The following is a 54805-nucleotide window of genomic DNA, read 5'->3' on the forward strand; positions in this document are numbered from 1 at the left end:
GTCGTCAGCACCGCCTGACGTGCGAGGGGTGAACCGGCGGCGGATAGCATCGACACGTCAGCACACGTGTTCATGCGTCAAGGGAGTCCACCGTGTCCCAGTCGTCGTCCGCCCCCGCCGTACCCGCTGCACGCGTGGTGGTACCGGCAGGCACCACGGCGGGTACCGCGGTGCGTGAGGCCGGGCTCCCGGGCAAGGGTCCCGATGCCGTGGTGGTCGTGCGCGACCCCGAGGGTCAGCTGCGCGACCTCGCCTGGGCACCGGCCACCGACGTCGAGGTCGAGCCGGTCGCCGCGAACACCGAGGACGGGCGCAGCGTGATCCGGCACTCGGCCGCCCACGTGCTCGCGCAGGCCGTGCAGCAGCAGTTCCCGGAGGCCAAGCTCGGCATCGGCCCGCCGATCAAGGACGGCTTCTACTACGACTTCGCCGTCGACACGCCGTTCACCCCGGAGGATCTGCGCGCGCTCGAGAAGCGGATGAAGCAGATCATCAAGGGCTCGCAGCAGTTCTCCCGCCGTGTCGTCGAGTCGGTGGAGGCCGCGAAGCAGGAGCTGGCCGCCGAGCCGTTCAAGCTCGAGCTGGTCGACCTCAAGTCCGAACCGGACACTGTGGACACCTCCGAGGTGATGGAGGTCGGCGCCGGCGAGCTCACGGTCTACGACAACCTCGACCCGCGCACCAAGGAGCGGGTCTGGAGCGACCTGTGCCGTGGCCCGCACGTGCCGACCACCAAGCACATCCCGGCGTTCAAGCTCATGCGGGTCGCCGCCGCGTACTGGCGCGGGGACGAGAAGAATCCCCAGCTGCAGCGGATCTACGGCACCGCGTGGGAGTCCGCCGAGGCGCAGGAGGAGTACCTGCACCGGCTCGAGGAGGCCGAGCGGCGCGACCACCGGCGGCTCGGCGCGGAGCTCGACCTGTTCTCGTTCCCCGAGGAGATCGGCTCCGGGCTCCCGGTGTTCCACCCCAAGGGTGGCATCGTCCGCAAGGAGCTCGAGGACTACTCGCGCCGCAGGCACGAGGAGGCGGGCTACGAGTTCGTCAACACGCCCCACATCACCAAGGGCCAGCTGTTCGAGACCTCGGGACATCTCGGCTGGTACCGCGAGGGGATGTACCCGGGCATGCATCTCGACGCGGAGTACAACGACGACGGCAGCGTGCGCAAGCCCGGCCAGGATTACTACCTGAAGCCGATGAACTGCCCGATGCACAACCTCATCTACCGCTCGCGCGGGCGCAGCTACCGCGAGCTGCCGTTGCGGTTGTTCGAGTTCGGCACCGTGTACCGCTACGAGAAGTCCGGCGTGGTCCACGGGCTCACCCGCGCGCGGGGCTTCACGCAGGACGACGCGCACATCTACTGCACCGTCGACCAGATGCAGGACGAGATCAAGTCGCTGTTGCAGTTCGTGCTCGACCTGCTGCGGGACTACGGGCTCGACGACTTCTACCTGGAGTTGTCCACACGCGACCCGGAGAAGTCGATCGGCAGCGACGAGGACTGGGAGCGCGCCACCGACGCGCTACGGCAGGCCGCCGCGGCGAGCGGCCTCGACCTCGTGCTCGACCCGGGTGGCGCGGCGTTCTACGCCCCGAAGATCAGCGTGCAGGTCAAGGACGCCATCGGGCGCAGCTGGCAGATGTCGACCATCCAGGTCGACATGATGCTGCCCGAGAGGTTCGGGCTGGAGTACCAGGCCGCCGACGGGTCGCGGCAGCAGCCGGTGATGATCCACCGGGCGCTGTTCGGGTCGATGGAGCGATTCTTCGGTGTGCTCACCGAGCACTACGCGGGTGCGTTCCCGGCGTGGCTCTCGCCCGTGCAGGTCGTGGGCATCCCGATCGCCGACGAGCACGTCGAGCACCTGCGTGAGGTGGAGAAGGCCCTGCGGGCCAAGGGCATCCGCGCCGAGGTCGACACCGGCGACGACCGGATGCAGAAGAAGATCCGCACGCACACCACCCAGAAGGTGCCGTTCATGCTGCTCGCCGGCGGCAAGGACGTCGAGGCCGGTGCTGTGTCGTTCCGGTTCCGCGACGGCAGCCAGATCAACAGCGTGCCGGTGGCGAACGCGGTGGAGGCGATCGCGGGCTGGGTCGGCCGCCGGGAGAACGCCTCCCCGACGGCGGAGGCGCTGGGGGCTTTCGTTGGCCAGTGACGGCGGCGGGCCCGACCTCGTCGAGCAGGACGGTGTCGGGGTGCAGGACCAGTTGCAACGGTTGTGGACCCCGCACCGGCTCGCCTACATCAAGGGCGAGAACAAGCCGGAGGGCGACGAGCCGCAGGGCTGCCCGTTCTGCCGGCTCGTGGACATGCCGGACGAGGACGCCCTGATCCTCGCGCGGGGGCGCACGGTGTACGCGGTGCTGAACCTCTACCCGTACAACCCGGGACACCTCATGGTGGTGCCCTACCGGCACGTGGCCGACTACACGGAGCTGACGGGGGAGGAGACCGCCGAGGTCGCCTCGTTCACGCAGCGCGCGATGACGGTGATCCGGTCGGTCTCCGGGGCCCACGGGTTCAACATCGGCATGAACCAGGGTGTGATCGCCGGCGCCGGCATCGCCGCTCACCTGCACCAGCACGTGGTGCCGAGGTGGGGCGGCGATGCCAACTTCATGCCGGTGATCGGCCACACCAAGGTGCTGCCGCAGCTGCTCGGTGAGACCCGGGAGCTGCTCGCCGGCGCCTGGTGAGGACGCGGCTGCCCGGCTCAGGACTGCAGGAGCGCCTCGATCTCGAGCTGAATCGTGACCTTGTCCGAGACGACGGCGGTGGGGAACTGGGTGCCCACCTCGAAGTCGCTGCGGCTGATCTCGGTGGTCGCCTCGACGCCGAGGACCTTGCTTCCCTCGGTCATGCCGTCGCCGAAGCCGCCGAGCTCGGCCTGCAGGCTCACCGGCTTGGTGACGCCGTGCAGGGTCAGCTCGCCGTCGATGACGTAGCGCTCGCCCTCGGCGCGGATGCCGGTCGAGCGGAACGACAGGGTCGGGAACCGCTCGACGTCGAGGAACTCCTCGCCCTTGACGTGGGCGTCGCGCTGCTCGTTCTTGGTGTGGAGGCTCGAGGCCTGGATCGTCGCGGTCACGGAGGATCCGGTGATGTCCTCGCCGGTGACGATCTGGCCCTCGAACTCGGTGAACCGGCCGCGGACCTTGGACACACCGAGGTGGCGGGTCACGAAGCTGACCTCGGAGTGCACCGGGTCGATGGCCCAGGTGCCCGCGATGTAGCCGGGGATCTCGGTCGTGGGCGCGCTCATGAAAGTCCTCCAAGACTGTTGGTGGTAACTGCGAGCCCGTTGGTTGAGCTCTCAAGTAAGACTGTAGCTCAAATTAGTTGAGGGCTCAACCAGGGGTACGATGGGGGCATGGACGACACGCGATGGCTGACCGACGAGGAGCAGCGCGTCTGGCGCGACTTCTCCGCGGCCGTCGGCATGCTCAGGGCCCACCTGGAAACCCAGCTTCAGCGCGACGCCGGCATGCCGCACGCCTATTACGAGGTGCTGGTGACGCTCTCCGAGACTCCCGGCCAGGTCATGCGCATGAGCGACCTCGCCATCGCGACCCGCTCGTCCCGCAGCAGGCTCTCCCACGCGATCGCACGGATGGAGGCGCAGGGCTGGGTTCGGCGCGAGGCGTGCCCGACCGACAAGCGTGGCGCGTTCGCGCACCTCACGCAGTCCGGTCTCGCCGCGCTCGAGGCCGCCGCACCCGGTCATGTGGAAGCCGTGCGCAGCAGTCTGTTCGATCCGCTGACCCCGGACCAGGTCCGCAGCCTCGGCGAGATAAGCGCGGCCATCCGCGACCGGCTGACGCCCCGGTGTGCCGAGGCCGAGGCCGCGCGGCTGGCTGCCGAGGCGGACGAGGCCGACGAGGCCGACGACGCCGCGGCGAGCGCCTGACCTCACACCGCCGTTACCGGCAGCCGTGCCGTCGCCCCGCGTGAGGGCTCGATAGGGTTCCTTCGGCAACCCGACCACGCCGTACCCGCACCGTAGGACCGATGCTCAACATCTTCGCGCGCGCTTCCGTGTCCCGCGTCACCGACCCGATCGGTGCCGCGCTGGTCCGGGCGGGTCTGACGCCCAACGCCATGACGCTCATCGGCACCGCCGGGGCGTTCGTCTGCGCGCTCGTGTTCTTCCCGGCGGGCATGCTGCTGGCCGGAACGTTCACGGTGTGGGGCTTCGTGATGCTCGACCTCCTCGACGGCGCGATGGCGCGGGCGCGCGGCAGCACACCGTTCGGCGCGGTGCTCGACGCCACGTGCGACCGGCTCGTCGACGGCGCTCTGTTCGCCTCGATCGCCTGGTGGGCCTTCGTGGTCGAGGGCAACGAGCGGGCGGCCACGGCCGCACTGATCTGCCTCGTGCTGGCGCAGGTGATCTCCTACGTCAAGGCGCGGGCCGAGGCGTCCGGGTTCACCACCGCCGATGGCGGGCTCATCGAACGGGCCGAGCGGCTCATCATCGCGCTCGTTGGCACCGGGCTGCAGGGCCTGAGCGTGCCCCACGCGGTCGAGGTGTCCCAGTGGCTGCTCGCGGTGCTGTCGGCCGTCACGCTGCTGCAGCGGATCCTGGGCGTCGCCAGGTCGGCCAGGGAGGCCCGCCCATGAGCCGGTTCACCGCCCGGCTCGCCGACGCCGGCTACGCCGCGGGCTGGCGGTTCGTCCCCAAGGTGCCGAAGGCCGTGGCCGGGGCTGTGTTCGCTGGGGCGGCCGACCTCCTCGCGCGACGCGACCGCGGGGGCGTCGGGCAGCTGCGCGCCAACCTGCGACGCGTCGTGCCCCAGGCGGACAAGGCCGAGCTCGACGACCTCACCCGGCGGGCCCTGCGTTCCTACGCCCGCTACTGGCACGAGGCGTTCCGGCTGCCGTCCGCGGATCCGGACGAGCTCTGCGAGCACATCGACCTGAGCGGCGCGGAGTACCTCGAGGCGGCGCTGGCCGAGGGCAACGGCGCCGTGGTCGCCCTGCCGCACACGGGCAACTGGGACGTCGCCGGCGTGTGGGCGGTCAAGAACTTCGGCAGCTTCACCACCGTCGCCGAACGGCTGCAACCCGAGTCGCTCTACCAGCGCTTCGTCGCCTACCGCGAGTCCCTCGGCTTCGAGGTGGTGCCCGCCGACGGCAGCGTCTCGTTCCGGCTGCTCCTGCGCAGGCTCCGGGAGAACGGGATCGTCTGCCTGGTCGGCGACCGCGATATCACGCGTTCCGGGCTGCCGGTGACGTTCTTCGGCGAGGACGCCCGCTTCCCGCCCGGCCCCGCCCGCCTCGCCGCCGCCACCGGCGCCGCGCTGTTGCCGGTCGGCGCCTGGTTCACCGACGGCGGGTGGGGGTTGCGCATCCATCCGCGCATCCGGGTCACCAGCCGCCACGAGGTTCCCGCGGCGACACAGGCCCTCGCCGACGTGTTCCAGGGCGACATCGCCGCGCATCCGACCGACTGGCACATGCTCCAGAGGTTCTTCTCGGCCGACCGCGACGACACCGACACGGACGAGCCCGCCGCGGTCGCGGGGTGAGGCCATGAGGATCGGCATCGTCTGCCCGTACTCCTTCGACGTCCCCGGCGGCGTGCAGGGTCACGTCGTCGATCTGGCCAAGGCGCTGCTGGAGCTGGGCCACACCGTCTCCGTGCTCGCCCCGGCCGACGAGGACGCAGCGCTGCCGGACTTCGTGCACCCGGCCGGCCGCGCGCTCGGCATCCCCTACAACGGCTCGGTGGCGCGACTGCAGTTCGGGCCGGTGTCGTATGCGCGGGTGCGCCGATGGCTGCGGGACAACGACTTCGACGTGCTGCACCTGCACGAGCCCGTGGCGCCGAGCCTGTCACTGCTGGCGCTCAAGGTCGCCGACGGCCCGATCGTGGCGACGTTCCACACCTCGACGCCGCGGTCGCGCACCCTGTCGGCGTTCCAGCCGGTGCTGCGCCCGCTGCTGGAGAAGGTGACGGCGCGCATCGCGGTGTCGGCACTGGCCCGGCGCGTGCAGGTGGAGCACCTCGGCGGGGACGCCGTGGAGATCCCCAACGGGGTCGACGTGGCCTTCTTCGCCGATGCCGAGCCCCTCGACGGCTACCCGAGAGCGGGAGGGACCGTCGGCTTCGTCGGCCGCTACACCGAGCCGCGCAAGGGCATGGGCGTGCTCCTCGACGCCCTGCGCATCCTGCTGCCCGAGCTGCCGGAGCTGCGGCTGCTCGTCGTCGGCAGGGGAGACGCCGACACCCTGCGCAGGCAGGCGGGTCCGGAACTCGCCCGGCGCATCGACCTGCTCGGCCAGGTCGATGACGCCACCAAGGCCAGGGCACTGCGCAGTGTCGACGTCTACTGCGCGCCCAACATCGGCGGCGAGAGCTTCGGCATGATCCTCACCGAGGCGATGGCGGCCGGCACACCGGTGCTGGCCAGCGATCTCGACTCGTTCCGCCGGGTGCTCGACGACGGCCGTGCCGGGGTGCTCGCCCCCACGGGTAACGCGCCCGCCCTCGCCGGCGCGCTGCGGGAGTTGCTCGGCGACCCGCAGCGCCGCGCGCGGCTGTCCGCGGCAGCGACCGCACGCGTGGCGTTGTACGACTGGCGGACCGTCGTCACGCAGGTCCTGCGCGTGTACGAGACCGCGATCGTGGCCGATCCGCGCAAGGTCAGCGCCGACCGGGACGTGGCCGGATGAGCACGCTCGTCGCGGTTCTGGCGCTGCTGGCCCTGCTCGTCGTGGCCTGCGGTCTCTACCTGGTCGCCACGGCGAACCGGCTCGACCGCCTGCACGTGCGCATGGACGCCGGGTGGGCCGCCCTCGATGCGGCGCTGGCCCGGCGCGCCGTGGTGGCGCGGACCGTCGCCGCGAGCGCGCTCACCGGCGCCGAGGCCGAGCGGCTCCGCGAGGCCGCCCAGGACGCGGAGGCGGTGCCCCGGCCGGAACGGGAGCTCGCCGAGAACGAGCTCACCCGGCTGCTCGGCGCCATCGACCGCACCCGGCTGCCCCGGCCACTGGCCGACGAGCTCGCCGACGCCGAACACCGGGTGGTGATCGCCCGCCGCGTGTACAACGACGCGGTGCGCGACACCCTCGCTCTGCGCCGCAGGCGCGATGTCCGGTACTTCAAGCTCGCCGGTACGGCCCGCCTGCCGGAGTACTTCGAGATCGCCGAGCCCGAGCTCGATCCGGCCTCCGCCCTGCCGAGGCCTCGGACGGCCGCGCGCGTCGTGCTCGTCGACGACCAGGGCCGCGTGCTGCTGTGCCGCGGCCACGACCCGGACCCGGACGGCGCCCCGTCCTGGGGCACGGTCGGCGGCACCGTCGAGGACGGCGAGGACCTGCGAGCGGCCGCCGTGCGGGAACTGAAGGAGGCGACCGGGCTCGACACACCCGGAGACCGGCTCGTCGGGCCGGTGTGGCGCAGACGTGTCGAGACCACCGTCGGCGGGCGGCCGGTGAGCGGCACCGAGTGGTACTTCCTCGCCGAGACCACGGCGACCGCCGCCCGCACGTCCGGCACCACCGAGCTCCGCTGGTGGCGTCCCGACGAGCTCGCCCGGTGCGGCGAGCCCGTCCACCCGGCCCAGCTCCCGCAACTGCTGCCCGAGGTGCTCGACGGCGGCTGGGACGGGCGACTGCGGTCCATCCGATGACCTCGCCAGCGGTGGCAGACTGACCCCATGGCAGCGAATCCGGACCCCGATCCCGCCTGCGACGTCGCCCACGGAACCCGGGAACCCGAGCGGACCGACCGTGTGCTCGTGGCGGTGTTCGCCTCGCCCGTCGCCGGCTACCTGCTCCGCTACGGCGCCGACCTCGGCTTCCGGACGGTCCTGGTGGACCCGGACCCGCGGCGCGCCGACGACGCCGGTGCGCGCACGACCATGCCCGAGCTCGACGCGACCACCGACGTCGTCGTCACCGACCACCACCGCGACGAGCTCGGCGAGATGCTGCGCGACGCGCTGGCCCACCCGGCACGCTGGATCGGCGTGCTGGGCAATCCGCGCCATCCCGGTCCGCACGTCGCGGCCCTGACCGCCCTCGGTGTCGCGCAGCAGGACATCGCCCGCGTGCACCGGCCCGTGGGGCTCAACATCGGCTCCCGGACCCCACCGGAGATCGCGATCGCGACCCTGGCCGGGCTGCTCGCCGACCGCAACCACCGCCCCGGCGGCTTCGAGTTCCCGGTGGCCGGAGCGGGGTGACGGCCGCGGGCAGGACTACCGGGCGGCGAGGCTCTCCGGCATCGGGTCGTAGCGGACGTGCCTGCGGGTGAAGCTCGCCGTGCCGGACGCCAGCGACCGCAGGTCGGTGGCGTAGCGCAGCAACTCGGTGGCGGGCACCTCGGCGCGGATGATCGTCATCCCTCCCGGCGCCGACTCGGTCCCGAGCACGCGCCCGCGCCGCGACGACAGATCGCCGAGCACGGCGCCCAGGTACTCGTCGGGCAGCCGCACCTCGACCTCGTCGAGCGGCTCCAGGAGCACGATGTGCGTCTTGGCCGCGGCGTCCTTGATCGCGAGCGCGCCCGCGGTCTGGAAGGCCGCGTCGGAGGAGTCGACGCTGTGCGCCTTGCCGTCGTACAGCGTCACCCTGACGTCGACCACCGGGTGGCCGTCGGACAGGCCGCGCTGCAGCTGCGCCCGCACACCCTTCTCGACACTGGGGATGAACTGGTGCGGTACGGCGCCGCCCACGACCCGGTCGACGAACTCGATGCCGGCCCCGCGTTCCAGGGGCTCCACCTCGATGTCGCACACCGCGTACTGGCCGTGCCCCCCGGACTGCTTGACGTGCCTGCCGTGCCCGCTCGCCTTGCCGGCGAACGTCGCGCGCAACGGCGTCCGAACCGGCTCCGTGCCGACGTCCGCGCCACCCGCGCGCAGCCGGGACAGGACGACGTCGGCGTGTGCCTCGCCCATGCACCACAGCACGAGCTGGCCGGTCTCGGCGTTGCGTTCCAGGCGCAGCGTCGGGTCGCCCGCCACGAGCCGGGAGAGGTTGCGGGCGAGCGCGTCCTCGTCGCTGCGCGTCTTCGCGACGACGGCCACGGGCAGCAGCGGTTCGGGCATCGCCCACGGTTCGATGAGCAGGGGATCGTCCGGATCGGACAGCGTGTCGCCGGTTTCCGCCGTGCCGATCTTGGTAAGCGCGCAGAGGTCGCCCGCCACGCAGTAGGGCACCTCGCGCAGGGACGCGCCGAGCGGCGAGTAGAGGTGGGCGACCCGCTCGTCGGCGTCGTGGTCGGCGTGCCCGCGTTCGGCGAGCCCGTGCCCGGAGACGTGCACCGAGCGTTCCGGCCGCAGCGTCCCCGAGAACACCCGGACCAGCGAGACCCGGCCGACGTAGGAGTCCACCGCCGTGCGGACGACCTCCGCGGCGAGCGGCCCCGCGGGATCGGGCGCCAGCCGCTGGTGCGGGATGCCCTCGGGCGAGGCCGCCAGCGGCACGGGGTGCTCGAGCGGTGACGGGCACGCGCGCGCGATGCCGTCGAGCACCTCGGCCAGCCCGACGCCCGTCTCCGCGCACACCGGGATCACCGGGTGGAACGAGCCGCGCGCGACCGCGGTCTCCAGGTCGGTGATCAGGGTCTCCTCGGAGATCTCCTCGCCGGCGAGGTAGCGGTCCATCAGCGACTCGTCCTCGCTCTCGGCGATGATCCCCTCGATCAGTTCGTTGCGGGCGTCGGCCAGGCGCTCGAGATCGGCCGGGTCGGGGTCGGACACGGTGGGTGGATAGCCGTTCGAGTAGTCGAAGAAGCGCTGGGTGATGAGACCGATGAGGCCGCGGCGCTGCCCGCTCGCGGGCAGGTAGAGGGGCAGCACTCCGGCGCCGAACGCGTCCCTGCACGCGGCGATCTCGCCCGCCACGTCGGCGCGCGCGTGGTCGAGGCGGGAAACGAGCACGGCTCGCGGCATCCCGACCTGCGCACACTCCTCCCACAGTGCGACGGTCGCCGGGTCGACGCCTTCGCCCGCGGACACCACGAACAGTGCCGCGTCGGCCGCCCGCAGACCGGCGCGCAACTCGCCGACGAAGTCCGCGTAGCCGGGGGTGTCGATGAGGTTGATCTTGACGTCGCGGAACAGCACGGGCGCCACCGCGAGGCCCACCGACCGTTGCTGCCGCACCGCGGCCGGGTCGTGGTCGCACACCGTGGTGCCCTCCACGACGGACCCGGCCCGGCTCACCGTGCCGGATGCGACGAGGAGAGCTTCGGTGAGCGTCGTCTTGCCCGATCCGGACGGGCCGACCAGCGCGACGTTGCGCAACGTGCCGGGATCGTCCACAGCGACCGCGGCCCCTGCGTCACCGCCTTTGATCTGCTTCTCGGCCATCACGGCCTCCTTGCACCGACGTCGTTGTCGTGGGTGGTTGTCGTGGGTGTGCCTCCGATCACACACCCGTTACGGGCGACCGGCAAGGGCACTGCCGTACCCACGCAAAGTGGCCGGCCGAGAACGTCCGGAACTGGCCACTCCGAAGGGGCCACGTGACACCTAGGCTTGAGGCGTCCAATCCCCACCTGTCGTGAAAGGCTTCGTCGTGTCCGACGCTGCGACCATGAACTCCTCCCTGCCCGAGACCGGCACCGCCCGCGTGAAGCGCGGCATGGCCGAGATGCTCAAGGGTGGCGTGATCATGGATGTCGTCACTCCCGAGCAGGCCAAGATCGCCGAGGACGCCGGTGCGGTGGCCGTGATGGCACTCGAGCGCGTGCCCGCCGACATCCGCGCGCAGGGCGGCGTGGCGAGGATGAGCGACCCCGATCTCATCGACGGCATCATCTCGGCCGTGTCGATCCCGGTGATGGCCAAGGCGCGGATCGGCCATTTCGTCGAGGCGCAGGTGCTGCAGTCGCTCGGCGTGGACTACATCGACGAGTCCGAGGTCCTCACGCCGGCCGACTACGCCAACCACATCGACAAGTGGCAGTTCACCGTCCCGTTCGTGTGCGGCGCGACGAACCTCGGCGAGGCCCTGCGCCGGATCAACGAGGGCGCCGCCATGATCCGTTCGAAGGGCGAGGCCGGCACCGGCGACGTCTCCAATGCCACCACGCACATGCGGAAGATCCGCGCCGAGCTGCGTAGGCTCGCGGCGCTGCCCGAGGACGAGCTCTACGTCGCCGCCAAGGAGTTGCAGGCCCCGTACGAGCTGGTCAAGGAGGTCGCCGCGACCGGCAAACTACCCGTGGTGCTCTTCACCGCGGGCGGCATCGCGACCCCGGCCGACGCGGCGATGATGATGCAGCTCGGCGCCGAGGGCGTGTTCGTCGGTTCGGGCATCTTCAAGTCCGGCGATCCCGCCAAGCGGGCCGAGGCCATCGTCAAGGCCACCACCTTCCACGACGACCCGGACGTCATCGCGAAGGTGTCGCGCGGGCTCGGGGAGGCCATGGTCGGCATCAACGTCGACGACGTGCCCGAGCCGCACCGGCTCGCCGAGCGCGGCTGGTAGGGGAAGCGATTCGGGGTCACGCCGCCGACGTGTGGCGCGTGACCCTGCGCGCTTGGATCCCGGTGGTCACCATTGCCGCTGGCCGGAATCGAAGGCGCTGTGTACAGCTCATGGCCATCCGGTCGTCCGTGAACGGCAGAGGAATCCCACTCGCGGGCGTGGCTCTACGCCGGTGCCGCCGACGTCGTCCGGATACGTTGTGGCGCATGGGGATGCAACCGAGGATCGGGCGACTGCTGCAGGTGCCACCGCGCACGGTGTGGCCGCATGAGGCGAACGGGTCGCACCGTCCTTCCGGGCCGAGCATCGCAGAGCGTTGGAGTGGCTCAACGAGCGCACCGATGAGGAGACACCGTGTCGGTCGGAGGGCTGAAGCTGCAGCCTTGGGCGCTCTGGGTGGAGCCTGAGCTGAGGTGGTCGGTGAACTTCGACTGGATTCACAGGTCTGGGCACGGGATCTCGGTCGAAGGCACGGAGGCCCTCGCCGAGAAGCTGGCCGACCTGCCAGGGTTCCGCGCTGCTGCTGCCGATGCGCGTGCTGACGGGTGGCGACGGCGGCCGGGTCTGGCCGGAGCCTCCATCCTGGCTGCTCCGGAGGCGGTAGACCGAATCTCCAACACCGTCCGCGAGCTTTATGACGAGGCCGAGCAGCTCGGCCCACGGCGGGACGGTCGGGACCCTTTGACTGGACGCGTCTGCATGAAGTGCTGGCAAGGGTGCCCGCAGGCAGGTGGACGACGTACGGGGACCTTGCCCAGCTGATCGGCACCGCGCCGCAACCGCTGGGGCGGCACCTGGCGATCTGCACCGAGCGCTCTCCCGCCCACCGGGTGCTGGCCTACGACGGAACCATCCCTCCGGGCTTCCGGTGGACCGATCCGAACGACCGGCGCAAGCCTGAGGACGTGTTGCGGTCGGAGGGCGTGAGCTTTCCCCACGGCCGCGCCGACGCCGGCCGGCGACTGACGGCAGCCGATTTGAAGGCACTCGTCGACGCCGGGGTGTAGACAGAACTCGGCTCCGGCCCGGCGCCCTTCCTCCCTCCGTCGGTGACCGAGTCACGGCGTGATGCTTACGAGAGCAAGCGCCGCTCCCCGGCGCGTCAGGTGTGCTCGGAGGCCAGGACCGCGACGGTTCCCGGCTCGAGTGCTTTGAAGACGTGGGCGACGTCGCCGGGATAGGCGATGTAGTCGCCGGGAGCGAGCTCGACCGGTTCGTCGAGGAGGCCGACCAGTGCGCGTCCGCTGCACAGCACGACGTGCTCCACCGTGCCGGGCAGGTGCGGGTCGGATTCCCGCGGCCGGTCGGGCTCGGCCTGGATCAGATACAGGTCGCGGCGCGCGTGATGCGGCGACGGGGAGAGCAGGGTGGCGACGTAGTCGGCGCGCTCGGCGGAGAACCGGGCGCCCTCGCCCGCCCTGATGATCTGCACCTTCGGTTTGGACGGCTGCACGAGCTGGGCGAACGGGACGTCCAGGGCGACGCTCAGGGCCCACAGCGTCTCGACGCTGGGGTTGCCGGTTCCCGACTCCAGCTGCGAGAGCGTCGACTTGGCCACGCCGGCCCGGCGCGCGAGTTCGGTGAGGGACAGGCCGGCCTTCTGGCGTTCGCGCTGGAGCGACGCCGCGATGGCCGCGAGCGGGGCGCCGGTCGTCCCGTCGCCGTTGCCTGTGCCGTTCTTCCTGATCTCCGTCACGTTGTTCGCTCCAGAAGTCCGCTCGTTCGGCTTGACGAACACAGTCTGAATGTTCAGTATAGGAGTCGATGCGTTCGATTTGGCGAACTTTGGACCGGGACCTCGCGCGCGACATCGCACTGGTATGCCTCGCCGACGGTCTCGTCGGCGTCTCCTTCGGCGCGATCACCGTGAGTTCCGGCCTGCCGCTGTGGCTGCCGATGCTGCTCTCGCTGGTGGTCTTCGCGGGGGCGGCGCAGTTCATGTTCGTGGGGCTCGTCGCCTCCGGAGGCAATCCGATCGCGGCCGTCGTCGCCGGACTGCTCGTCAACGCGCGGCACATTCCGTTCGGCTTCGCGGTCGGCGACGTCTTCGGGCGGGGCTGGGGGAGTCGCGTGCTCGGAACCCACCTGATGATCGACGAGACCGTGGCGTTCGCCCTGGCACAACGCGACGCCCAACGGCGCCGCGCCGCCTACTGGGCGTGCGGCATCGGCCTGTTCGCCTGCTGGAACGTCGGCGTCGTGATCGGGGCGTTCGGCGGCACGGTCGTCACCGACACCGACGCCTTCGGGCTCGACGCCGCGTTCCCCGCGGTCCTGCTGGCCCTGGTGCTGCCCGCGCTGCGGGACCGTGGCACGCGCCGGGCCGTGCTCGCCGGCGTCGCTATCGCCCTGGCCACCTCGCCGTTCCTGCCCGCGGGTGTGCCGGTGCTGCTCGCGCTGGCCGGCGTCGTGGCGGGCCTGGGTGGTCGCGCGCCCGACCGGGAGCAGGAGCGAGCCGGATGATCACCCCGCTGACCTTGATCGTCGCGACCGTCGTCCTCGCCGCGGGCACGTTCGCCTTCCGGTTCGCCGGACCTGCGTTGCGGACCCGCGTCGAGCTCTCGCCGCGGGTGGAGAAGGTGATGGCCACGGCCGCCGTCGTGTTGCTCGCCGCGCTGGTCGCCACCTCGGCGCTGCTCGAGGACGGCGGATTCGTCGGCTTCGCCCGGCCGGCGGGCGTTGCCGTGGGCGGTGTGCTGGCCTGGCGCAAGGCGCCGTTCGTGGTGGTGGTCGTGGCCGCGGCGGCGACCGCGGCGGGCCTGCGGCTGCTCGGGGTGCCCTGATCGGCGTCGGCCCTCCCGGGGCAGTAGGCTTGACCAGCGGTAATTCGTGGGAAGGTGAGTGCGTGACCAACCAGCGCCCCGTCATCGGTGTGCTCGCGCTGCAGGGCGATGTGCGCGAGCACGCCGCGATGCTGGAGCGAGCGGGTGCGCGCGCTGTGGCCGTGCGGCGTCCGGAAGAGCTGGCCGGCGTCGACGGTCTCGTGCTCCCCGGCGGCGAGTCGACCACCATGTCCCGGCTGCTCGGGGTGTTCGAACTGCTGGACCCGCTGCGCGAGCGGCTCCGGGAGGGCATGCCCGCGTTCGGCTCGTGTGCCGGGATGATCCTGCTGGCGAGGCAGGTGCTCGACGGCAGGCCCGACCAGGAGCAGCTCGACGCACTCGATGTCGTGGTGCGGCGCAACGCCTTCGGCCGTCAGGTCGATTCGTTCGAGGGCGACCTCGACGTCACGGGCCTCGACGGCGGTCCGCTGCATGCCGTGTTCATCCGGGCGCCGTGGGTCGAGAAGGCCGGCGACGGGGTCGACGTGCTCGCCAGGATCCCGCACACCAGTGAGGCCGGGGCGGCGGCCGATAGGATCGTCGCGGTCCGCCAGGGCACGGTGCTCGCCACTGCGTTCCATCCGGAACTCACCGGGGACGAACGGGTGCACCGGCTGTTCGTGGGCATCGTGCAGGAAACGTAGATCTGGAGGAGAGATGAGCGGCCACTCCAAGTGGGCCACCACCAAGCACAAGAAGGCCGCCCTCGACGCCAAGCGTGGCAAGCTGTTCGCGAGACTGATCAAGAACATCGAGGTCGCTGCGCGGACCGGCGGGGGCGACCCGGACGGCAACCCGACGCTCTACGACGCCATCCAGAAGGCGAAGAAGAACTCCGTCCCGCAGGACAACATCGAGCGCGCGCGCAAGCGCGGTGCCGGTGAGGAGGCGGGCGGCGCCGACTGGCAGACGATCTTCTACGAGGGCTACGGGCCCAACGGCGTCGCCGTGCTCATCGAATGCCTCACCGACAACAAGAATCGCGCCGCCTCCGACGTCCGCACCGCGCTGACCCGCAACGGCGGCTCGCTGGCCGACCCGGGCTCGGTGTCGTACCTGTTCAACCGCAAGGGCGTGGTGCTCATGCCCAAGAACGGTCTGTCCGAGGACGACGTGCTCATGGCCGTGCTCGACGCGGGCGCGGAGGAGGTCAACGACCTCGGAGAGAGCTTCGAGATCGTCAGCGAGGCCGGTGACCTCGTCGCGGTGCGCTCGGCGTTGCAGGAGGCCGGTTTCGACTACGAGTCGGCCGAGGCGAACTTCCTGCCGTCGGTCAACGTGCCGCTGGACGTCGAAGGCGCGAAGAAGGTGTTCCGCCTCATCGACGCGCTCGAGGATTGCGACGACGTGCAGAACGTCTACGCGAACTTCGACGTCTCCGACGACATCATGGCCGAGGTCGGCGCCTGAGCGGACGCCCGGCGCTCACTGGCCTGCGCAGGAGGAGCAGCCGCCCGCGAAGACCGTGTACGCGAGGAGCCGCTGGTCCTTCGGCGTGAGCCGCTCGCCGCTCATGAGCTTCATCTCCGCGGCGAGGACCTGGTCCTGCAGATCGGCGCTGGTGCCCTTCGGCGGGGCTGATTTCAGGTCGTGTTCCGACATGGTGACTTCCGCATCTTGTTCGGGGCCGTCGGTCGATGGTAAGAGGTGGCCTCCTGCGGTGTGCCGGCAGTGCGGTCCACGTCACCGCCGGAACATCGCGGGAAACGCCATGGGTTCGTGGGCTTTTGCCGTTGCCGTACGGCACAATGGCCGCCGTGACCCCGGAAACCGTTGCCGAAGACCGAGACCAGGAGCTGCGCGAGTGGATCGTCGAACAGGCCGAGCAAAGGGGTAACGCGGTCATCAACGTCGCGCCCGACGAACACGGTGCGGGGTACGCGTTCACGGTGTGCGCGTGGGCGATGCACGGCGTTCCGGAAGCCGTCGTGGTGGGGCTGCCGGAACAGCTGGCGCCGGTGTTGCTCGACGCCTACGTCGACCGCGCCGCGAACGGGGAACAGTTCGAGTACGGCAAGCTGTACCACGACTTCTTCGACGGCGTGCCGGTGACGTTCGAGAAGGTGGCCACGGCGCACTACCCGGAGTTCTTCGGCAGCGCGTTCGTCGTCTATCCGGATGGCGATTTCCCCGCGGTGCAGATCATCGTCCCGACGCCGGACGGCCACTGGCCGTGGGCTCGCAACGCCCCGGAGGGGTTCGCGTCCTGGCAGCCGGTGCTCACCGTCAGCGGCCGGCCGGAGAGCTGGACCCCCGGCGTCGACGGTCCATAGTGGACCAAGCTGCGTCCACGCCGAGTCTGCGTGGGCGCCCGGCGCGCCTCGGCTGCGGTCGCCGCCGCACCCGGTAGCCTTCTGCTCGAACTGATGTTCGCGAGTCAGGGAGGCCCGTTGCGCGTGCTGGGTGTGGACCCCGGGCTGACCCGGTGCGGCCTCGGCGTCGTGGACGGCGGCCTCGGCCGCACGGTGTCGTGTGTCGCCGTGGATGTCGTGCGCACGCCGGCCGACGCCGAACTCGCCTCCCGGCTGCTGCGGATCTCCGACGCCGTGGAGGAATGGCTCGACACCTACCGGCCCGAGGCCGTGGCGGTGGAGCGGGTGTTCAGCCAGCACAACGTCCGCACGGTGATGGGCACGGCGCAGGCAGGCGGCGTGGTGGCCCTGAGCGCCGCCCGCCGGGGGCTGCCCGTCGTCTTCCACACGCCCAGCGAGGTCAAGGCCGCCGTCACCGGATCCGGCCGGGCCGACAAGGCGCAGGTGACCGGCATGGTCACCCGGCTGCTCAAGCTCGCCGAGAAGCCCAGCCCGGCCGACGCGGCCGACGCGCTCGCGCTGGCGATCTGCCACCTGTGGCGGGAACCGATGCGCGCCCGGCTCGCCGAGGCCGAGGCACAGGCTGCCCGGCTGGCGCGCGCGCACCGGGCGAAACTCGCGGCGGCCGCCAAGGAACGCGCGGCAGTACGCAACAAGACGACGGGAGCACGGTGATGATCTCCTCGGTGCGCGGCGAGGTCCTGTCGGTGGGGCTCGACCACGCCGTGGTGGAAGTGGGCGGGGTCGGCCTCGCCGTCCAGGCCACCCCGGCGACCCTCGCGACCCTGCGCCGCGGCGAGCAGACCCGGCTTCACACCTCCCTCGTCGTCCGGGAGGACTCGCTGACGCTGTTCGGCTTCGCCGACGTCGAGGCCCGTGACCTGTTCGCCCTGCTGCAGACCGTGTCCGGCATCGGGCCGCGGCTCGCGCTCGCCGCCCTGGCCGTCCTTGAACCGGACAAGCTGCGAACCGCGCTCGCCGAGGGCAACATCACCGTCCTCACCCAGGTCCCCGGGATCGGGCGCAAGGGCGCGGAGCGGCTGACCCTGGAACTGCGCGACAAGGTGCTCGCCGCCGAGCCGGCGGGCACGGCGGAGCCGGGTGCGCACGCGTCCGTCGCCGTGCGCACCGAGGTCGTCGAGGCTCTCGTCGGCCTCGGCTTTCCCGCCAAACAGGCCGAGCAGGCCGTCGACAAGGTCGCCGCCGACCATCCGGGCGCCGACACCTCCGGTCTGCTGCGGGCCGCGCTCACCACCCTCGGCCGGAAGCGGTAGCGCACGAGCATGCACGATGACGACATGACCGACTTCGAGCCCGACGGCGCGCCGCTCTCGGCATTCGCGCAGAACGGCGATCGCGAGGTCGAGACGGCGCTGCGGCCCCGCAAGCTCGCCGATTTCGTCGGGCAACCCCGGGTTCGCGAACAGCTGCACCTCGTGCTGGAGAGCGCCCGCAAACGCGGGGTCCCGCCCGATCACGTGCTCCTCTCCGGCCCGCCCGGGCTGGGCAAGACGAGCCTCGCCATGATCATCGCCGCGGAGCTCGACGCGTCCATCCGGATCACGTCGGGGCCCGCGCTCGAACGCGCCGGCGACCTCGCGGCCATGCTGTCCAACCTCGCCGAGGGGGATGTCCTCTTCATCGACGAGATCCACCGGATCGCCCGGCCCGCCGAGGAGATGTTGTATCTGGCGATGGAGGACTTCCGCGTCGACGTGGTGGTCGGCAAGGGACCCGGGGCGACCAGCATCCCGCTGGAGATCGCACCGTTCACGCTCGTCGGGGCCACGACCCGGTCGGGCGCGCTGACCGGCCCGCTGCGGGATCGGTTCGGCTTCACCGGGCAGATGGAGTTCTACAGCCCGGAGGAACTGGAGCAGGTGCTGGCGCGGTCGGCGGCGCTGCTCGACATCGTCGTCGACGACCAGGGCCGGGCCGAGATCGCCCGCCGGTCGCGCGGGACGCCACGCATCGCGAACCGGCTGCTGCGCCGCGTGCGCGATTACGCCGAGGTCCGCGCCGACGGGCGGGCCACGCTGCCGGTGGTGCGCGCCGCGCTCGAGGTCTACGACGTCGACGAACTCGGGCTCGACCGGCTCGACCGCGCCGTGCTGACCGCGCTGGTCCAGTCGTTCGGCGGCGGTCCCGTGGGCGTGTCCACGCTCGCGGTCGCGGTGGGGGAGGAACCGGGTACCGTCGAAGAGGTCTGTGAGCCGTATCTCGTACGCGCGGGTATGCTCGCGCGCACCCCGCGTGGCCGCGTCGCTACCGCGGCGGCGTGGGAGCACCTCGGTTTGCAACCTCCGCCCGAGGTCACAGGGGTTGACGCGGCCGCGCCGACCCTGTTCGACTGAGAACCACGCCGAGGTGGGAGTGCCAGGGGGTGGCTGTCCTGGGCGGCTGTACCTGGCACACTCGACAGAGCACATTCAGACAAACTCGGACGTATCGCCCCAGGCGGCGTCCTCCGAATGGAGAACCATGGAAGGCCTTTTCCTGCCGCTGCTGCTGATGCTCGTCGTCGCGATCCCGCTCATCATGGGCACGCGTAAGCAGAAGCGCATGATGGCCGAGCAGCAGGAGCTGCAGAACAGCCTGGCGCCCGGCGACCGTGTGATGACCACCTCCGGCCTGTACGCGACGGTGGTGGACGCGAGCGACACGAGCACCATCGACCTCGAGATCGCCGAGGGCGTCGTCACGACCTGGCTCCGGCAGGCCGTCCGCGAGCGCATCAACCCGGCCGTCGACGAGGAGCCCGGCGCCGACGAGGAGGGCGACACGACGGCCTCCGCTGACGCCACCCGCTCCGAGGCCGAGGACGGCACCACCTCCACGGGCCCGCAGGTCGCTCCGCCGCTCGAGCACGGTAAGAAGTAGCGCGACCCACACCTGGTCCACGCCGCCGCACTCGCGACGGTGTGGGCCGAACACAGCGTTCACGCAGCGCCGAGTACGGTCTCGGTGCTGCGTGTGTTCGCTGTCCGAGGGCAGTGGGCGTGTGCGCCGGCACCGTCAGCCGCTGAACCAGTTCGAGGAGACCCACCGACGTGGCACCACCGGCCGGGCAGATGCGCCCGGGACGCTACCTGAGCTTCTTCCTTCTCATCGTCGTCGCGCTCTATGCGCTGGTGTTCTTCACCGGTGACCGGCAGCCGACGCCGAAACTGGGGATCGACCTGCAGGGCGGCACCCGGGTGACGTTGACCGCCCGCACGCCCGATGGGCAGGAGCCGTCGCGGGAGCAGCTGCAGCAGGCGCGGCAGATCATCGAGACCCGCGTGAACGGAATCGGTGTCAGCGGTGCCGAGGTGGTGCTCGACGGCAGCAACGTCGTCATCACCGTCCCCGGGGAGCAGGGCGAACAGGCCAAGACACTCGGCCGGACGGCCAAACTCGGCTTCCGCCAGGTCATCAACGCGCAGCCCAACCCGCAGCCGGGCAACCAGCAGGCGCAGCAGCGGCAGGCGGGTCAGGAACCGGAGTCCGAGCAGCAGATCGCGCGGGAGATCCAGACCGCCAAACAGCAGCGGCAGAACGACGCGCTGGTCCCGGCGAACCCGAACGACCAGGCCGCCGTCGCCGCGGCGCAACAGGCCCAGCAGGAAGCCCTCGCCAACCTGACGTGTTCCCGGGACGACCCGCTCGTCGGCAACGACGACCCGCGTAAGCCGCTCGTCACCTGCAACGAGGACGGCACGGAGAAGTACGTGCTCGGACCGGTGTTCCTCGAGGGCACCGAGATCGAGGACGCCACGTCCGGCTACGACAACCAGCAGGGCGGCTGGGTCGTGAACCTGCAGTTCAAGAGCGGCGGCGCCGGTACGTGGGCGGACTTCACCTCGGCCAACATCAACCAGCGGGCCGCGTTCGTGCTCGACACCAAGGTGGTGTCGGCGCCGACCATCAACGAGGCCATCCCCAACGGCCAGACCCGGATCAGCGGCCAGTTCACGCAGGAGGAGGCCAAGAACCTCGCCGACGTGCTCAAGTACGGCTCGCTGCCGCTGTCGTTCGCGTCGTCGGACGCGACCACCGTCTCGGCCACCCTGGGGCTCGCGTCGCTCGAGGCGGGGCTGATCGCGGGTGCGGTCGGCATCGCGCTCGTCTTCGTGTACTGCCTGTTCTATTACCGGATGCTCGGTGTGCTCACGATCCTGTCGCTGGTCCTCTCGGCCGGCATCGTCTACGCGGTCCTGGTGCTGCTCGGGCGCTGGATCGGGTTCACGCTCGACCTCGCCGGTGTCGCCGGGTTCATCGTGGCGATCGGTGTCACCGCCGACTCGTTCGTCGTCTACTTCGAACGGCTCAAGGACGAGATGCGCGAGGGCCGGACGTTCCGGTCCGCCGTGCCGCGCGGCTGGGCGCGGGCGCGCCGTACGATCCTGGCCTCCGATGCGATCATGTTCCTCGCCGCCGGGGTGCTGTACCTCCTCGCGGTCGGCGAGGTGAAGGGCTTCGCGTTCACGCTCGGCATGTCCACCGTGCTGGACCTGATCGTGGTGTTCCTGGTGACGCACCCGCTCGTGGCGCTCGTCGCCAGGTCGAAGCGCTTGTCGAGCCCGAAGCTCTCGGGTCTGGGAGCCGTGCAGCGCATGGGCAGCAGACGGCGGTCGACCGCGCACGTGGGCGCGGCGACGAAGGGGGCGTGACGTGGAGGACAAGAACGTGACGGCCACCGAGAAGGACACCGGCTCCGCCTCGCCGCGGCGGAACTCGGTGTGGAACCGGCTCTATACCGGCACGGGCGCCTTCGACATCGTCGGCCACCGCAAACGCTGGTTCGTGGCCTTCTCGTTGCTGATGCTGGTGTGCGTCGGCTCGATGGTGTTCAAGGGCTTCAACCTCGGCATCGAGTTCGTCGGCGGCACGCAGATCCAGATGCCCGCGCAGGGCGCGCAGGGTCCGATCGACGCCGACCGCGCGAAGGCCGTCGTCTCGCAGGCCAGCGGCCAGCCGGCGTCCGAGGCACAGCAGGTGGGCGCCGGTGACGCGGCGACCATCCAGGTGCGGTCGAGCACGCTGGACGCCGCCGAGGTCAGCCGGGTCAAGCAGGCGCTGTTCGAGCAGCTCCAGCCGCTGGGCTCCGACGGCCAGCCGAGCCGTGCCGTCATCAGCGACAGCGCGGTGAGCGCGTCGTGGGGCGGGGAGATCTCGCAGAAGGCGCTGATCGCGCTCGCCGTCTTCATGGTGCTGGTGACGGTGTTCCTGATCATCTACTTCGAGAAGTGGATGGCGGTGGCGGCGCTCGTCGCCCTGGTGCACGACATCGTCGTCACGGCCGGCGTGTACTCGCTGGTCGGGTTCGAGGTGACTCCGGCGACCGTCATCGGCCTGCTGACGATCCTCGGGTTCTCGCTCTACGACACGGTGGTGGTGTTCGACAAGGTCAAGGAGAACACCCGCGGCCTGCTGAACCTGACCCGCCGCACCTACGCCGAGGCCGCGAACCTCGCGCTGAACCAGACCCTCATGCGGTCGATCAACACCTCGGTGATCGCCCTGCTGCCCGTGCTCGGGTTGCTGGTGATCGGCTACCTGCTGCTCGGTGCGGGCACCCTGCAGGACCTGGCACTGGTACAGATGACCGGCATGCTCGCCGGCGTGCTGTCGTCGGTCCTGCTCGCGACACCGCTGCTGGTGTACCTCAAGATGCGGGACCCGAAGTACCAGCAGCAGGCGGAGCGGGTTCACGCCCGCCGCGAGAACCAGGCACGCAAGGCCGCCGCGCGGGAGTCGGACGACGACTTCGATCCTGCCGACGACGAGGCGCTGGCGACCGAGCTGCGCAAGGAGAAGGCGTACGCGGCCGCCGCGAGCGTTCCGGCCCGCCACCCCAAGGCGCAGCAGCGTCAGCCTCGCCGGAGCGGTGGCAGGCCGACCGGTAAGCGCAAGCGCTCATGAAGATCGACGAGGCACTGGATCTCATCGCGGAGATCCCTGATTTTCCCGAGCCCGGCGTGCTGTTCCGCGACCTGACTCCGGTGTTCGGCGACGCGGCGGCGTTCGCCGCGGTGGTGGACGCGCTGGCCGAGGCGGTCGGCGACGTCGACCAGCTGGCGGCCGTGGAGGCACGCGGTTTCGTGCTGGCGGCCGCGGTCGGCTACGCCAAGGGACTCGGTGTGGCGCTGGTGCGCAAGCCGGGCAAGCTGCCCGCGGTCGCCGGGCGCGTGGACTACACCCTGGAGTACGGCACCGCGACCCTCGAGCTGCCCGTCGGTGCGGTTCGGCCTGGCCAGCGCGTCACCATCGTCGATGACGTGCTGGCCACCGGCGGCACGGTCGCCGCTGCCACGTCGCTGCTGGCCGATGCCGGCGCCGACGTTCGCGGGGTGGCCGTCGTGCTCGAGCTCGCCGCGCTGGAGGGCCGGGCCCAGGTGCCCGGGGTTCCGGTACACGCCCTGCGTACCCTCTGAACAGGATCCGGCGGCGCGGAGGGTTACGCTGGACGTCTGACGAACCGCGCGCGAGGAGCTGGAGGTACGGGTGAGCCAAGAGCTCGATTCCGTCGTGGCAGCCCGGTCGGACGGTGGCGCGCGCGAGGAGCGGGAGGGGAAATCCGGCACCTCCCGGGACATCCAGTCCACCTCGTCCACGCAGGCGGCGCGTCCCGCCTACCCCGGCGCGACCAGGGCGCCGTCCGCGACGAGGCGGGTCCGGGCGAGGCTGGCCCGGCGCATCACCGCCCAGCGGGCCGCCCCTGTGAAGCAGGTGCTGGAGCCGCTCGCCGCGATCCACCGCGAGCTGCACCCGAACGCCGACATGGCGCTGCTGCAGCGGGCGTACGACGTCGCCGAGGCCCTGCACCGCCACCAGCGCCGCAAGTCCGGTGACCCCTACATCACCCACCCGCTCGCCGTGGCCACCATCCTTGCCGAGCTGGGCATGGACACCACGACACTGGTGGCCGCGTTGTTGCACGACACCGTCGAGGACACCGGTTACTCGCTGGAGCAGCTCGGCGCCGACTTCGGCGAGAAGGTCGCGCAGCTGGTCGACGGCGTGACCAAGCTGGACAAGGTCAAGCTCGGCACGGCGGCCGAGGCGGAGACCATCCGCAAGATGGTCATCGCGATGGCGCGGGATCCGCGGGTGCTGGTCATCAAGCTGGCGGACCGGCTGCACAACATGCGCACCATGCGCTTCCTGCCGCCCGAGAAGCAGGCCCGCAAGGCCAAGGAGACGCTCGAGGTCCTCGCCCCGCTGGCGCACCGGCTCGGCATGGCGACGGTCAAGTGGGAGCTGGAGGACCTGGCGTTCGCGATCCTGCAGCCGAAGAAGTACGACGAGATCGTGCGGCTGGTGGCCGATCGCGCGCCGTCGCGGGACACGTACCTGCGCTGGGTGATCGGCGAGCTGACCAAGCAGCTCGACGGATCGCGGATCGCGGCGAAGGTCGAGGGCAGGCCCAAGCACTACTACTCGATCCACCAGAAGATGATCGTGCGTGGCCGCGACCTCGACGACATCCACGACCTGGTGGGCGTGCGCATCATCGTCGACGACGTCCGGGACTGCTACGCCGCCATGGGCGTGGTGCACGCGCTCTGGCAGCCGATGCCCGGCCGGTTCAAGGACTACATCGCGCAGCCGCGGTTCGGCGTGTACCAGTCGCTGCACACCACCGTGATCGGGCCGGACGGCAAGCCGCTCGAGGTGCAGATCCGGACGCACGAGATGCACCGCACCGCGGAGTACGGCATCGCCGCGCACTGGCGGTACAAGGAGACCAAGGGCACCCACAGCGGCAACGCCGTCGACATCGACGAGATGGCGTGGATGCGGCAGCTGCTCGACTGGCAGCGTGAGGCCGCCGACCCGGGTGAGTTCCTCGAGTCGCTGCGCTACGACCTGGCCACCCGCGAGATCTTCGTGTTCACGCCCAAGGGCGACGTCATCACACTGCCGGTGGGCTCGACCCCGGTCGACTTCGCCTACGCCGTGCACACCGAGGTCGGCCACCGCTGCATCGGCGCGCGCGTCAACGGCAGGCTCGTCGCGCTCGAGCGCAAGCTCGAGAACGGTGAGGTCGTCGAGATCTTCACGTCGAAGGCCGAGGGCGCCGGTCCCAGCCGGGACTGGTTGTCGTTCGCGGGGTCGCCGAAGGCGCGCGCGAAGATCCGGCAGTGGTTCGCCAAGGAGCGCCGTGACGAGGCGATCGAGGCGGGCAAGGAGGCCATCACCAAGGAGGTCCGCAAGGTCGGGCTTCCCATCCAGCGCCTCGTGTCGGCCGACTCGATGGCCGCCGTCGCCACGGAACTGCGGCACAACGACATCAGCTCGCTCTACGCCGCGGTCGGGGAGGGCCACACCAGCGCCAAGCACGTGGTGCAGCGGCTCGTCGCGCTTATCGGCGGCGTCGAGGAGGCCGAGGAGGAACTCGCCGAGCGCGCGACGCCGTCCACGGTCACCCGCAGGCGCGGATCCGGCGACGTCGGCGTCATCGTCAAGGGCCAGAGCGACATCTGGGCCAAGCTCGCCCGGTGCTGCACCCCGGTGCCCGGCGACGAGATCCTCGGGTTCGTCACGCGCGGCGGTGGCGTGAGCGTGCACCGCACCGACTGCACCAACGCCGACGACCTGCGCAAACAGCCGGAGCGGCTGGTCGAGGTCGAGTGGGCGCCGTCGGAGTCGTCGGTCTTCCTGGTGGCGATCCAGGTCGAGGCACTCGACCGCCACCGGCTGCTGTCCGACGTCACCAAGGTGCTCGCCGACGAGAAGGTGAACATCCTGTCCGCCTCCGTCACCACCTCGCGTGATCGCGTGGCCGTCAGCCGGTTCACCTTCGAGATGGGCGACCCGAAACACCTCGGCCACGTGCTGAAGGTGGTGCGCAACGTGGAGGGTGTCTACGACGTGTACCGGGTCACGTCGGCGTCCTGACGCCCCACGGCCGTTCTAGGCTGGGCGACCATGACCGACGGGATCGAGTTCGTCCGGGACGGCGACGTCGCCCGGCTGACGTTCACCAGGCCCGAGAAGATGAACGCCATCACCTATGGCATGTGGGCGGCGATCCCAGGCATCGTGGCCGAGATCGAGAAGGACCCGTCGGTGAAGGTCCTGCTCCTCACCGGCGCCGGCCGGCACTTCTCGGCCGGCGCGGACATCAGCGAGTTCCGCGATCTGCGGTCGACGGCCGAGGGCGCGGCGACCTACGACAAGGCCGTCGACGAGGCGGTGCAGGCGCTGGCGTCGATGAGCAAGCCGAGCGTCGCGATGATTCAGGGCAACTGCATCGGCGGCGGCTGCCAGCTCTCGGTCGCCAGTGACTTCCGGTTCGCCGCCGCGGGGGCGCGGTTCGGGATCACGCCGGCCAAGCTCGGCATCGTGTACCACTTCGACTCCACCCGCCGGCTCGTCGAGCTGGTCGGGCCCGCGCACGCACGGTACCTCTTGCTCTCGGGCAACCTGGTGGACGCGCCGCGCGCACGGGAGATGGGTCTGGTCAACGACGTGTTTCCCGCCGAGGAGCTGGAAGCGTCCACAATGGAGTTCGTGCGTACGTTGTGTGCACGCTCGCAGGTCTCCGTGCGCGGGATGAACCGCATCATCGAGAAGATCGTGTCCGGCCAGCGCGTCAGCGACTCCGAAGTGGACGACATCCGAGCCGCCGCGGTGCACGGCGAGGACTACGCCGAGGGGATCGCCGCGTTCCTCGAGCGGCGCGAACCCCGGTTCACCTACCGCTGAGGCCCGTGCTCGTCAGTGCCGGGTTCGAACGGCTCCCTGACGAGCACGGCGCCCCAGGCGTCACGCGCCGACGGTGACGCCCGTGAACCGGACCTCCATGTTGGGCTTGCCGCCACCGGGGCTCGGCTCGAACGAGCCGTCGTCACCGGCGCGTGCGATCTTGTCGAGCACCGTAAGGCCCTCGTCGGAGATCGTGCCGAACACGGTGTAGTCCGGGCTGAGCGGCGCCTCGCCGTAGACCATGAAGAACTGGCTGCCGTTGGTGTCCGGCCCGGAGTTGGCCATCGCGAGGATGCCGCGGCCGTAGGTGAGCTGGTCGAACGTCTCGTCGGCGAAGGTATAGCCCGGACCACCGGAGCCCTGGCCGGTCGGGTCGCCGCACTGCAGCATCTGCAGGCCGGTGGTCCCGAGCCGGTGGCAGGACGTGTCGGTGTAGTAGTCCTGCTCGGCGAGGCTCACGAAGCTGTTCACGGTGCACGGCGCGAGCGACCGGTCGAGCGTGAGCGGGATGTCGCCCGCGGTGGAGTGGAGGGTCAGGTCGACCGTGCCGCTCGACGGGACGTTCTCGCCGTTCGGCGGCTCCACCTGCTTGGCGGCCTCACCGCCCGGCTTGTACTCGCACGAGACCGGATCCGGCAGCGGCTGGGGCCGTTGCGCGGGCTGTACCCGCTGGGTGGGGATGTCGATCTGCTGCGACGACGGGGCCGCGCCCGAGCTGGGACTGGCCTGCTCGGCGGCGTCCCCGTCACCGCTCTGGCTCGTGAGGACCACGATGAGGCCCGCGGCGACCACCACCACGCCCACCGTCACGCCGACGCCGATGATCTTGCGTCGCTTGGCTCGCTCGGCCCTGCGAGCGAGCTGCCGCTCGAGCTTGCGCTTGGCGGCCTCACGGCGCTGCTGGTTGGTCGCCACCTGCCCTCCCGGAGTCTCTCGGTTGTTCACCGCCTGCCGGCTGGCGGCAGTCTATGGGCACTGTCTGTGAGGAACCTGTACAGGGGCCGTTAGGGTGGGGCAGATCCCAAACGCGGAGGTGGATTCGTGCTCGTCGTCGGGTTTCCGGCCGGGGCGTTCCAGGCGAACTGCTACCTGCTGGCGCTCGGTGCGGGGCGCGACTGCGTCGTCGTTGACCCAGGCGAGGCGGCGACCGAACCCCTCGAGCGGGCGTTGCGCGAGCACAGGCTCACCCCCGCGGCAGTGCTGGCCACCCACGGGCACCTGGACCACGTGCAGTCGGCTGCCACGGTCGCCGACGCACACGGGGTGGCCGTGTGGATCAGGCCCGAGGACCGGGTGCTGTTGTCGGATCCGCTGCGCGCCCTGGATTCCCGGTCGGCAGCCGGGCTCGGCGACATCAGTCACGCCCAGCCCCGCGAGGTCCGGGAGCTGGGAGAGGAGCCGCTGACACTCGCCGGACTGCACATCACCGTCGACCACACGCCCGGGCACACGCCGGGCTCCGTGGTGTTCCGTCTCGACAGCGAGGAGGGCGGCCAGGTCGCGCTCACCGGCGACACGTTGTTCGCCGGCTCGATCGGGCGCACCGACCTGCCGGGCGGCGACCCGGCCGACATCGCCCGCTCGCTGCGCACGACACTGATGTCGCTGGCAGACGACACGGTCGTGCTCCCGGGCCACGGCCCGAGCACCACGATCGGGCGGGAGAAGGCCGCGAACCCGTTTCTCGCACAGAGTGTCGTAGGGGGAGAGCATGAGTGAGCCGGAGTCCGCGCGCAGGACGCCAGCGCCCGAACCGGAGCGCATTCCGCTCTACGGCGACAACGCGGCGCTGCGCCGTAAGCGCGGCCTGTCCGGGCTGGTCGGCGTGGTGCTTTTCGCGGCGGCGTTCGGCGGGATCGCCGGGCTCATCGGCGGCCAGGTCGCGGGGCTCGTGGTCGCCGCGCTGGTGGCGTTGCCGTTGCTGTACGTGGTGTCCTACAACGCCCGGCGGCAGGTGTGGCTCGAAGCCCGCACAGTGGTCGTGCGGAACTGGCGCACCCGGCGGATCGAGCTGGTCACCGCCGACCGGCTCGACCTCCTGGTTACCGACGTCCGTGGCACCCGCACCGTGAGCCTGCTCGTGACAGGCGGCGAGCGGCGCACGAGCGTGAAGATCGACCTCGCCATCTACGCCGGAACCGGCGGCCGCGAGCTCGGGATCCTGGCGCTGCGCAAGCTCGCCGACGGGCTCGCCGACAACATCGCGGCCAACGGTCTGGTGTTCTCCGAACTGCTCGTCGCGCAGCTGCGCTCGGAGGCCCGGGGCGATGCGGCCGCCGACCGCCCGCTGTACCGCATCGCGTCGGTGGCGCCTTCGGGCAAGCTCGCGCAGCGGTTCACGATGGAGGCCGTGAGCCGTTTCGTGGCGTCGCTGGAGTGACCGTCGACTCGCCGGCGAGCTGGCGTTCGATGGCGATGAGCTGCGCGCGGACCGCCTCCAGCTGGTAGACGATCTCCGGCAACTCCGCGGCGGCGAACGTGGCGAGGCGTTCCAGCTGCGCGGCCGTCTCCCGGAGGTCTGCGAGCACCGTGGTGAGCCGCGGAAGTGTCGCGAGCGCACCGCACACGGCGCCCGTCGTCCGCCGAACGAGTGCGAGCGTCTGCTGCGCGGGGGTGAGCACTGGACCCAGCATGGCGTCTCCGGGTGATGTGGGGGAGGAGTCGCCGCTGTTCGTACCTCAGTGTCCGGCCTGGTCCGGAGGCGCCCCGGCGCGATGTGGCTGGTGTGGTCAGTGAGTATCGGTGGGGCTGACGTGGCCGGCGTCCTCGCGCACGACGATGAGTGAGGCCAGCAGCGTCGTCACCGGGACCGCGGCCACCACTCCGATGCTGCCCGCCAGCGTCCGGACGATTTCGGAGGCGATCTCCTGCGAGCCGAGGATGGACCCGAGGTCCACACCGGACAGTGACGCGAGCAGCAATACCGGCAACGCCGCTCCCGCGTAGGCCATGACGAGCGTGTTGACCGCCGAGCCGACATGGTCGCGGCCGATCCGCAGGCCCGCGCCGTAGAGACGCCGCCACGACAGGCTGGGGTTCGCGCGGTGCAGTTCCCACACCGCGCTGGTCTGGCTGACGGTGACGTCGTCGAGGACACCCAGCGCGCCGATGACGACTCCGGCCAGCAGCAGCCCTCGCGCGTCGATGCCGTGTCCGAGTGACGCGATGAGATTCGACGTGTCGTCGTCGAGTCCGGTGAGGTCGGCCGCCGCCGAGAAGACAGCCGACAACACGCCGATGAGCGCGAGGCTCACCATCGTGCCGAGCACGGCGACCGACGTCCGGGCGGACAGGCCGTGAGTCAGGTACAGCGCGACGAACATGATCAGCCCGGATCCGGCGATCGCGACCAGCAGGGGACTTTCGCCGCGCAGGATCGCTGGAAGCACGAACAGTGCGAGGACTGCGAAGCTCAGCCCCAGCGCGGCGAGGGCGGCGAGACCGCGCCAGCGGCCGAGTGCGATCACGGCGACGGCGAACAATCCGGCGAGCGCCAGGAGCGGAACGCCGCGCTGGAAGTCCTGCACCTGGTACGAATCCGCGCTGGCCGGGTCGGCGCCGCTGTAGGCGAGGACCACCGCGTCGCCCGCGGCGAAACGGGGTGTGCTGGGTTCGAGCGGCAGGGTCTTGCGGATCGTGCTTCCCTCGGCGGGCCCGTCCGTGAGGGTGACGTCGATCGTGAGGCAGGCCTGATCGTCCGAGGTGGGCCGGCCGACCTGCACCTGACCGGGTGTGAGGCAGGGCCCGGTGGCGGCTGCGGCCACGTCGCCGTGGACCGGCGTGCCCACGGCGTGCTGCCCGCGCACGCCGGATTCCCCCCACGGGTACAGCACCACCACGGCCACCACGGTCGCGAGCGCGAACGGCACCAGCAGGGCGGTCAGCAGCACCCGCACGGGCCGGGACGCCGGCTCGGTGGAACCGTGGCCGTGACCATGGCCGTGACCGGTGAGCCGCGCCTCGCCCGTCGCGGCGCCGGCAGCGGTGGTCGCCTGCCCGGCGGCGGTCCGGCCGGCAGGTGGCGTCCTCGACAGTGATGGGTCGTCGTGTCCCACCGCGGACGCGGTGCTCTCCCGCGTGGCCGGAGACCGGCCGCCGGGGTCGTCGCGGTGTGGCGTGGCTTCCGCGCGCCGCCGGGGTGACCTCCCGCGCTCGGACGCCCGCGAGCCGCCGGCGTGTTCGCCGCGGTCGGACAGTTCCGTGGGCGCACCCGGTTCCGTGCGCACGCCAGGCCGGCGGTCTGTCCGGCGTGCCTGGGACAACGGCGGCCTGCCTTCCGGGTTCTCCCCGGCGTCCCGGCCGGAGGCAGGACCGCCGTCGCTCATGGTGTCGTGTCCGGTGATCTCTCGCCGCCGGGCCCGGCCCCGGTACGGGGCGTCGCCTCCCATAGCTCGGTCTCCCCGGTCGACTGGTCTCGCGTGGCGAGGACCGTCCTCGGGCGGTGGGGAAGGGGTCGGGGACGGCGCGGCCGGGATTCGTCGGATGGGGCCGGTCTCGTCGTCGGAAACGTCGCGAGGCACAGCCACATCCTGACGTCCGACGCCGCGAGGGTCCGCGGCACCCGTCCTCGGGGCCCCGGCGACCCCGTAGGCCGGATCGCGAGCTCCGACCGGGCAGCGCGGACGCGGACCGAGTACCGGACGTCGGTGTGAGTGTGCTGTGTCTCGCGGCGTGACGCCGCTGCTGATCCCCCATGGCTTGACACACCATCGAACATGTGTTCGAATCTCAATCATGAGATGGGATCGTCAGCGAGCCGGGGCGGCCGGTGAACCGGCACTCCTGGGCCTGTCGGGGCTGGTCCGGTCGGTGCGCTCGCCCGAGTTCTCCGGGGTCACGTTCCACGAGGTGCACGCCCGGTCGGTGCTCAACAAGGTGCCCGAGGCCTCACGGGTCCCGTTTCGCTGGACCGTGAATCCCTATCGCGGTTGTTCCCACGCGTGTGCGTACTGCCTCGCCGGGGACACGCCGATCCTGCTCGCCGACGGGCGCACGAAGCCACTCGCCGACCTCCGTGTAGGCGACCGGGTGTACGGCACGAGGCTCGAGAACGGCTACCGGCGGTACGTGCCGGCGCGCGTGCTCGCGCAGTGGACGACGCAGAAGCCCGCGTACCGCATCACGCTCCAGGACGGCACGTGCCTGACCGCCAGCGGCGACCACCGTTTCCTCACCAACCGCGGCTGGAAGTACGTCACCGGAGACCAAGCCGGTGCGGGTCGCAGGCCACACCTCACCACCGGCAACAAGCTCATGGGGGTGGGCCGCTTCGCGGTACCGGCTCCCGAGTCCGCCGGCTACCGGCTCGGGTACCTGGCCGGGCTCGGCGCCGGCCGCGGGGTGCTGGATGCCGAGGCGGCCGCGCGGGCCGACGCGTTCGCGGAGTCGGCCGACGGCGCGCCCTCCGAGGGGGAGACGCTGCCGATCGCGCCGGGAGACGACTGGCTGCGAGGCTTCCTCGCCGGGCTGTTCGACGCCGACGGCAGTCACTCCCGCGGCGTACTCCGCATGCCGGTCGCGAAACCGCAGGTCCTCGAGGCGGCGGTACTCGCACTGAAACGGCACGGCTTCGACCACGCGGTCGAGCGGTCGAACAGGTCCGGACCGTTACGTGTGCTGCGGCTGATCGGCGGGCTCCCGGAGCGGCTGCGGTTCTTCCACACGACCGACCCGGCCGTCACCCGCAAACGCACGATCGACGGCGTGGCGATCAAGTCGGCTGCCCGGCTCGGTGTCGTGTCGATCGAGCCGGTGGGGGAGCAGGAGCTCGTCGACATCACCACCGACACCGGGGACTTCATCGCCGACGGGGTCGTCAGCCACAACTGCTTCGCTCGCAACACGCACACGTATCTCGACTTCGACGCCGGCGAGGACTTCGACAGCCAGGTCGTCGTCAAGGTCAACGCCCCGGAGGTGCTGGCCGCCCAGGTGCGCCGGCGGAGCTGGGCGCGCGAGCACGTCGCGATGGGCACCAACACGGATCCGTACCAGCGGGCCGAGGGCAAGTACGAGCTGATGCCGGGAATCATCAAGGCGCTCGCCGGGTCGGGCACACCGTTCTCGATCCTCACGAAGGGCACCGTCCTCGCGCGCGACCTGCCGTTGCTGCGCGCGGTCGCCGCGGACGTACCGGTGGGTCTGGGCGTCTCGATCGCCCTCCTGGGCCGGGACCTGCAACGCAGACTGGAACCCGGCACGCCCAGCCCGCAGGCGCGGCTCGAACTGGTCCGGAAGGCCCGCGATGCGGGGCTTCCGTGCGGCGTGTTCGTGGCGCCGGTCCTGCCGGGCCTCACCGACTCCGCCGACGCGCTCGACCAGCTGCTCGCGCAGATCCGCGACGCGGGCGCGACCGGGGTGACCGTCATCCCGTTGCACCTGCGGCCGGGCGCGCGGGAATGGTTCGGCCGGTGGCTCTCCTCGCACCACCCCGAACTCGTGCCGCGGTACCGGCAGCTGTACGCGCGGGGCAGCTACGTCGACGTGGGCTACCGGCGGTGGCTGTCCGCCCGGGTCACGCCGTTGCTCCGGCGGCACGGCCTCGATCGCCGGTCCGGCGGTGAGGAGCGCGGCGTGCCCGGCGACGAGGAGGCCGGCTGGCCCGACGGGACGATGCCGGGGCGCCGGGGTGAATCCGTGCCGGCCCAGGGCGACCAACTGACTTTGCTGTGAAGACCTGCGTGACGGCCCGGCGCTCGGGGAAACCTGGTGGCGGCCGGACGACCCCGGTTGGTTAACCTGAGCCGTCGGCGGCATGCCGCCGAGACATCGATGCCAAGACCGCTACCACCGCTTTCCGAGAGGATCCTGCGAAGTGCTTCGCACCCACAACGCCGGCACATTGCGTGCCGAGCAGGCTGGCCAGACCGTCACGCTCACCGGCTGGGTGGCCCGGCGGCGCGATCACGGCGGAGTGATCTTCGTCGACCTGCGCGACGCCAGCGGGATCGCGCAGGTCGTCTTCCGGGAAGGGGAGATGGCGGACCGAGCTCACCACCTTCGTGCGGAGTACTGCATCAAGGTGGTCGGCGAGATCGCCAAGCGGCCCGAAGGCAACGAGAACCCCGAGATTCCCACCGGAGACATCGAGGTCCTGGTCACCGATCTGGAGGTGCTCTCGGAAGCCGCCGTGCTGCCGTTCCCGATCGATGATCGGCTCGACGTCGGCGAAGAGGTCCGGTTGAAGTACCGCTACCTCGACCTGCGGCGAGGCACCCAGGCCCGGAACATGCGATTGCGCAGCGAGGTCAACCGCGTCGCGCGCAACGTCCTGCACGATCAGGGTTTCGTCGAGATCGAGACGCCCACGATGACGCGGTCGACGCCCGAAGGCGCCCGCGACTTCCTGGTGCCCGCCCGGCTCAAACCCGGCTCCTGGTATGCGCTGCCCCAGTCCCCGCAGCTGTTCAAGCAGCTGCTCATGGTCGGCGGTCTCGAGCGCTACTTCCAGATCGCGCGCTGCTACCGCGACGAGGACTTCCGCGCCGACCGCCAGCCCGAGTTCACGCAGCTCGATATCGAGATGAGCTTCGTCGAGCAGGACGACGTCATCAAGCTCGCCGAGGACGTGCTGTCGGCGTTGTGGAAGCTCGTCGACGTCCAGGTGCAGACACCGTTCCCGCGGATCACCTACGCGGAGGCGATGGCGAAGTACGGCACCGACAAGCCGGACCTGCGCTTCGGGCTGGAACTCACCGAGCTCACCGATTTCTTCGCCGACACGCCGTTCCGGGTGTTCCAGGCGCCGTACGTGGGCGCCGTCGTCATGCCGGGCGGCGCGGACCAGCCGCGGCGGACCCTCGACGCGTGGCAGGAGTGGGCGAAGCAGCGTGGCCACAAGGGGCTGGCCTATGTGCTGGTCGCGGAGGACGGCACGCTCGGCGGCCCGGTCGCGAAGAACCTGGCCGAGCACGAGAAGGCGAACTTGGCCGGCGCGGTCGGCGCGAAGCCGGGCGACTGCATCTTCTTCGCGGCGGGCAAGCCCAAGGACGCCCGTGCCCTGCTCGGTGCGGCGCGCGTGGAGATCGCCCACCGCCTCGGCCTGATCGACGAGAACAGCTGGTCGTTCGTATGGGTCGTCGACGCGCCGCTGTTCGAGGCCGCCGACGAGACCGACGACGTCGCCGTCGGCAGCGGGAAGTGGACGGCGGTGCACCACGCGTTCACCTCGCCGACGCCCGAGTGGATCGACAAGTTCGAGACCGATCCCGCCAATGCACTGGCCTACGCCTACGACATCGTCTGCAACGGCAACGAGATCGGCGGCGGGTCCATCCGTATCCACCGCGCGGACGTGCAGAAGCGGGTTTTCGAGGTGATGGGGCTGTCGGACGAGGAGGCACAGGAGAAGTTCGGCTTCCTCCTCGACGCGTTCCAGTACGGCCCGCCCCCGCACGGCGGCATCGCCTTCGGCTGGGACCGCATCGTGATGCTGCTGGCGGGCGCCGACTCGCTGCGCGACGTGATCGCGTTCCCCAAGACGGGTGCCGGTTACGACCCGCTGACGGGTGCGCCCGCGCCGATCACGGCCGAGCAGCGCAAGGAAGCGGGCGTGGACGCCAAGCCACAGAAGCAGGCCTGAGCCCGCCGGTTTCGCGGTGCCACCGTGGATTGAGCACGCCGGTTGCCAAGTCCGCGCCTGCCCTGGTGGTTGCCGCGCTGCGTCCAGCTCGGGCCGGGCGAGGGGCCTTCGGGGCCTGCCGGCGGACGGCAGGCGGGGCCATAGCACCTACTGGTCGCCAACGCGCCCGTGCGACTGCCAGGCTTGGAGGTTCGCTCGCCCGCGCGCACGTGGCTGCTCGCGAGTGCGCCGAGTCGCCGCAGATGGCCTTGGGAAAGCGCCTTCTCGCGCGCGGTGCGACGCGCGCCCACGGAGTTCGGCAAGCAGCAGTCGTCGAGAGGGCGGGGAGCGAGGGCGTGTCGGTGTGCTCGCCGAGTGAGCCACGGCCGTGCCAACCGCTCCGCCCAACGTCGCCCTCCGAGGCCGTACCGCTCCGCCACACACGCCGGACTGAAAGCCGACCACCGCGGCCACCAACGGCGGCCTGGCCACCCGGGCGCAGGCACGCGGAAAACCCCAGGCACCTCCGGTATCGCCATCACGCGGGGGACCACGGACGGGCGCGACACGCGCGGCTGCGCCCTGGTGATCATCGCCACGCCCTGCCGGTCCTCAGGTTTCCGGCCTGCAGGCGGGGGGTATCGATCAGTCCGGACAATCCAGCCAGGATTTTCACGTTATGGCCCGGATTGTGGTCATCGTCGCTCTCTCACTAGTAGGGTCGAAGCCAATGACTGTGGACACCTCTCCTACCGATGACTCGACAGTCGGAGCGGGAGCGGAACTTCTCTCCGTCGACGCTGCCGTCGCCGCTGCCGAGTCGGTCCTCACGCAACGGTTCGGCAGCACGATCTCCTTGATCGATGCCGAGGACCTTGCGGGCAGCGGACCGGCCACGGTCGTCAGGGCGCGGGTCGCCTCGTCCCCGTTCGCCCTGCCGAGGACCCTCGTCATCAAGCATTACCCGGACGCACCGGCGCCCGGGCAGGACGACGCGTTCGCCCGGGAGGCCGCCAGCTACCAGCTGTTCACGGCGCTCTCCGCCGAGGACCGCACGTGCCCGGAGATTCTCGCGCACAGCGCCGACCACCGCGTGCTCGTCATCGACGACCTCGGTCGTGCGCCCACGCTGGAGGACAAGCTCCGTGGCTCCGACAGCCGGGCAGCCGAGACCGCCCTGCTCTCCTGGGCGCGTTCCCTGGGCCGCATGCACTTCAGCACCGCGAACCGCGAGCCCGACTTCAACGCACTCCTGCGCAGGCTGAGCGGCCGGTCGAAACCCGAGGACGCCCTCCGCGAGGACGACAACCCCGGCACCGATCCGGCGGCCGCCACCACGCGCGCGCCGGACCTGCTCGCCGAGAAGCTCGGTGTGGTGACCTCGGACGCCGTCCGCGACATCGCCGCCCGCGCCGCCGAGCAGACACGCTCGGCCGCCTTCCGGGCGTTCAGCCCCGTCGACCTCTGGCCAGATAACAACCTGGTCACCAGCGACGGCGTCCGCTTCCTCGACTTCGAGCGCGGCCGGGTGCGCAGCGCGCTGGTCGACGCCGCCCACCTGCGGGTGCCCTTCGTGTCCGGACCCGAGCCGCTGGCCCTGCCCGCCGGCATGAGCGAGGCCATGATCGCCGCCTGGCGAGCCGAGGTGGCGGACCTGTGGCCCGCGTTCGCCGACGAGGCGACGCTCGCCCGCCACCTGCTCGACATCGAACTGCTGCTCGTGTGGCACGCGACGTGGCGTCACCTGCCTGGCCTCGGCGACAGCCGCGACGCCTCGCCGACCGGGCGCGCCGCCGCGCTCGTCACCTGGTGGCGCGACCTCGGCGAGCACGCCGAACGCGACCGGGACGACGACATCGCCGAGCACGCCGGGGCCGTGGCCCATGCGCTCGACGTCCGCTTCGGCCCCAATCTGGAGCTCGCGCTCTACCCGGCGTTCCGGTAGTACCAAGCCTTCGCCGGTCCGTCCCCGCTCCGTTACCCCCGCATCACCGCCGGTGAGTGTGGGTGGCTGATGGTGTCCGCGTGGTGTGCGAATCCTTCCCGCGGACATCGACCCCCAACCCTCCTCCGGTGCCGGTGCGGCGGCTTGTCGTGCTTGGCGATTCGACCGCCGTCGGCCTCGGCGACCCGCTGCCCGGCGGGGCCTGGCGTGGCGTCGGTCCGCTGGTCGCCGACGCGCTCGGGATCGGACCCGCCGGCTACCTGAACTGCGCGTTCACCGGCGCCCGCATGCGCTGCGTACGGACCGAACAGCTGCCACACGCGCTCGCCCGGCGAGCCGACGTCGCGCTGGTCATCGTCGGCATGAACGACACGCTCCGGTCGGACTTCGACCCGCGGGCGCTCGCCGCCGACCTGGACCACGTGCTGGCCCAGCTACGGGCAGCGGGCACGCTGCCCGTGCCCGTGCGCTTCCACGACCACGGGCGGGTGTTCCGCCTGCCCGGGCCCCTGCGCCGGGCGCTCAAGGCGCGCATCGACCAGCTCAACGGCGTCGTCGACACCGTGGTGAGCAGGCACGGCGTGCCGTGTGTCGACCTGGACCGTCTCCCGGGCACCTACGAGCTGGCGTCCTGGAGCGTCGACCGGCTGCACCCTTCCGAGCGGGGGCACCGGCTGCTGGCACGGGCTTTCACCGACGTGCTGGCCGGCGCGGGAGTCGCCGTGCCGCGCCCGGTCAGCCTCGCGTGCTCCGGTGGCGCCCAGGCGAGCGCCCTCGACCATGTCGGGTGGCTGGTCGCGAAGGGCGTGCCCTGGTTGTGGCGGCGCGGGCGGGACCTCGTGCCCTACGCCGCCGGCATCCTCGTGCGCAGCGCCCTGGGCAGGCAGCGCGAGGCCCCCGCACCCGATCCGGCCCCGGAGGTCGCCACCGCGTGACCGACGGAGGGGCAGCCGGTGTCGGCCGTCGCCGCTACCGTCGAGGTGTGCACCACCAAGACGAACTGTTCACGGTGAACCCCGACGTGGCGCCACCGCCGGAACCGGCCGGGCCCACCACGCCACCGCCCGCACCCCCGGGGTCGCCGCTCGCCGTGCGGATGCGCCCGCGCACCCTGGACGAGGTCGTCGGGCAGCAACACCTGCTGGGGGAGGGCGCTCCGCTGCGCCGGCTCGTCGAGGGCGCCGCCCCCGCGTCGGTGCTGCTCTACGGTCCGCCGGGCACGGGCAAGACGACGCTGGCCAACCTCGTGTCCACGGCCACTGGACGCCGTTTCGTCGCGCTGTCGGCACTGTCGGCCGGGGTGAAGGAGGTCCGCGGCGTCATCGAGGAGGCACGCCGCAGGCGCCGGTACAACGCCGAGAACACCGTGCTGTTCATCGACGAGGTGCACCGGTTCTCCAAGACCCAGCAGGACGCGCTGCTCGGCGCGGTCGAGGACCGTACCGTGCTGCTGGTCGCGGCCACCACCGAGAACCCGTCCTTCTCGGTGGTCTCGCCGCTGCTGTCCCGGTCGCTGGTGTTGCAGCTACGGCCGCTCACCGACGACGACGTCCGCGAGCTCGTCACCCGTGCGCTCACCGACGAACGCGGCCTGGCCGGGACGTTCGAGCTCACCGACGAGGCCCTCGCACACCTGGTCCGGCTCGCGGCGGGCGACGCGCGGCGCGCGCTGACGGCCCTGGAGGCCGCCGCCGACGCCGCCGCGGCCACCGAGCACCGCGTGATCGAGCTCGGCACCGTCGAATCGACCGTCGACAAGGCGGCGGTGCGCTACGACCGCGACGGCGACCAGCACTACGACGTCATCAGCGCGTTCATCAAGTCCATCCGCGGCTCCGACGTCGACGCCGCGCTGCACTACCTGGCGCGCATGATCGCGGCCGGCGAGGACCCACGATTCATCGCCCGCAGGCTCGTCGTGCACGCAAGCGAAGACATCGGTATGGCGGATCCCACGGCCCTGCAGACGGCGGTCGCGGCCGCCCACGCCGTGCAGTTCATCGGCATGCCCGAGGGCAGGCTCGCGCTCGCCCAGGCGACCGTGCATCTGGCCACCGCGCCGAAGTCCAACGCCGTCATCACGGCCATCGATGCCGCGCTCGCCGACGTCCGCGCGGGCGGGGTCGGGACCGTGCCGCCGCACCTGCGGGACGGTCACTACGCCGGTGCGGCCACGCTCGGCAACGCCGTGGGCTACCGGTATCCGCACGACGTCGCCGAGGGCGTGCTGGCGCAGCAGTACCCGCCGGACGAGCTGGTCGGCAAGGACTACTACGAGCCCACCCAGCGAGGCGCCGAGCGCACGCTCGCCGAGCGGGTGCCGCGGCTGCGCCGGACCGTCCGTGGTCACCGCGACGGTCGCTGACCGCGGCGTGCGCAGGCTCGCGACACGCAGGGTCACCGAACGGCAGGGCTCTCCGGCCGGGCGTGGCGGCGCACGGTAGCCTCACCTGCAATCGACGTCGCCACCGATCCTGAAGGAGGGCACGTGTCGGCAGGGCAGATCGCCGCGTTGATCGCCGCGGGCGCCTTCGTGCTGCTGGTGTTGTTCCTGGCGATCGCACTGATCAAGCTCGGCCGCACGCTGGACGAGGCCACGGTCGCCATCCGCAAGGCGCACGAGAACACCGATCCGTTGCTGCACGGGGCCAACGACACCATCACGCATGTCAACACGCAGCTGGAGCGTGTCGACGGCATCACGGCCAACGCGCAGGCCGTGTCGGGCAACGTCTCGGCGCTGTCGTCGGTGTTCACCGCGACTCTGGGTGGCCCGCTGGTCAAGACGGCCGCGCTGTCGTACGGGCTGACGAAGGCCGTGCGTGCCCGCCGCAAGGGCAAGGACAACGGCAAGCACTCGCTCCGCCGCGGGAGGAAGAACAAGCGATGAAGCGGCTTTTCTGGCTGGGGATGGGCGTCGCCGCCGGAGTGGCGCTCTCGCGCAAGGCCACCGAAACCGCTCGTCAAGCCACTCCGGCGGGGTTAGCCTCGAACCTGGGTGACGCCGTGCGCGAGCTCGCAGGCGCCATCGGCGCGTTCGGCGCGGACGTCCGGGCGGGGATGAGCGAGCGGGAGCAGGAGCTGAACGACATCGTGGAGCAGCGTGCGGGTGTCCGGGCCAGGCCGGCCGCCGAGCGTGGTGCCGTGCCGCCCCGCGGGCGGCACGCGCTGTCCGAGCCGCGCGCGGGGCGAGCTCGCCGGGCGGAGGGCTGAGCGGCCAGCCGCGCCCTCCGCCGTCGCAGCCGTCCTGACCACCCGGCCGCGGGCCCGCCCCGGTGCTGTCGGCCACATCCCAAGGAAGACCAGTGGAAACACACGAGATCAACAAGCGGTTCCTGGACCATTTCGAGAAGAACGGACACACCCGGGTCCCCAGCGCGTCGCTGATCCTGGACGACCCGACCCTGCTGTTCGTCAACGCCGGGATGGTCCAGTTCAAGCCCTACTTCCTCGGGGAGGTCCCGCCGCCGTACCCGCGGGCGACGAGCGTGCAGAAGTGCGTGCGCACCGGGGACATCGACGAGGTCGGCAAGACCACCCGCCACAACACGTTCTTCCAGATGGCGGGCAACTTCTCCTTCGGCGACTACTTCAAGGAAGGCGCCATCGCGCGGGCGTGGGAGCTCATCACCACCTCGCAGGACGAGGGCGGGTTCGGCTTCGACCCCGACCGGCTGTGGGCGACCGTGTACGAGCACGACGCCGAGACGGCCGCGCTGTGGCGGGACGTCGCGGGCCTGCCGTCGGAGCGGATCCAGTTCCGTGGCGCGGAGGACAACTACTGGGACATGGGCGTGCCCGGCCCGTGCGGTCCGTGCTCGGAGATCTACTACGACCGCGGCCCGGAGTACGGGCGCGAGGGCGGCCCGGCCGTCGACGAGGACCGCTACCTCGAGATCTGGAACCTCGTGTTCATGCAGGAGATCCGGGGTGAGCTGAGCCCGAAGAAGGGGCACCCGCCCATCGGCGAGCTCCCGCAGAAGAACATCGACACCGGCATGGGTGTCGAGCGGGTCGCCTACCTGCTGCAGGGCGTCGAGAACGTCTACGAGACCGATCTGGTGCGCCCGGTCATCACGAAGGCGGAGGAGTTCTCCGGCCGCCGCTACGGTGCCGACCACGCCGACGACGTGCGGTTCCGGGTCATCGCCGACCACGCCCGCTCGGGCGTCATGCTGATCGCGGACGGTGTGACCCCCGGCAACGAGGCGCGCGGGTACGTGCTGCGCCGGCTGCTGCGCCGCATCGTGCGCTCGGTGCGCCTGCTCGGGGTGCACGAGCCGGTGCTGCCGGAGTTCGCGAAGGTCGTGCGGGACGCGATGACGCCGTCCTACCCGGAACTCGCCCGCGACTTCGACCGGATCAGCGACGTGATGCGCGTCGAGGAGGAGACCTTCCTCTCGACGCTGACCAGCGGCTCGCGCATCTTCGACATGGCGGCCGAGGAGACCAAGCGCTCCGGCGGCACGATCCTCGCCGGGGACAAGGCGTTCCAGCTGCACGACACCTACGGTTTCCCGATCGACCTGACCCTGGAGATGGCCGCCGAGCAGGGCCTCTCGGTCGACGAGGACGGCTTCCGCACCCTCATGGAGGAGCAGCGCCAGCGGGCGAAGGCCGACGCCGCCGCGCGCAAGACCGCACGCGGTGACCTGTCGGTGTACCGGCAGCTGCTCGAGCAGCACGGCGAGACGCAGTTCCTCGGCTACACCGACCTGCAGGCCACCGGTCGCGTGGTCGGCCTGCTCGTGGACGGCGTGCCGGCGCCGGTCGTCAGCGAGGGCCGGCAGGCGGAGGTCGTCCTCGACCGTACGCCGTTCTACGCCGAGAGCGGTGGCCAGATCGCCGACACCGGTGTGCTGGTGGGCCCGAACGTCGAGCTGAAGGTCCACGACGTCCAGAAGATCGTGCCCGGCTTGTACGTGCACCGGGCCGAAGTGACCGGTGGTGAGCTGGCGCTCGACACGGAGCTGACCGCGTCGGTCGACGGCACCCGGCGCGCGTCCATCGCACGGTCGCACTCGGCCACCCACCTGGTGCACGCCGCGGTGCGCGGCGCGTACGGCAAGCGGGCCGCGCAGGCGGGTTCGCTGAACTCGCCGGGCCGTATGCGGTTCGACTTCACCACGCCCGGCTCGGTGTCCTCGGACGTGCTCACCGAGGTCGAGGAAGAGGTCAACGACTACCTGCAGACCGACGTCGAGGTCCAGGCCTACACCACCACCAAGGACAAGGCACTCGAACTCGGTGCCATCGCCTTGTTCGGCGAGAAGTACGGCAACGAGGTGCGGGTGGTCGACATGGGCGACTACTCCCGCGAACTGTGCGGGGGTACACACGTCGAGCGCATCGGCCAGCTCGGGCTGGTGAAGCTCGTCAGCGACGCGTCGATCGGGTCCGGCGTGCACCGGGTTGAGGCGCTCGTCGGCACGGACGCGCTGCGGCACGTCCGCAAGGAGCAGCTGCTGGTCTCACAGCTCGCCGGGACGCTGAAGGTGCCCACCGAGCAGCTGCCCGGCCGCATCGAGGACGTGCTGACGCGCCTGCGCACCGCCGAGAAGGAGATCGAGCAGCTCCGCACGCAGCAGGTGCTGGGCTCCGCGGGTTCGCTGGCGGAGAAGGCCCAGGACGTCGGCGGCATCGCGCTCGTCGCCGAGAAGCTGGACGGCGACATCGACGCGGGCGCTGTGCGCGCGCTCGCGGGCGAGGTGCGCAACCGGCTCGGCTCACGGCCCGGCGTGGTCGCGCTGTTCGCGCCGTCCGGCGGGAAGGTGAGCTTCGTGGTCGCCACCACCGCCGCGGCCCGCGACAAGGGCCTCGCCGCCGGCAAGCTGGTGCCGTCGTTCGCGGAGGCGGTCGGCGGCCGGGGCGGCGGCAAGCCCGACATGGCCCAGGGCGGCGGCAGCAACCCCGCGGGCGTCGAGCAGGCCATCCTGGCGTTGCGGAACGCCGTCTCCGCGGCGTGAACGACATCCGGCCGGACCGGCCCGGGGAGCACGATCCCGGCGCCGGTCGTCGGCTTGCCGTGGACGTGGGGTCGGTCCGGGTAGGCGTGGCGCTCAGCGATCCGGCACCTATCCTGGCGAGCCCGCTCGTTACCCTGTCGCGGGACGCCGAGGGGGACGGGGACATCGACGAGCTGGTCCGGCTCGTCGCCGAACACGAGGTTGTCGAGGTGATTGTGGGACTGCCGAGGACGCTGGCCGACCGCCATGGCAAGGCCGCCGAGACCGCCGCCGCGTACGCGACGCGGCTCGCCGGGAGGATCGTGCCCGTCCCGGTCCGGCTCGCCGACGAGCGGCTGACCACGGTGTCCGCGAGCCGCATGCTCTCCCAGCGCGGCGTCAAGGGCCGCAAGCAACGTGCCGTGGTGGATCAGGCCGCGGCCGTGGAGATCCTCCAGGGCTGGCTCGACGCGCGCAGCGCGGCGATCGCGAGGGGAGCCGGCCCCGCATGACGACGCCACACGACGGTCCCGGCCGTCCGGGCGGGCGCAGATTCCGTCCCGCCCACCGGCCTGCCCACGCCGAGCAACCGCATCGGTCACCTCAGACGGACCCGATGCCCCGGCAGGCGCCGCCGGAGCAGCCGCCCGCCCGCCCGCAGCCGCGCAGGCCCCGGCACGCCCCGGCCGACCCGGAACCCCATGGCCGGCGGCCCGGTGACCTGCGTGGTGGCCCGCCGCCGGAGCGCAGGCCGCGTCCGCCGGCCCGCAGACGCCGTTCGCCCAACGACGGCGTGCCGCCGGACGAGAATCCGACCGAGATCCTCGACCTCGGGTTCGACGACGAGGCGGACGAGTACGAGGACGACCACGAGTCCTACGAGGACTACGACGAGGACTACGACGAGGACCGCGCCGAACCCCAGTACTTCGACGGGGACGACGACGAGGAGCCGCCGCGCACCAGGCGCAGGCACGGCAAGCGGCTCTTCGGCTGGCTGGCCGCGCTGCTGGTGCTGGCGCTCCTGGCCGGGGGCGCCTACTACGGTGCCCGCGAACTCCTGGGCTTCGGCTACGAGGATTACCCCGGTCCGGGGGAGCGCGATGTCCTGCTCCACGTCGAGGACGGGGACTCCACCGGCGCGATCGCGGCCAAGCTGCAGGAGCTGGACGTGGTGGCGAGTTCCGAGGCGTTCGTGGCCGCGAGTGAGGACGACCAGCGCGTGCTGAGCGTCCAGCCGGGCTACTACGTGCTGAAGACGAGGATGTCCGGCGCCGGCGCCGTCGGCAAGCTCGTCGAGCCGACGTCCCGCGTCGGGCAGATGCAACTGCGCGCGGGCACGCAGCTCGACGACGTCACCCAGCCCGACGGCTCGGTGACGCCCGGCGTGTTCGCGCAGCTGTCGGCCGCGTCGTGTGCCGACCTCAACGGCAAGAGCACCTGCGTGCCGGTCGAGGAGTTGCGTCGGGTCGCCGAAACCGCCGACCTGGCCGAGCTCGGCGTTCCGGAGTGGGCGATCGAGGGTGCCGAACGAGCCGAACCGCGGCGTCGCATCGAGGGCCTTGTGGCGCCCGGCGTGTACGACGTCCAGCCCGGCTGGGACGCCAAGCGGCTGCTGACCGAGGTGCTCACCACGTCCGCCACCCGCATGCAGGCGGCCGGACTGCCGGACGCGGCGGGGAGCACGGGCTACACGCCGTACGAGATCCTGATCATCGCGTCGCTGGTGGAACGCGAGGCCGTGCAGCAGGACTTCGACAAGGTCGCGCGGGTCATCTACAACCGGCTGGAGGCCGGGCAGCGGCTGCAGTTCGACTCGACGGTGAACTACGTGCTCGACCGGCCGGAGGTACGGACCAACGACCACGACCGGCTCCGGGCCGGTCCGTACAACACCTACCAGAACACCGGTCTGCCGCCGACCCCGATCTCGGCACCCAGCGCCGAGGCGATCACCGCGGCGGAGGAACCGGCCGACGGTGCATGGATGTACTTCGTCAAGTGCGAGACCAACGGGCTCTCGTGCTTCGCCGACGACTACTCCGAGCACCAGCAGAACGTCGCCGACGCGCGGAGGCGCGGTGTCTTCTAGTGCGCCGCGCCGGGCGGCGGTCCTCGGCCGCCCCGTGCAGCACTCGCTGTCGCCGGTACTGCACGGCGCGGCCTATCGGGCGCTGGGGTTGCCGGACTGGACCTATGAGCGCATCGAGATGGACGCCGAGGGCCTGCCGGAGTTCGTCGGCGGGCTCGGCCCGGAGTGGGCCGGCCTGTCGGTGACCATGCCCGGCAAGCGTGCGGCACTGGCGGTCGCGGCGGAGGCCACGCCCAGGGCGACGGCGGTCGGCGCGGCGAACACGCTCGTGCCGCTGCCGTCCGGCGGATGGCGCGCCGACTGCACCGACGTCGACGGCGTGACGGGTGCCCTGCGCACCGCGGGTGGCTACGCCGGGGACGGCGACCTCGCCGTGGTCCTCGGTGCGGGTGGGACGGCCGCGGCCGCCGTCGTCGCCTTCGCACAGCTCGGGCTGACGCGGGTGCGGCTCGTCGTGCGGGAACCGGCGCGCGCCCGGGAGACGGCTCAGGCGGCCCAGCGCGCCGGCCTCGCGGTCGAGGTGCTGCGGTGGTCCGACGTCGACTTCCACGAGGTCACGGACGGTGTCGCCGTTCTCGTCACCACCGTGCCGCCGGACGCCGTCGCTCCGCACCTGCCCGCGCTGGCCGCGGTGCCGTGCGTGCTCGACGTGATCTATCACCCGTGGCCCACACCGCTGGCGAGCGCCGTCGCCGGGCGGGGCGGCCGGATCGCCACCGGACTGGACATGCTGTTGCACCAGGCGTTCGGCCAGGTGGAACAGTTCACGGGACGTCCGGCGCCACGCGAGGCGATGCGGGACGCGCTCGCGGACGCCACCGGCGGCGCCGTGCCACTCCCACTGGGCTGAACCGCTCGTCGCCAACATCACGCTGCGGGCACGAGAATGCCGACCAGCGTTCACCTTTCACCCCTAAGGTGGGCGATGATCTGGGAGGTATGACTGTGCGTCGATCACGTTGGGTGCCTGTTGCCGCCGCGGTCGTGCTGCTCGCGTCCGCCCTGCCTGCCGGAGCGGCGTCGGGAGGGAACGGCGGTCACGTCCGCGACGTCCGGTTCGCGACGTTCAACGCGTCGCTCAACCGGGCCGCCGAGGGCGAGCTGCTCGCCGACCTGTCCACTCCGGACGACCCGCAGGCGCGCGAGGTGGCCGAGGTCATCCAACGCAACCGGCCCGACGTGCTGCTGGTCAACGAGTTCGATTACGTGCCGGGCAACGCCGCGGCCGACGCCTTCCGCGACAACTACCTCGAGATCGGCCAGCGCGGTGCCCGGCCGATCGAGTACCCGTACGCGTACACGGCTGCCGTCAACACCGGCGTGCCGACCGGGTTCGACCTCGACCGCGACGGCCGCGTCGGCGGCGGCAACGACGCCCACGGCTTCGGCGAGTTCGCGGGGCAGTACGGGATGCTGGTGCTCTCGAAGTACCCGATCGACACCGAGCGGATCCGCACCTTCCGGCACTTCCTGTGGAAGGACATGCCGGGCGCCCTCCTGCCCGACGATCCGGCGACGCCCGAGCCCGCCGACTGGTACTCGCCGCACGCGCTCGACGTCCTGCGCCTGTCGTCGAAGTCGCACTGGGACGTGCCGGTGCGCATCGGCGGCCGGACGGTCCACTTCCTCACCGCGCACCCGACCCCGCCCAGCTTCGACGGCCCCGAGGACCGCAACGGCACCCGCAACCACGACGAGATCCGGTTCTGGGCCGACTACGTGACGCCGGGCAAGGGCGGCTACATCTACGACGACGCCGGCACGCGGGGCGGGCTGCGGCCGGGGGAGCGGTTCGTCATCGCGGGCGACTACAACGCCGACCCCTACGACGGCGACAGCGTCGACAGCGCGGCCACCCAGGTGCTCGAGGCGCCGCGGGTGCACGACCCGCGACCCGCCAGCCTGGGCGCCGTGGTGGCGTCGCGCGAGCAGGGCGGCGCCAACGACGCCCACCAGGGCGACCCGCGCTTCGACACCGCCGACTTCTCCGACGGCGCGCCCGGCAACCTCCGCGTCGACTACGTCCTGCCCTCCCGCGGTCTCGTCGTGCGCGGCAGCAGTGTGTTCTGGCCGGTGCCGGGGTCGGAGCAGGCCCGGCTCAACGACGCGTCCGACCACCACCTCGTCCGGGTCGATGTCCGCCTCGCCTAGCGTTGTGGCATGAAGATCGCCGTACTTGACGACTATCAGGACATCGCACGGGAACTCGCCGACTGGGACTCGCTGAACGCCGAGGTCGAGGTGTTCACCGAGCACATCGCCGACCAGGACGAGCTGGTCCGCCGGCTCGCGGACTGCGAGGTGGTGGTGGCGATGCGCGAACGCACGCCGCTGCCCGCCGAGGTACTGGAACGGTTGCCGGAGCTCAAGCTCGTGGTGAGCCTCGGGGGCGACCGGAACCCGTCCATCGACGTCAAAGCCGCCACCGAGCGCGGCATCGTCGTCTCGCACACCGGCTACCTGCCGCACCCCACGGCCGAGCACACCTGGGCGCTGATTCTCGCCGCTATGCGCAACCTGCCGACCGAGGAAGCGTCCATGCGCGACGGTGGCTGGCAGCGCACGGTCGGCCGGAGCCTGCACGGCGCCACGCTCGGGATCATCGGCCTCGGCAGGCTGGGCTCCCGCGTCGCCCGCGTCGGGCAGGCCTTCGGCATGCGCACCATCGCGTGGAGCCAGAACCTCACGCAGGAGAAGGCGGCCGAGCACGACGTGACGGCGGTGTCGAAGGAGGAACTCCTGCGCGAGTCCGACATCGTCACGATCCACCTCGTGCTCAGCAGGCGTACTCGCGGTCTCCTCGGTGCCGCGGAGCTGGCCGCGATGAAACCGACCGCGTGGCTGGTGAACACCTCCCGCGGCCCGATCGTCGAGGAGCAGGCACTCGTGGAGGCTCTGCGGGAACGGCGCATCGGCGGAGCCGCGATCGACGTGTACGCCACGGAGCCGTTGCCCGCCGACCACCCGCTGCGGTCGCTGCCGAACACGATCCTGACGCCGCACATCGGCTACGTCGTGCGTGATCTCTACGAGGTGTTCTACCGCGGCGCCGTCGAGGACATCGCCGCCTACCAGGCGGGCGAGCCCATCCGGGTCATGACCGGCTGAGGTCGGCGAGCACGGCGTCGGTGAAGGCGGGCCACGCCTCGGCGGCCCACGGTCCAAAGGCCCGGTCGGTGAGCGCGATGCACGCCGCACCGGCGTCGGGGTCGACCCACAGGAACGTGCCGGACTGTCCGAAGTGGCCGAACGTCCGCGGGGAGCTGTTCGATCCGGTCCAGTGTGGACTCTTGTGGTCGCGGATCTCGAACCCCAGTCCCCAGTCGTTGGGCTTCTGGTGGCCGAACCCGGGCAGCACCCCGTTCAGCCCGGGGAAGGCCACCGTCGTGGCGGTGGCGACCGTCGACGGCGCGAGCAGTTTCGGCTGCTGCAGCTCCGCGGCGAACGCCACGAGGTCGTCCACGGTGGACTCGGCGTCCGCGCCCGGTGAGCCGTTGAGCCGGGTGGCCGCCATGCCGAGCGGCTGGAACAGTGCCTCGGCCTGGTAGTCGGCGAACGGGATGCCCGAGTGCTCGGCGAGCGCGTCGGCGAGTTGCTCGAACCCGGCGCTGGAGTACATCCGGCGCTGCCCGGGCGGGGCGTAGACCTTGTGCTCGTTGAAGCCGAGGCCGGCGGTGTGCGCGAGCAGGTGCCGGATGGTCGCGCCCTCGGGACCGGCGGGCGTGTCGAGCTCGACGACGCCCTCCTCGATCGCGATGAGCGCCGTGTAGGCGGTGAGCAGCTTGGTGACCGACGCGAGCGGGAACACCCGCCGCGTGTCCCCATGACTGCCGAGGAGGGTGCCGTCGGCGCCGACCACCGCCGTCGCGGCGTGGGGCACGGGCCACTGCTCGATCATCCGCAGGCTGTCCATGGGCCCACCCTAAGCAGCGGGTGCGGTCAGCGGCCGGTGAGGTGGCGGTCGAACCAGTCGCCCGCCAGCTCGGCGACCCGTTCGAGCGTGCCGGGCTCCTCGAACAGGTGGCTCGCACCCGGTACCACCTCGACCTCGTGCGGGGCGGTGAGCTGCCGGGCCGCCTGCTCGTTGAGCCGCAGCACCTGCTCGTCGTGAGCGCCGACGACGAGCAGTACCGGGCACGGCACGTCCGCGAGCGCGGCACGCGCGAGGTCCGGCCTGCCGCCCCGGGACACGACCGCCCGCACCCGGCCGGGCCGCCGCGCCGCGGCGAGGAGGGCCGCGGCGGCACCGGTGCTGGCGCCGAACAGGCCAAGGGGCAGCGATCGCGTGTCGCCGTGGTCGGCGAGCCGGTCGACCGCTTCGACCAGCCGGCCGGCGAGCAACTCCACGTCGAAGCGGAGCTCCCGGTCGCGGTCCTCCTCGGCGCTGAGCAGGTCGAACAGCAACGTGGCCAGCCGGTGGTCCTGCAGGGAGCGGGCCACGGCCACGTTGCGCGGGCTGTGCCGGGAACTGCCGGAGCCGTGGGCGAACGCGACCACGCCCACCGCGTCGGCGGGCACGGTGAGGTCACCGGGGAGCGAGGCGGCGCCTGCCTCGATCGCGAAGGGCACCGTCACGCCGTCCACCTCCGGGAGAGCAGGTCGATCACCTCGTCGTCGGTCACCTGCGCGAAGTCGTCGTACCACTGGCCGACGGCCCGGAAGTCGGCCGGTTCGCACGCACAGACGACGGCGTCCGCCTCGGCGCGCAACCCGGCGACGGCCTGCGCGGCGCACACGGGCGCGGCCAGGATCAGCCTGCGGGGGCTCTCCTGGCGCAGGGCTCGCAGCGCGGCCGTAGCGGTGACTCCGGTGGCCAGGCCGTCGTCGACGACGATCAGATCGCGGCCCTCGACGCGCTCGGGTTCGAGCCCACGCTGGTACGTCTCGACCCGGCGCAGTGCCTCGGCCCGCTGCTCCTCGCAGGCCTGCTCGAGCTCCTCGCGGCCGAGGCCCAGCATCCGCACGCTCTGCTCGTCGTAGATGGCGGGCCCGTATGCCGTGACGGCGCCGATCCCGAACTCGGGATGCCCCGGTGCGCCGATCTTGCGCGCGACCGCGACGCCCAGCGGCGCGTCGAGTGCCTCGGCCACCTCGGCGGCCACCGGTACCCCGCCGCGCGCCAGGCCGAGCACCACGGGCTCGACCCACTCGCGATCACGCAGGAGTTCGGCGAGCCGGCGCCCGCCGTCGCGACGGTCGGTGAAGGGGCAGGTGGTGGTGGGTGTTTCGCGCATGGGGCGCAACGACCTCCTTCCCCGCTCAGCCGGGTTCGCCCCGGCGCTTGCGGTGCACGACCCAACCGAGATCGACGAGCATGGCGACCGCCAGGACGCACATGGCCACGGTCGCCCAGACGATGCCGTTCACGGCGAACAGCACGGCGGCACCGATGGCCAGCACGGTCGTGAGCGCGGCGAGGACGATCCGCAGCGTCAGGGCGCTGTACGCCGGTGCCGCGCCCCCGAACCCGCCGGTCGGGTCGTGGTAGTCGGGCAGTCCGCGGGCGTAGTCCTCCCTCGTCCGGGGTGGTTCACGCCGTCGTCTCATGCCCGCGGGGTACCCAGGGCGCGCTCCGGCAATACCCGCCGCCGGCCGCCCGGCGACGGGTATCCGGGTCAGCCGTCCAGGTCGGAGGCGACGAGCTCGGCGATCGCGTCGACCGCCTCCTCGGCACCGTCGCCGTCGGCGGCGATCACCACCGCGTCACCGTGCCGGGCACCGAGCGTCATCAGGTTCAGCACGCTGCCCGCGGGCACCGGATCACAGCCGTCCTTGGCGATGGTGACGGTCACCGGCTGTGCGGCGGCGGCCTTCGCGACGAGAGCGGCGGGCCGGGCGTGCAGCCCGACCGCGCTGGCCACCGTCACACGTCGTTGCGGCATCGCTGGGTGTCCCTCCGGTCAGGCCGTGGCCGATTCGGACGGTTTCGCGTCGTCACCGCCGGTGCCGGAGCGCTCCTGTGGGGTCTCGGCGGCGGACTCGTCGTCCTCCCGCCCGGGCGTGCGCAGGTTCCACTTGGTGATCGCCCACCGGAACAGCACGTAGTAGATCACCGCGTACACCAGCCCGATCGGGATGAGCAGCCAGGCGTTGCTCGCGGCGGGCGCACCGGCGTTGAGCAGGAAGTCGATGCCACCGGCGGAGAACGAGAAGCCGAGGTGGATGTCGAGCGCGTTCACCAGTGCCAGCGAGATGCCGGTGAGCACGGCGTGGATGAGGTACAGCGGCCACGCCACGAACATGAAGGCGAACTCGATCGGCTCGGTGACACCGGTGAGGAACGCGGTGAGCGCCGCCGCGAGCATGATGCCGCCGACGACCTTTTTCTGCCCGGGCCGGGCGCTCTGCCACATCGCCAGCGCCGCGGCAGGCAGCGCGAACATGAAGATCGGGAAGAAGCCGGTCATGAAAGCGCCCGCGTTGGGGTCGCCGTCGAAGAAGTTGTTGATGTCGCCGCCGTCGAAGACCAGCCACACCGGAACGTTGATGAGCTGGTGCAGGCCGAGCGGGATCAGGAGCCGGTTCAGGAAGCCGTAGACGCCGCCGCCGATGACGGCGTCGCTCGTCACGGCCTCACCGAGGTTCTGCATGCCCGCGTCGATGACCGGGAAGATCAGTCCGAACACGACACCCAGCACGAGCAGGGCGATCGAGTTGATGATCGGCACGAACCGCCGTCCGCCGAAGAAGGCCAGGTACGGCGGCAGCTTGATGCGGTAGAAGCGCTGCCACAGCACCGCGGTGACCAGGCCGACGATCACGCCGGAGAGCACGCTGTAGGGCCACTTCACCGGCTGCAGGTACCAGCCCTGGTCGAAGCCCTCGAGGTCCTCGATGGGTGCGAAAACCTGGACGACCTTGTTGAACACCACGAACCCGACCACGGCCGCCACACCGGTGGAGCCGTCGCCCTTGCGCGCGAACCCCACGGCGATGCCGACCGCGAACAGCAGCGGCAGCCAGTCGAACAGCCCGCCGCCCGCCGCCGCGAACACCTTCGCGACGTCCGCGGTGGCCTCCCACCGGCCGAGCATGTCGTCCTGACCGAGCCGGGAGAGCAGGCCGGCCGCGGGGAGCGTGGCGATCGGGAGCATGAGACTCCGGCCGAAGCGTTGCAGCCCGGCGAGCCTCCTGCCCTTTCCCGTGGCGCGATCGCTCATGAGGGTCCTCCATGTTCCGCCAAGGGGCCGGAATCCGGGGAACTCCGGTCCACTGTCGTGGTCATCTGGTGCCGGTCTCCGCGGCAGCAGGACGTCGTGTCCGCTCGGGGCAGCCGGGCGACCGCGGCACCGTACCCGGTGGGGCCGCCCGGGGACAGTCCGCCGTGGCCGGTGCGGGGCGGTCGCCGACCCGCACCGGCGGGCGTACCGGTGACCGCGTCCATCGCCAGATCCGCCTCTCGCGTCGACACGCCGGGTGCTACGTTCCGGTCTAGACCATTGATCGGGGCAGAATGCTCCGTACCCGACCGGGTGTCAACCCGCTACGGTTCGTGCACGGCACAAGCGGACGAGTCAGGAGGCCGCGATGGCGGACGACAGGCCCGAGAAGATCCTTGCGGCGCTCGGCGGCGCGGACAACGTCATCGACATCGAAGGCTGCATCACGCGGCTGCGCTGCGAACTGGAGGACGGCTCGCTCGTCGACGAGCCCGCGCTGAAGAAGGCGGGAGCGCACGGCGTGGTGAAGGTCGGCGACGTGGTGCAGGTGGTCGTGGGGCCGGAGGCCGACACGATCGCTTCCGACATCCAGGACCTGATGTGAGTATCGCCGTGCAGAGCCCGGTCGCGGGCACGCTCGTCGCCATGTCCGAGGTCCCCGACCCGGTGTTCGCGCAGTCCATGGTCGGCCCAGGAGTGGCGGTCCAGCCGGAGGGCGGCCGGGCCGACGCGGTCGCGCCCATCGATGGCACCATCGTGACCCTGCACCCGCACGCGTTCGTCGTCGCGGGCGAGGACGGCCGGGCCGTGCTCGTGCACCTCGGCATCGACACCGTGAAGCAGAAGGGCGAGGGCTTCATCCTGCACGCCGTGCAAGGCGAACAGGTGCGGGCGGGCCAGCCCGTCGTCGGTTGGGACCCCGACGCCGTGCGCGCGGCGGGGTACTCGCCGATCGTCCCGGTGATCGCGCTGGACGCCCAGGACGAGGCACTCACTCGGCCGCGTCCGGGGACCGCCGTGCGAGCCGGTGACGAGCTGTTCACCTGGACGGGCTGACGGGGCGCGCGACGCTGCACGCCCCGCCGGCGATCCAGGCCGCCCTCAGGCGGTGACGATCCGGTCGTTCTGGATGCGGACGTCGATGGCGGGCAGCGGCTGGTCGGCCGGTCCTTCCTTGACGTCACCGGTGAACGCGTCGAAGACCGAGCCGTGGCACGGGCACACCAGCTGGGCACCCTCGGCGTTGACCTTGCAACCCTGATGCGTGCAGACCGCGCTGAAGCACGCGACCTGGTTCTGCCTCGGCCTGGAGAGCACGGCGTCCCGGCCGTCGGGCGTTTTCACGGCTTTCGTTCCGCCGACCGGGACCTCGCCGAGTGCGGCGAGCTGCGTGCCGGCCGGCGCGTCGGCCGCCGGCTGCGACGGGGGAGCGGGCGCGGTCGTGTTCTCGTCGCCACCGCAGGCGGCCAGCGCTACGGTTCCCGCAGCGGCTCCGGCAACGGCGGCACCGGTCGTGAGGACGGTGCGTCGGGTATGTGGTTGGGCAGTCATGTGTGGGGACACGGCTGGGCTCGCCGTTCGGTTCAATCCCGGTCGTGGTCGAACCGGATCAGGGCCTGCCTCGTGTCACGGGAGTAGGACTTCCGAGTGGGCAGGAGTGAACGATGGTCGGCTGGGTGCTGCGGGTGATGGTGGTCCTGGGCCTGCTCGGTTCGGCATGGGTGCACTGGGTCGTCTGGCTCGACTGGGCGCGCGACACCGATGTCGTGGGCCCGCTGTTCCTGGTCAACGTCGTGGCGGGAGTGGTCATCGCCATCGCGGTCCTCGCGTGGCGGCACTGGCTGCCCGCGCTGGCGGCCGTCGGATTCGGGCTGGCGACGCTCGGCGCGTACGTGCTGTCCCTGACGGTCGGGTTCTTCGGGGTGCAGGAGCAGTTCGCGACCCAGGAGGAGATCTGGGGCGTGGTCACCGAGGTCGCCTGCGTGGTGTTCGGCCTGACGCTGCTGGCGCCCCGCGTCACCCGGGCCGAGCGGGAGAGCGGGCGCGTGTGACCGAGGAGGCCGAGTCGGAGCTGATGCGTGCCCTGCACGACGAGCACGCGGCCGCGCTCTGGTCGTATGCCCTGCGGCTGACCGGGGGCGAGCGGGCGCGCGCCGAAGACGTCGTGCAGGAGACGCTGCTGCGGGCGTGGCGCAACCCCAAGGTGCTCGACCAGTCGCAGCGGTCGGCGCGAGCGTGGCTGTTCACGGTGGCGCGCCGGATCGCGATCGATGGGTGGCGCGCCGCGGCCGCCCGGGCCGAGGTGACGACCGATGCGCCACCCGAACTGCCGGTGCCCGACGACACCGAGCGCGCGGTGCAGGGCTGGATCGTCGCGGACGCGCTCGACGAGCTGTCCCCGCGCCACCGCGAGGTGCTCACGCTCTGCTACTTCCAGGGCATGTCGGTCGCCGACGCGGCCGCGCGCCTCGGTGTCGCGGAGGGGACGGTCAAGTCCCGCACGCACTACGCCCTGCGCGCACTCCGGCTGGTGCTGGAGGAGAGGGGCGTGACGCGGTGAGCGACCCCTTCGGCGCGTACGACACGCAGGCGGATCCGTTCGCCACCTACGACGCCGCCTACGTGCTCGGTGCCCTCTCGCCCGGTGACCGGGCCGCGTTCGAGCAGCACCTGCGGCACTGTGACGCGTGCTCGCGCTCGGTGCGCGAGCTCGCGGGCATGCCGGGGTTGCTGGCGCAGGTCGACGTCGCCCACCAGCTCGCACCGGAGCCCCTGCCACCCGACCTGCTCCCGTCCCTGCTGGCCACGGTGCGCAGGCGAC

The 54805-nt window shown here is 71.4% G+C and carries 58 protein-coding genes and 1 pseudogene (2 of these 59 running past the window's edge); 45 read left to right on the forward strand and 14 right to left on the reverse strand.

Features of this window, described 5'->3' with window-relative positions:
• From ACFSZT_RS16815 to ACFSZT_RS16825, 3 genes are all read left to right on the forward strand, one after another.
• Positions 1-18, forward strand: partial view of a malonic semialdehyde reductase gene (locus ACFSZT_RS16815; RefSeq protein WP_377388942.1) — the end only. It extends 591 nt beyond the left edge of the window; only the last 18 of its 609 coding nucleotides appear in the window; its start codon lies beyond the left edge, outside the window; its stop codon occupies positions 16-18.
• Between the two features lie 74 nt (positions 19-92).
• Entirely contained in the window at positions 93-2165 is a 2073-nt protein-coding gene (gene thrS / locus ACFSZT_RS16820; protein ID WP_377388940.1) for a threonine--tRNA ligase, read from the forward strand.
• Positions 2155-2706, forward strand: a complete 552-nt coding sequence (locus tag ACFSZT_RS16825; RefSeq protein ID WP_377388938.1) for an HIT family protein — start codon at positions 2155-2157, stop codon at positions 2704-2706. Before thrS ends, ACFSZT_RS16825 begins: the two co-directional genes overlap by 11 nt.
• Before the next feature lie 17 nt (positions 2707-2723).
• Here the strand turns inward: ACFSZT_RS16825 and ACFSZT_RS16830 are convergent, their stop codons facing one another.
• Positions 2724-3272, reverse strand: a complete 549-nt coding sequence (locus tag ACFSZT_RS16830) for a YceI family protein (RefSeq protein WP_377388936.1) — start codon at positions 3270-3272, stop codon at positions 2724-2726.
• Between the two features lie 108 nt (positions 3273-3380).
• On the opposite strand from ACFSZT_RS16830, the gene ACFSZT_RS16835 reads away from it, so the two are divergent.
• The 6 genes from ACFSZT_RS16835 (at position 3381) to ACFSZT_RS16860 (ending at position 8199) form a co-directional block, all read left to right on the forward strand.
• Entirely contained in the window at positions 3381-3917 is a 537-nt protein-coding gene (locus ACFSZT_RS16835) for a MarR family winged helix-turn-helix transcriptional regulator (protein WP_377388934.1), read from the forward strand.
• A 101-nt stretch (positions 3918-4018) separates the two neighbouring features.
• The gene (gene pgsA, locus ACFSZT_RS16840) at positions 4019-4630 is read left to right on the forward strand and encodes a phosphatidylinositol phosphate synthase (protein WP_377388932.1); all 612 of its coding nucleotides are present in this window, start codon (positions 4019-4021) and stop codon (positions 4628-4630) included.
• Complete coding sequence (locus ACFSZT_RS16845) at positions 4627-5538, forward strand: phosphatidylinositol mannoside acyltransferase (protein ID WP_377388930.1); 912 nt, start codon at positions 4627-4629, stop codon at positions 5536-5538. Before pgsA ends, ACFSZT_RS16845 begins: the two co-directional genes overlap by 4 nt.
• Before the next feature lie 4 nt (positions 5539-5542).
• Positions 5543-6685 carry a glycosyltransferase family 4 protein gene (locus tag ACFSZT_RS16850; RefSeq protein WP_377388928.1) on the forward strand — a complete coding sequence of 381 codons (1143 nt, stop codon included), beginning with the start codon at positions 5543-5545 and terminating at the stop codon, positions 6683-6685.
• Complete coding sequence (locus tag ACFSZT_RS16855; protein ID WP_377388926.1) at positions 6682-7644, forward strand: NUDIX hydrolase; 963 nt, start codon at positions 6682-6684, stop codon at positions 7642-7644. Before ACFSZT_RS16850 ends, ACFSZT_RS16855 begins: the two co-directional genes overlap by 4 nt.
• Before the next feature lie 27 nt (positions 7645-7671).
• Complete coding sequence (locus tag ACFSZT_RS16860; RefSeq protein WP_377388924.1) at positions 7672-8199, forward strand: XdhC family protein; 528 nt, start codon at positions 7672-7674, stop codon at positions 8197-8199.
• 15 nt (positions 8200-8214) lie between these two features.
• Here ACFSZT_RS16860 and ACFSZT_RS16865 read toward each other — a convergent pair whose 3' ends face one another.
• Complete coding sequence (locus ACFSZT_RS16865; protein WP_377388922.1) at positions 8215-10332, reverse strand: elongation factor G-like protein EF-G2; 2118 nt, start codon at positions 10330-10332, stop codon at positions 8215-8217.
• 226 nt (positions 10333-10558) lie between these two features.
• On the opposite strand from ACFSZT_RS16865, the gene pdxS reads away from it, so the two are divergent.
• Both pdxS and ACFSZT_RS16875 read left to right on the forward strand, forming a co-directional pair.
• Entirely contained in the window at positions 10559-11455 is an 897-nt protein-coding gene (gene pdxS, locus ACFSZT_RS16870; protein WP_377388920.1) for a pyridoxal 5'-phosphate synthase lyase subunit PdxS, read from the forward strand.
• Positions 11456-12159: 704 nt separating this feature from the next.
• Positions 12160-12462, forward strand: coding sequence for an MGMT family protein (locus ACFSZT_RS16875; protein WP_377388918.1), 303 nt, complete (start codon positions 12160-12162; stop codon positions 12460-12462).
• Positions 12463-12557: 95 nt separating this feature from the next.
• On the opposite strand, the gene ACFSZT_RS16880 is transcribed toward ACFSZT_RS16875, so the two are convergent.
• On the reverse strand, positions 12558-13151 hold the full coding sequence (locus ACFSZT_RS16880; RefSeq protein WP_377388916.1) for a helix-turn-helix domain-containing protein: 594 nt from the start codon (positions 13149-13151) through the stop codon (positions 12558-12560).
• 68 nt (positions 13152-13219) lie between these two features.
• On the opposite strand from ACFSZT_RS16880, the gene ACFSZT_RS16885 reads away from it, so the two are divergent.
• From ACFSZT_RS16885 to ACFSZT_RS16900, 4 genes are all read left to right on the forward strand, one after another.
• Positions 13220-13918 (forward strand): AzlC family ABC transporter permease, encoded by a 699-nt coding sequence (locus ACFSZT_RS16885; RefSeq protein WP_377388914.1) that lies wholly within the window; start codon positions 13220-13222, stop codon positions 13916-13918.
• On the forward strand, positions 13915-14238 hold the full coding sequence (locus ACFSZT_RS16890) for an AzlD domain-containing protein (protein ID WP_377388912.1): 324 nt from the start codon (positions 13915-13917) through the stop codon (positions 14236-14238). The genes ACFSZT_RS16885 and ACFSZT_RS16890 overlap by 4 nt, the downstream gene beginning before the upstream one ends.
• Before the next feature lie 62 nt (positions 14239-14300).
• Complete coding sequence (pdxT, locus tag ACFSZT_RS16895) at positions 14301-14921, forward strand: pyridoxal 5'-phosphate synthase glutaminase subunit PdxT (RefSeq protein WP_377388910.1); 621 nt, start codon at positions 14301-14303, stop codon at positions 14919-14921.
• Between the two features lie 13 nt (positions 14922-14934).
• Positions 14935-15687, forward strand: coding sequence for a YebC/PmpR family DNA-binding transcriptional regulator (locus ACFSZT_RS16900; RefSeq protein WP_377388908.1), 753 nt, complete (start codon positions 14935-14937; stop codon positions 15685-15687).
• A 15-nt stretch (positions 15688-15702) separates the two neighbouring features.
• Here the strand turns inward: ACFSZT_RS16900 and ACFSZT_RS16905 are convergent, their stop codons facing one another.
• Positions 15703-15879, reverse strand: coding sequence for a hypothetical protein (locus ACFSZT_RS16905; RefSeq protein WP_377388906.1), 177 nt, complete (start codon positions 15877-15879; stop codon positions 15703-15705).
• A 146-nt stretch (positions 15880-16025) separates the two neighbouring features.
• Between ACFSZT_RS16905 and ACFSZT_RS16910 the strand changes: the two genes are divergently transcribed.
• The 10 genes from ACFSZT_RS16910 (at position 16026) to ACFSZT_RS16955 (ending at position 26282) form a co-directional block, all read left to right on the forward strand.
• The gene (locus tag ACFSZT_RS16910) at positions 16026-16550 is read left to right on the forward strand and encodes a DUF4262 domain-containing protein (RefSeq protein ID WP_377388904.1); all 525 of its coding nucleotides are present in this window, start codon (positions 16026-16028) and stop codon (positions 16548-16550) included.
• A 117-nt stretch (positions 16551-16667) separates the two neighbouring features.
• Positions 16668-17264, forward strand: a complete 597-nt coding sequence (gene ruvC, locus ACFSZT_RS16915; protein WP_377389053.1) for a crossover junction endodeoxyribonuclease RuvC — start codon at positions 16668-16670, stop codon at positions 17262-17264.
• Positions 17264-17863, forward strand: coding sequence for a Holliday junction branch migration protein RuvA (ruvA, locus tag ACFSZT_RS16920; protein WP_377388902.1), 600 nt, complete (start codon positions 17264-17266; stop codon positions 17861-17863). Before ruvC ends, ruvA begins: the two co-directional genes overlap by 1 nt.
• 24 nt (positions 17864-17887) lie before the next feature.
• Positions 17888-18943, forward strand: coding sequence for a Holliday junction branch migration DNA helicase RuvB (gene ruvB, locus ACFSZT_RS16925; RefSeq protein WP_377388900.1), 1056 nt, complete (start codon positions 17888-17890; stop codon positions 18941-18943).
• A gap of 127 nt (positions 18944-19070) precedes the next feature.
• Positions 19071-19469: a preprotein translocase subunit YajC gene (gene yajC / locus ACFSZT_RS16930; RefSeq protein WP_377388898.1), complete on the forward strand. Its 399-nt coding sequence runs from the start codon at positions 19071-19073 to the stop codon at positions 19467-19469.
• Between the two features lie 170 nt (positions 19470-19639).
• On the forward strand, positions 19640-21241 hold the full coding sequence (secD, locus tag ACFSZT_RS16935) for a protein translocase subunit SecD (RefSeq protein WP_377388896.1): 1602 nt from the start codon (positions 19640-19642) through the stop codon (positions 21239-21241).
• A gap of 16 nt (positions 21242-21257) precedes the next feature.
• Positions 21258-22493: a protein translocase subunit SecF gene (secF, locus tag ACFSZT_RS16940; RefSeq protein ID WP_377389051.1), complete on the forward strand. Its 1236-nt coding sequence runs from the start codon at positions 21258-21260 to the stop codon at positions 22491-22493.
• Entirely contained in the window at positions 22490-23005 is a 516-nt protein-coding gene (locus ACFSZT_RS16945) for an adenine phosphoribosyltransferase (protein WP_377388894.1), read from the forward strand. The genes secF and ACFSZT_RS16945 overlap by 4 nt, the downstream gene beginning before the upstream one ends.
• 70 nt (positions 23006-23075) lie before the next feature.
• Positions 23076-25472 carry a RelA/SpoT family protein gene (locus tag ACFSZT_RS16950; protein WP_377388892.1) on the forward strand — a complete coding sequence of 799 codons (2397 nt, stop codon included), beginning with the start codon at positions 23076-23078 and terminating at the stop codon, positions 25470-25472.
• Positions 25473-25502: 30 nt separating this feature from the next.
• Positions 25503-26282 carry an enoyl-CoA hydratase/isomerase family protein gene (locus ACFSZT_RS16955; RefSeq protein WP_377388890.1) on the forward strand — a complete coding sequence of 260 codons (780 nt, stop codon included), beginning with the start codon at positions 25503-25505 and terminating at the stop codon, positions 26280-26282.
• 60 nt (positions 26283-26342) lie between these two features.
• Here ACFSZT_RS16955 and ACFSZT_RS16960 read toward each other — a convergent pair whose 3' ends face one another.
• Complete coding sequence (locus ACFSZT_RS16960; protein WP_377388888.1) at positions 26343-27197, reverse strand: peptidylprolyl isomerase; 855 nt, start codon at positions 27195-27197, stop codon at positions 26343-26345.
• 126 nt (positions 27198-27323) lie between these two features.
• Between ACFSZT_RS16960 and ACFSZT_RS16965 the strand changes: the two genes are divergently transcribed.
• Positions 27324-28001 (forward strand): MBL fold metallo-hydrolase, encoded by a 678-nt coding sequence (locus ACFSZT_RS16965; RefSeq protein ID WP_377388886.1) that lies wholly within the window; start codon positions 27324-27326, stop codon positions 27999-28001.
• A complete protein-coding gene (locus ACFSZT_RS16970; protein ID WP_377388884.1) occupies positions 27994-28662 on the forward strand; it encodes a hypothetical protein in 669 nt (222 codons plus the stop codon). The genes ACFSZT_RS16965 and ACFSZT_RS16970 overlap by 8 nt, the downstream gene beginning before the upstream one ends.
• Here the strand turns inward: ACFSZT_RS16970 and ACFSZT_RS16975 are convergent.
• Complete coding sequence (locus ACFSZT_RS16975) at positions 28619-28915, reverse strand: hypothetical protein (protein ID WP_377388882.1); 297 nt, start codon at positions 28913-28915, stop codon at positions 28619-28621. The genes ACFSZT_RS16970 and ACFSZT_RS16975 overlap by 44 nt on opposite strands.
• Positions 28916-29011: 96 nt before the next feature.
• Positions 29012-30670: a YibE/F family protein gene (locus ACFSZT_RS16980; protein ID WP_377388880.1), complete on the reverse strand. Its 1659-nt coding sequence runs from the start codon at positions 30668-30670 to the stop codon at positions 29012-29014.
• A gap of 346 nt (positions 30671-31016) precedes the next feature.
• Between ACFSZT_RS16980 and ACFSZT_RS16985 the strand changes: the two genes are divergently transcribed.
• From ACFSZT_RS16985 to ACFSZT_RS17045, 13 genes are all read left to right on the forward strand, one after another.
• Positions 31017-32954 carry an intein-containing Rv2578c family radical SAM protein gene (locus tag ACFSZT_RS16985; RefSeq protein WP_377388878.1) on the forward strand — a complete coding sequence of 646 codons (1938 nt, stop codon included), beginning with the start codon at positions 31017-31019 and terminating at the stop codon, positions 32952-32954.
• 142 nt (positions 32955-33096) lie between these two features.
• Positions 33097-34863 (forward strand): aspartate--tRNA ligase, encoded by a 1767-nt coding sequence (gene aspS / locus ACFSZT_RS16990; protein WP_377388876.1) that lies wholly within the window; start codon positions 33097-33099, stop codon positions 34861-34863.
• Between the two features lie 709 nt (positions 34864-35572).
• The gene (locus ACFSZT_RS16995; protein ID WP_377388874.1) at positions 35573-36787 is read left to right on the forward strand and encodes a phosphotransferase; all 1215 of its coding nucleotides are present in this window, start codon (positions 35573-35575) and stop codon (positions 36785-36787) included.
• Between the two features lie 149 nt (positions 36788-36936).
• A complete protein-coding gene (locus ACFSZT_RS17000; RefSeq protein WP_377388872.1) occupies positions 36937-37722 on the forward strand; it encodes an SGNH/GDSL hydrolase family protein in 786 nt (261 codons plus the stop codon).
• 47 nt (positions 37723-37769) lie between these two features.
• The gene (locus tag ACFSZT_RS17005) at positions 37770-39152 is read left to right on the forward strand and encodes a replication-associated recombination protein A (RefSeq protein WP_377388870.1); all 1383 of its coding nucleotides are present in this window, start codon (positions 37770-37772) and stop codon (positions 39150-39152) included.
• A gap of 123 nt (positions 39153-39275) precedes the next feature.
• Entirely contained in the window at positions 39276-39677 is a 402-nt protein-coding gene (locus ACFSZT_RS17010) for a DUF948 domain-containing protein (protein WP_377388868.1), read from the forward strand.
• Positions 39674-40000: a hypothetical protein gene (locus tag ACFSZT_RS17015; RefSeq protein WP_377388866.1), complete on the forward strand. Its 327-nt coding sequence runs from the start codon at positions 39674-39676 to the stop codon at positions 39998-40000. The genes ACFSZT_RS17010 and ACFSZT_RS17015 overlap by 4 nt, the downstream gene beginning before the upstream one ends.
• A gap of 92 nt (positions 40001-40092) precedes the next feature.
• Entirely contained in the window at positions 40093-42753 is a 2661-nt protein-coding gene (alaS, locus tag ACFSZT_RS17020) for an alanine--tRNA ligase (protein WP_377388864.1), read from the forward strand.
• Complete coding sequence (gene ruvX / locus ACFSZT_RS17025; RefSeq protein WP_377388862.1) at positions 42750-43244, forward strand: Holliday junction resolvase RuvX; 495 nt, start codon at positions 42750-42752, stop codon at positions 43242-43244. Before alaS ends, ruvX begins: the two co-directional genes overlap by 4 nt.
• Before the next feature lie 104 nt (positions 43245-43348).
• Complete coding sequence (gene mltG / locus ACFSZT_RS17030; protein WP_377388860.1) at positions 43349-44824, forward strand: endolytic transglycosylase MltG; 1476 nt, start codon at positions 43349-43351, stop codon at positions 44822-44824.
• On the forward strand, positions 44814-45674 hold the full coding sequence (locus ACFSZT_RS17035; RefSeq protein ID WP_377388858.1) for a shikimate dehydrogenase: 861 nt from the start codon (positions 44814-44816) through the stop codon (positions 45672-45674). Before mltG ends, ACFSZT_RS17035 begins: the two co-directional genes overlap by 11 nt.
• Before the next feature lie 89 nt (positions 45675-45763).
• Positions 45764-46975, forward strand: coding sequence for an endonuclease/exonuclease/phosphatase family protein (locus tag ACFSZT_RS17040; protein WP_377388856.1), 1212 nt, complete (start codon positions 45764-45766; stop codon positions 46973-46975).
• Positions 46976-46984: 9 nt separating this feature from the next.
• Positions 46985-47932, forward strand: a complete 948-nt coding sequence (locus ACFSZT_RS17045) for a D-2-hydroxyacid dehydrogenase family protein (RefSeq protein WP_377388854.1) — start codon at positions 46985-46987, stop codon at positions 47930-47932.
• Here the strand turns inward: ACFSZT_RS17045 and ACFSZT_RS17050 are convergent.
• From ACFSZT_RS17050 to ACFSZT_RS17075, 6 genes are all read right to left on the reverse strand, one after another.
• On the reverse strand, positions 47919-48737 hold the full coding sequence (locus ACFSZT_RS17050; RefSeq protein ID WP_377388852.1) for a serine hydrolase domain-containing protein: 819 nt from the start codon (positions 48735-48737) through the stop codon (positions 47919-47921). The two genes, ACFSZT_RS17045 and ACFSZT_RS17050, sit on opposite strands and share 14 nt — an antisense overlap.
• A gap of 26 nt (positions 48738-48763) precedes the next feature.
• Positions 48764-49399 carry a dienelactone hydrolase family protein gene (locus ACFSZT_RS17055; RefSeq protein ID WP_377388850.1) on the reverse strand — a complete coding sequence of 212 codons (636 nt, stop codon included), beginning with the start codon at positions 49397-49399 and terminating at the stop codon, positions 48764-48766.
• Positions 49396-50058, reverse strand: coding sequence for a phosphoribosyltransferase (locus ACFSZT_RS17060; protein WP_377388848.1), 663 nt, complete (start codon positions 50056-50058; stop codon positions 49396-49398). Before ACFSZT_RS17060 ends, ACFSZT_RS17055 begins: the two co-directional genes overlap by 4 nt.
• 25 nt (positions 50059-50083) lie before the next feature.
• Positions 50084-50371: a DUF6343 family protein gene (locus ACFSZT_RS17065; RefSeq protein WP_377388846.1), complete on the reverse strand. Its 288-nt coding sequence runs from the start codon at positions 50369-50371 to the stop codon at positions 50084-50086.
• 68 nt (positions 50372-50439) lie between these two features.
• The gene (locus ACFSZT_RS17070; protein ID WP_377388844.1) at positions 50440-50706 is read right to left on the reverse strand and encodes an HPr family phosphocarrier protein; all 267 of its coding nucleotides are present in this window, start codon (positions 50704-50706) and stop codon (positions 50440-50442) included.
• A gap of 18 nt (positions 50707-50724) precedes the next feature.
• On the reverse strand, positions 50725-51984 hold the full coding sequence (locus ACFSZT_RS17075; protein ID WP_377388842.1) for a PTS transporter subunit EIIC: 1260 nt from the start codon (positions 51982-51984) through the stop codon (positions 50725-50727).
• 358 nt (positions 51985-52342) lie between these two features.
• Here ACFSZT_RS17075 and ACFSZT_RS17080 point away from each other — a divergent pair.
• Together ACFSZT_RS17080 and ACFSZT_RS17085 are read left to right on the forward strand one after the other, a co-directional pair.
• Positions 52343-52588: pseudogene (locus tag ACFSZT_RS17080) on the forward strand (glucose PTS transporter subunit EIIB); the annotation flags it as partial.
• On the forward strand, positions 52585-53040 hold the full coding sequence (locus tag ACFSZT_RS17085) for a PTS sugar transporter subunit IIA (protein WP_377388840.1): 456 nt from the start codon (positions 52585-52587) through the stop codon (positions 53038-53040). The pseudogene ACFSZT_RS17080 and the gene ACFSZT_RS17085, both read left to right, overlap by 4 nt.
• A 45-nt stretch (positions 53041-53085) precedes the next feature.
• On the opposite strand, the gene ACFSZT_RS17090 is transcribed toward ACFSZT_RS17085, so the two are convergent.
• Positions 53086-53535, reverse strand: a complete 450-nt coding sequence (locus tag ACFSZT_RS17090; RefSeq protein ID WP_377388838.1) for a Rieske (2Fe-2S) protein — start codon at positions 53533-53535, stop codon at positions 53086-53088.
• A 113-nt stretch (positions 53536-53648) separates the two neighbouring features.
• On the opposite strand from ACFSZT_RS17090, the gene ACFSZT_RS17095 reads away from it, so the two are divergent.
• The 3 genes in view from ACFSZT_RS17095 to ACFSZT_RS17105 are tightly spaced (each overlapping or abutting the next) and all read left to right on the forward strand, a layout consistent with a single transcriptional unit that may run on beyond the window.
• On the forward strand, positions 53649-54035 hold the full coding sequence (locus tag ACFSZT_RS17095; RefSeq protein ID WP_377388836.1) for a hypothetical protein: 387 nt from the start codon (positions 53649-53651) through the stop codon (positions 54033-54035).
• Positions 54032-54544, forward strand: a complete 513-nt coding sequence (locus tag ACFSZT_RS17100) for a sigma-70 family RNA polymerase sigma factor (protein ID WP_377388834.1) — start codon at positions 54032-54034, stop codon at positions 54542-54544. The genes ACFSZT_RS17095 and ACFSZT_RS17100 overlap by 4 nt, the downstream gene beginning before the upstream one ends.
• Positions 54541-54805, forward strand: the start of a protein-coding gene (locus tag ACFSZT_RS17105) for a zf-HC2 domain-containing protein (protein WP_377388832.1). The gene runs 404 nt beyond the window's last position; 265 of the gene's 669 nt are visible here — the first part of the coding sequence; its start codon is at positions 54541-54543; the stop codon falls past the right edge of the window. The genes ACFSZT_RS17100 and ACFSZT_RS17105 overlap by 4 nt, the downstream gene beginning before the upstream one ends.

Source organism: Prauserella oleivorans (assembly GCF_042685745.1).
In the GTDB taxonomy this organism is placed as follows: Bacteria; Actinomycetota; Actinomycetes; order Mycobacteriales; family Pseudonocardiaceae; genus Prauserella_A; species Prauserella_A oleivorans.

What these genes read in the sequence shown, in the direction of transcription:
- ACFSZT_RS17095 (WP_377388836.1), top strand. Translation starts at nt 53,649, where the DNA reads ATGGTCGGCTGGGTGCTGCGGGTGATGGTGGTCCTGGGCCTGCTCGGT.
- ACFSZT_RS16865 (WP_377388922.1), bottom strand. Translation starts at nt 10,332, where the DNA reads ATGGCCGAGAAGCAGATCAAAGGCGGTGACGCAGGGGCCGCGGTCGCT.
- ACFSZT_RS16860 (WP_377388924.1), top strand. Translation starts at nt 7,672, where the DNA reads ATGGCAGCGAATCCGGACCCCGATCCCGCCTGCGACGTCGCCCACGGA.
- ACFSZT_RS17075 (WP_377388842.1), bottom strand. Translation starts at nt 51,984, where the DNA reads ATGAGCGATCGCGCCACGGGAAAGGGCAGGAGGCTCGCCGGGCTGCAA.
- pdxS (WP_377388920.1), top strand. Translation starts at nt 10,559, where the DNA reads ATGAACTCCTCCCTGCCCGAGACCGGCACCGCCCGCGTGAAGCGCGGC.
- ACFSZT_RS16980 (WP_377388880.1), bottom strand. Translation starts at nt 30,670, where the DNA reads ATGGGAGGCGACGCCCCGTACCGGGGCCGGGCCCGGCGGCGAGAGATC.
- ACFSZT_RS17050 (WP_377388852.1), bottom strand. Translation starts at nt 48,737, where the DNA reads ATGGACAGCCTGCGGATGATCGAGCAGTGGCCCGTGCCCCACGCCGCG.
- mltG (WP_377388860.1), top strand. Translation starts at nt 43,349, where the DNA reads ATGCCCCGGCAGGCGCCGCCGGAGCAGCCGCCCGCCCGCCCGCAGCCG.
- ACFSZT_RS17090 (WP_377388838.1), bottom strand. Translation starts at nt 53,535, where the DNA reads ATGACTGCCCAACCACATACCCGACGCACCGTCCTCACGACCGGTGCC.
- ACFSZT_RS16845 (WP_377388930.1), top strand. Translation starts at nt 4,627, where the DNA reads ATGAGCCGGTTCACCGCCCGGCTCGCCGACGCCGGCTACGCCGCGGGC.
- ACFSZT_RS16955 (WP_377388890.1), top strand. Translation starts at nt 25,503, where the DNA reads ATGACCGACGGGATCGAGTTCGTCCGGGACGGCGACGTCGCCCGGCTG.
- ACFSZT_RS17015 (WP_377388866.1), top strand. Translation starts at nt 39,674, where the DNA reads ATGAAGCGGCTTTTCTGGCTGGGGATGGGCGTCGCCGCCGGAGTGGCG.
- ruvA (WP_377388902.1), top strand. Translation starts at nt 17,264, where the DNA reads ATGATCTCCTCGGTGCGCGGCGAGGTCCTGTCGGTGGGGCTCGACCAC.
- ACFSZT_RS16910 (WP_377388904.1), top strand. Translation starts at nt 16,026, where the DNA reads ATGGCCGCCGTGACCCCGGAAACCGTTGCCGAAGACCGAGACCAGGAG.
- pgsA (WP_377388932.1), top strand. Translation starts at nt 4,019, where the DNA reads ATGCTCAACATCTTCGCGCGCGCTTCCGTGTCCCGCGTCACCGACCCG.
- ACFSZT_RS17040 (WP_377388856.1), top strand. Translation starts at nt 45,764, where the DNA reads ATGACTGTGCGTCGATCACGTTGGGTGCCTGTTGCCGCCGCGGTCGTG.
- ACFSZT_RS17065 (WP_377388846.1), bottom strand. Translation starts at nt 50,371, where the DNA reads ATGAGACGACGGCGTGAACCACCCCGGACGAGGGAGGACTACGCCCGC.
- ACFSZT_RS17070 (WP_377388844.1), bottom strand. Translation starts at nt 50,706, where the DNA reads ATGCCGCAACGACGTGTGACGGTGGCCAGCGCGGTCGGGCTGCACGCC.
- ACFSZT_RS16890 (WP_377388912.1), top strand. Translation starts at nt 13,915, where the DNA reads ATGATCACCCCGCTGACCTTGATCGTCGCGACCGTCGTCCTCGCCGCG.
- yajC (WP_377388898.1), top strand. Translation starts at nt 19,071, where the DNA reads ATGGAAGGCCTTTTCCTGCCGCTGCTGCTGATGCTCGTCGTCGCGATC.
- ACFSZT_RS16985 (WP_377388878.1), top strand. Translation starts at nt 31,017, where the DNA reads ATGAGATGGGATCGTCAGCGAGCCGGGGCGGCCGGTGAACCGGCACTC.
- ACFSZT_RS16995 (WP_377388874.1), top strand. Translation starts at nt 35,573, where the DNA reads ATGACTGTGGACACCTCTCCTACCGATGACTCGACAGTCGGAGCGGGA.
- ACFSZT_RS17045 (WP_377388854.1), top strand. Translation starts at nt 46,985, where the DNA reads ATGAAGATCGCCGTACTTGACGACTATCAGGACATCGCACGGGAACTC.
- ruvB (WP_377388900.1), top strand. Translation starts at nt 17,888, where the DNA reads ATGACCGACTTCGAGCCCGACGGCGCGCCGCTCTCGGCATTCGCGCAG.
- ACFSZT_RS16855 (WP_377388926.1), top strand. Translation starts at nt 6,682, where the DNA reads ATGAGCACGCTCGTCGCGGTTCTGGCGCTGCTGGCCCTGCTCGTCGTG.
- ACFSZT_RS16970 (WP_377388884.1), top strand. Translation starts at nt 27,994, where the DNA reads ATGAGTGAGCCGGAGTCCGCGCGCAGGACGCCAGCGCCCGAACCGGAG.
- ACFSZT_RS16975 (WP_377388882.1), bottom strand. Translation starts at nt 28,915, where the DNA reads ATGCTGGGTCCAGTGCTCACCCCCGCGCAGCAGACGCTCGCACTCGTT.
- ACFSZT_RS16900 (WP_377388908.1), top strand. Translation starts at nt 14,935, where the DNA reads ATGAGCGGCCACTCCAAGTGGGCCACCACCAAGCACAAGAAGGCCGCC.
- ACFSZT_RS16885 (WP_377388914.1), top strand. Translation starts at nt 13,220, where the DNA reads ATGCGTTCGATTTGGCGAACTTTGGACCGGGACCTCGCGCGCGACATC.
- ACFSZT_RS16830 (WP_377388936.1), bottom strand. Translation starts at nt 3,272, where the DNA reads ATGAGCGCGCCCACGACCGAGATCCCCGGCTACATCGCGGGCACCTGG.
- ACFSZT_RS16835 (WP_377388934.1), top strand. Translation starts at nt 3,381, where the DNA reads ATGGACGACACGCGATGGCTGACCGACGAGGAGCAGCGCGTCTGGCGC.
- ACFSZT_RS17060 (WP_377388848.1), bottom strand. Translation starts at nt 50,058, where the DNA reads ATGCGCGAAACACCCACCACCACCTGCCCCTTCACCGACCGTCGCGAC.
- ACFSZT_RS16945 (WP_377388894.1), top strand. Translation starts at nt 22,490, where the DNA reads ATGAAGATCGACGAGGCACTGGATCTCATCGCGGAGATCCCTGATTTT.
- ACFSZT_RS16850 (WP_377388928.1), top strand. Translation starts at nt 5,543, where the DNA reads ATGAGGATCGGCATCGTCTGCCCGTACTCCTTCGACGTCCCCGGCGGC.
- ACFSZT_RS16905 (WP_377388906.1), bottom strand. Translation starts at nt 15,879, where the DNA reads ATGTCGGAACACGACCTGAAATCAGCCCCGCCGAAGGGCACCAGCGCC.